The 56405-nt window shown below is 65.6% G+C and carries 53 protein-coding genes (1 of these 53 running past the window's edge); 21 read left to right on the top strand and 32 right to left on the bottom strand.

The genetic code is table 11. From position 1 onward, the window contains the following. Positions 1-301 carry the end of a xanthine dehydrogenase family protein molybdopterin-binding subunit gene (locus Q0996_RS02715; protein WP_299615734.1) on the top strand. 2042 nt of this gene lie to the left of the window's left edge, so only the last 301 of its 2343 coding nucleotides appear in the window; its start codon lies beyond the left edge, outside the window; the stop codon is at positions 299-301. Beyond that, positions 298-1146 carry a 3'(2'),5'-bisphosphate nucleotidase CysQ gene (gene cysQ, locus Q0996_RS02710; RefSeq protein ID WP_299615732.1) on the top strand — a complete coding sequence of 283 codons (849 nt, stop codon included), beginning with the start codon at positions 298-300 and terminating at the stop codon, positions 1144-1146. Before Q0996_RS02715 ends, cysQ begins: the two co-directional genes overlap by 4 nt. Before the next feature lie 30 nt (positions 1147-1176). Here cysQ and Q0996_RS02705 read toward each other — a convergent pair whose 3' ends face one another. The 3 genes from Q0996_RS02705 to parA form a co-directional block, all read right to left on the bottom strand. After that, positions 1177-1911, bottom strand: a complete 735-nt coding sequence (locus Q0996_RS02705) for a hypothetical protein (RefSeq protein WP_299615730.1) — start codon at positions 1909-1911, stop codon at positions 1177-1179. Then, complete coding sequence (locus tag Q0996_RS02700; RefSeq protein WP_299615728.1) at positions 1877-2401, bottom strand: DUF488 family protein; 525 nt, start codon at positions 2399-2401, stop codon at positions 1877-1879. Before Q0996_RS02700 ends, Q0996_RS02705 begins: the two co-directional genes overlap by 35 nt. Before the next feature lie 81 nt (positions 2402-2482). Continuing rightward, on the bottom strand, positions 2483-3118 hold the full coding sequence (gene parA / locus Q0996_RS02695; RefSeq protein WP_299615726.1) for a ParA family partition ATPase: 636 nt from the start codon (positions 3116-3118) through the stop codon (positions 2483-2485). Between the two features lie 441 nt (positions 3119-3559). On the opposite strand from parA, the gene Q0996_RS02690 reads away from it, so the two are divergent. Together Q0996_RS02690 and Q0996_RS02685 are read left to right on the top strand one after the other, a co-directional pair. Next, the gene (locus Q0996_RS02690; protein WP_299615724.1) at positions 3560-4573 is read left to right on the top strand and encodes an L-threonylcarbamoyladenylate synthase; all 1014 of its coding nucleotides are present in this window, start codon (positions 3560-3562) and stop codon (positions 4571-4573) included. 48 nt (positions 4574-4621) lie between these two features. Next, positions 4622-6064 (top strand): FAD-binding oxidoreductase, encoded by a 1443-nt coding sequence (locus tag Q0996_RS02685; RefSeq protein ID WP_299615723.1) that lies wholly within the window; start codon positions 4622-4624, stop codon positions 6062-6064. A 247-nt stretch (positions 6065-6311) separates the two neighbouring features. On the opposite strand, the gene Q0996_RS02680 is transcribed toward Q0996_RS02685, so the two are convergent. The 6 genes from Q0996_RS02680 to Q0996_RS02655 form a co-directional block, all read right to left on the bottom strand. Next, complete coding sequence (locus tag Q0996_RS02680; RefSeq protein WP_299615722.1) at positions 6312-6836, bottom strand: aminoglycoside nucleotidyltransferase; 525 nt, start codon at positions 6834-6836, stop codon at positions 6312-6314. Positions 6837-6901: 65 nt separating this feature from the next. Further along, positions 6902-7963 (bottom strand): cobalamin-independent methionine synthase II family protein, encoded by a 1062-nt coding sequence (locus tag Q0996_RS02675; RefSeq protein WP_299615720.1) that lies wholly within the window; start codon positions 7961-7963, stop codon positions 6902-6904. A gap of 89 nt (positions 7964-8052) precedes the next feature. Continuing rightward, a complete protein-coding gene (locus Q0996_RS02670) occupies positions 8053-8994 on the bottom strand; it encodes a DMT family transporter (RefSeq protein ID WP_299615718.1) in 942 nt (313 codons plus the stop codon). A gap of 129 nt (positions 8995-9123) precedes the next feature. Beyond that, positions 9124-9297, bottom strand: a complete 174-nt coding sequence (locus Q0996_RS02665) for a DUF4169 family protein (protein WP_299615716.1) — start codon at positions 9295-9297, stop codon at positions 9124-9126. A 47-nt stretch (positions 9298-9344) separates the two neighbouring features. Continuing rightward, positions 9345-9839, bottom strand: a complete 495-nt coding sequence (locus Q0996_RS02660) for a hypothetical protein (RefSeq protein ID WP_299615714.1) — start codon at positions 9837-9839, stop codon at positions 9345-9347. A gap of 9 nt (positions 9840-9848) precedes the next feature. Next, entirely contained in the window at positions 9849-10607 is a 759-nt protein-coding gene (locus Q0996_RS02655) for a hypothetical protein (protein ID WP_299615712.1), read from the bottom strand. Between the two features lie 460 nt (positions 10608-11067). Between Q0996_RS02655 and Q0996_RS02650 the strand changes: the two genes are divergently transcribed. The 4 genes from Q0996_RS02650 (at position 11068) to Q0996_RS02635 (ending at position 15679) form a co-directional block, all read left to right on the top strand. Next, entirely contained in the window at positions 11068-12849 is a 1782-nt protein-coding gene (locus Q0996_RS02650) for an acyl-CoA dehydrogenase (protein ID WP_299615710.1), read from the top strand. A 256-nt stretch (positions 12850-13105) separates the two neighbouring features. Beyond that, positions 13106-13423 (top strand): HNH endonuclease, encoded by a 318-nt coding sequence (locus tag Q0996_RS02645; protein WP_299615708.1) that lies wholly within the window; start codon positions 13106-13108, stop codon positions 13421-13423. Between the two features lie 383 nt (positions 13424-13806). After that, positions 13807-15303 carry a glycerol kinase GlpK gene (gene glpK / locus Q0996_RS02640; RefSeq protein ID WP_299615706.1) on the top strand — a complete coding sequence of 499 codons (1497 nt, stop codon included), beginning with the start codon at positions 13807-13809 and terminating at the stop codon, positions 15301-15303. Between the two features lie 130 nt (positions 15304-15433). Next, entirely contained in the window at positions 15434-15679 is a 246-nt protein-coding gene (locus Q0996_RS02635) for a ParB N-terminal domain-containing protein (RefSeq protein ID WP_299615704.1), read from the top strand. A 16-nt stretch (positions 15680-15695) separates the two neighbouring features. Here the strand turns inward: Q0996_RS02635 and Q0996_RS02630 are convergent, their stop codons facing one another. The 7 genes from Q0996_RS02630 to Q0996_RS02600 form a co-directional block, all read right to left on the bottom strand. Beyond that, complete coding sequence (locus Q0996_RS02630; protein ID WP_299615701.1) at positions 15696-16178, bottom strand: hypothetical protein; 483 nt, start codon at positions 16176-16178, stop codon at positions 15696-15698. Next, positions 16175-16915, bottom strand: coding sequence for a peptidoglycan-binding domain-containing protein (locus tag Q0996_RS02625; protein WP_299615699.1), 741 nt, complete (start codon positions 16913-16915; stop codon positions 16175-16177). The genes Q0996_RS02630 and Q0996_RS02625 overlap by 4 nt, the downstream gene beginning before the upstream one ends. A 146-nt stretch (positions 16916-17061) precedes the next feature. Further along, positions 17062-17559 carry a hypothetical protein gene (locus Q0996_RS02620; protein ID WP_299615697.1) on the bottom strand — a complete coding sequence of 166 codons (498 nt, stop codon included), beginning with the start codon at positions 17557-17559 and terminating at the stop codon, positions 17062-17064. Beyond that, entirely contained in the window at positions 17556-18074 is a 519-nt protein-coding gene (locus Q0996_RS02615) for a permease (RefSeq protein WP_299615695.1), read from the bottom strand. The genes Q0996_RS02620 and Q0996_RS02615 overlap by 4 nt, the downstream gene beginning before the upstream one ends. 211 nt (positions 18075-18285) lie before the next feature. Beyond that, positions 18286-19368, bottom strand: coding sequence for an enolase C-terminal domain-like protein (locus tag Q0996_RS02610; protein WP_299615693.1), 1083 nt, complete (start codon positions 19366-19368; stop codon positions 18286-18288). Between the two features lie 124 nt (positions 19369-19492). Further along, entirely contained in the window at positions 19493-20080 is a 588-nt protein-coding gene (locus Q0996_RS02605) for a thioesterase family protein (protein ID WP_299615691.1), read from the bottom strand. A gap of 227 nt (positions 20081-20307) precedes the next feature. Continuing rightward, the gene (locus Q0996_RS02600; RefSeq protein ID WP_299615688.1) at positions 20308-20691 is read right to left on the bottom strand and encodes a DUF4168 domain-containing protein; all 384 of its coding nucleotides are present in this window, start codon (positions 20689-20691) and stop codon (positions 20308-20310) included. Positions 20692-20900: 209 nt separating this feature from the next. Here Q0996_RS02600 and Q0996_RS02595 point away from each other — a divergent pair, with 209 nt between their 5' ends. Both Q0996_RS02595 and Q0996_RS02590 read left to right on the top strand, forming a co-directional pair. Beyond that, the gene (locus Q0996_RS02595) at positions 20901-21785 is read left to right on the top strand and encodes an amino acid ABC transporter substrate-binding protein (protein ID WP_299615686.1); all 885 of its coding nucleotides are present in this window, start codon (positions 20901-20903) and stop codon (positions 21783-21785) included. Between the two features lie 196 nt (positions 21786-21981). Further along, the gene (locus Q0996_RS02590) at positions 21982-23064 is read left to right on the top strand and encodes a hypothetical protein (RefSeq protein ID WP_299615684.1); all 1083 of its coding nucleotides are present in this window, start codon (positions 21982-21984) and stop codon (positions 23062-23064) included. 76 nt (positions 23065-23140) lie between these two features. Here Q0996_RS02590 and Q0996_RS02585 read toward each other — a convergent pair whose 3' ends face one another. Then, on the bottom strand, positions 23141-23830 hold the full coding sequence (locus Q0996_RS02585) for an SDR family NAD(P)-dependent oxidoreductase (protein WP_299615682.1): 690 nt from the start codon (positions 23828-23830) through the stop codon (positions 23141-23143). Between the two features lie 116 nt (positions 23831-23946). Continuing rightward, on the bottom strand, positions 23947-24597 hold the full coding sequence (gene bluB, locus Q0996_RS02580; RefSeq protein ID WP_299615680.1) for a 5,6-dimethylbenzimidazole synthase: 651 nt from the start codon (positions 24595-24597) through the stop codon (positions 23947-23949). Positions 24598-24846: 249 nt separating this feature from the next. Between bluB and Q0996_RS02575 the strand changes: the two genes are divergently transcribed. From Q0996_RS02575 to Q0996_RS02555, 5 genes are all read left to right on the top strand, one after another. Then, complete coding sequence (locus Q0996_RS02575) at positions 24847-25713, top strand: DUF2189 domain-containing protein (protein ID WP_299615678.1); 867 nt, start codon at positions 24847-24849, stop codon at positions 25711-25713. A 115-nt stretch (positions 25714-25828) separates the two neighbouring features. Next, the gene (locus Q0996_RS02570) at positions 25829-26755 is read left to right on the top strand and encodes a DMT family transporter (RefSeq protein WP_299615676.1); all 927 of its coding nucleotides are present in this window, start codon (positions 25829-25831) and stop codon (positions 26753-26755) included. 282 nt (positions 26756-27037) lie between these two features. Then, complete coding sequence (locus Q0996_RS02565; protein ID WP_299615674.1) at positions 27038-28477, top strand: DEAD/DEAH box helicase; 1440 nt, start codon at positions 27038-27040, stop codon at positions 28475-28477. Between the two features lie 201 nt (positions 28478-28678). Next, on the top strand, positions 28679-30835 hold the full coding sequence (locus tag Q0996_RS02560) for a tetratricopeptide repeat protein (protein ID WP_299615672.1): 2157 nt from the start codon (positions 28679-28681) through the stop codon (positions 30833-30835). An 80-nt stretch (positions 30836-30915) separates the two neighbouring features. Next, a complete protein-coding gene (locus tag Q0996_RS02555; protein ID WP_299615670.1) occupies positions 30916-32610 on the top strand; it encodes a tetratricopeptide repeat protein in 1695 nt (564 codons plus the stop codon). 134 nt (positions 32611-32744) lie between these two features. Here Q0996_RS02555 and Q0996_RS02550 read toward each other — a convergent pair whose 3' ends face one another. From Q0996_RS02550 to Q0996_RS02540, 3 genes are read right to left on the bottom strand one after another with little or no spacing between them, the layout of a single operon-like run. Beyond that, the gene (locus Q0996_RS02550; RefSeq protein ID WP_299615668.1) at positions 32745-33605 is read right to left on the bottom strand and encodes an alpha/beta hydrolase; all 861 of its coding nucleotides are present in this window, start codon (positions 33603-33605) and stop codon (positions 32745-32747) included. Positions 33606-33664: 59 nt separating this feature from the next. Next, complete coding sequence (locus Q0996_RS02545) at positions 33665-34507, bottom strand: phytanoyl-CoA dioxygenase family protein (RefSeq protein WP_299615666.1); 843 nt, start codon at positions 34505-34507, stop codon at positions 33665-33667. A 3-nt stretch (positions 34508-34510) separates the two neighbouring features. Further along, complete coding sequence (locus Q0996_RS02540; protein WP_299615664.1) at positions 34511-34759, bottom strand: hypothetical protein; 249 nt, start codon at positions 34757-34759, stop codon at positions 34511-34513. A 123-nt stretch (positions 34760-34882) separates the two neighbouring features. Here Q0996_RS02540 and Q0996_RS02535 point away from each other — a divergent pair, with 123 nt between their 5' ends. Further along, a complete protein-coding gene (locus tag Q0996_RS02535; RefSeq protein ID WP_299615662.1) occupies positions 34883-35587 on the top strand; it encodes an SDR family oxidoreductase in 705 nt (234 codons plus the stop codon). A 27-nt stretch (positions 35588-35614) separates the two neighbouring features. Here Q0996_RS02535 and Q0996_RS02530 read toward each other — a convergent pair whose 3' ends face one another. Both Q0996_RS02530 and Q0996_RS02525 read right to left on the bottom strand, forming a co-directional pair. Further along, positions 35615-37657, bottom strand: coding sequence for a S41 family peptidase (locus Q0996_RS02530; RefSeq protein ID WP_299615660.1), 2043 nt, complete (start codon positions 37655-37657; stop codon positions 35615-35617). Between the two features lie 19 nt (positions 37658-37676). Further along, on the bottom strand, positions 37677-38747 hold the full coding sequence (locus tag Q0996_RS02525) for a hypothetical protein (RefSeq protein ID WP_299615658.1): 1071 nt from the start codon (positions 38745-38747) through the stop codon (positions 37677-37679). A 331-nt stretch (positions 38748-39078) separates the two neighbouring features. Between Q0996_RS02525 and Q0996_RS02520 the strand changes: the two genes are divergently transcribed. After that, positions 39079-40017, top strand: a complete 939-nt coding sequence (locus tag Q0996_RS02520; RefSeq protein ID WP_299615656.1) for a sulfotransferase — start codon at positions 39079-39081, stop codon at positions 40015-40017. 66 nt (positions 40018-40083) lie between these two features. On the opposite strand, the gene Q0996_RS02515 is transcribed toward Q0996_RS02520, so the two are convergent. Next, positions 40084-41826, bottom strand: a complete 1743-nt coding sequence (locus Q0996_RS02515) for an adenylate/guanylate cyclase domain-containing protein (RefSeq protein ID WP_299615653.1) — start codon at positions 41824-41826, stop codon at positions 40084-40086. Between the two features lie 259 nt (positions 41827-42085). Here Q0996_RS02515 and Q0996_RS02510 point away from each other — a divergent pair, with 259 nt between their 5' ends. Together Q0996_RS02510 and Q0996_RS02505 are read left to right on the top strand one after the other, a co-directional pair. Continuing rightward, a complete protein-coding gene (locus tag Q0996_RS02510; protein WP_299615651.1) occupies positions 42086-42841 on the top strand; it encodes a glutathione S-transferase family protein in 756 nt (251 codons plus the stop codon). A gap of 215 nt (positions 42842-43056) precedes the next feature. Continuing rightward, a complete protein-coding gene (locus tag Q0996_RS02505) occupies positions 43057-43965 on the top strand; it encodes a phytanoyl-CoA dioxygenase family protein (RefSeq protein WP_299615649.1) in 909 nt (302 codons plus the stop codon). Here the strand turns inward: Q0996_RS02505 and Q0996_RS02500 are convergent. The 6 genes from Q0996_RS02500 to Q0996_RS02475 form a co-directional block, all read right to left on the bottom strand. Next, the gene (locus tag Q0996_RS02500; protein ID WP_299615647.1) at positions 43962-45176 is read right to left on the bottom strand and encodes a CaiB/BaiF CoA-transferase family protein; all 1215 of its coding nucleotides are present in this window, start codon (positions 45174-45176) and stop codon (positions 43962-43964) included. The genes Q0996_RS02505 and Q0996_RS02500 overlap by 4 nt on opposite strands. A gap of 2 nt (positions 45177-45178) precedes the next feature. Then, the gene (locus Q0996_RS02495; RefSeq protein ID WP_299615645.1) at positions 45179-45955 is read right to left on the bottom strand and encodes an enoyl-CoA hydratase; all 777 of its coding nucleotides are present in this window, start codon (positions 45953-45955) and stop codon (positions 45179-45181) included. 9 nt (positions 45956-45964) lie between these two features. After that, positions 45965-47245, bottom strand: a complete 1281-nt coding sequence (locus Q0996_RS02490; RefSeq protein WP_299615643.1) for a TRAP transporter large permease — start codon at positions 47243-47245, stop codon at positions 45965-45967. 3 nt (positions 47246-47248) lie between these two features. Then, positions 47249-47791, bottom strand: a complete 543-nt coding sequence (locus tag Q0996_RS02485) for a TRAP transporter small permease (protein WP_299615641.1) — start codon at positions 47789-47791, stop codon at positions 47249-47251. 137 nt (positions 47792-47928) lie between these two features. Next, the gene (locus Q0996_RS02480) at positions 47929-48912 is read right to left on the bottom strand and encodes a TRAP transporter substrate-binding protein (protein WP_299615639.1); all 984 of its coding nucleotides are present in this window, start codon (positions 48910-48912) and stop codon (positions 47929-47931) included. Positions 48913-48949: 37 nt separating this feature from the next. Then, positions 48950-50155, bottom strand: a complete 1206-nt coding sequence (locus Q0996_RS02475) for an alanine--glyoxylate aminotransferase family protein (protein ID WP_299615637.1) — start codon at positions 50153-50155, stop codon at positions 48950-48952. Between the two features lie 145 nt (positions 50156-50300). Here Q0996_RS02475 and Q0996_RS02470 point away from each other — a divergent pair, with 145 nt between their 5' ends. Further along, entirely contained in the window at positions 50301-53279 is a 2979-nt protein-coding gene (locus Q0996_RS02470; RefSeq protein ID WP_322096626.1) for an FAD-linked oxidase C-terminal domain-containing protein, read from the top strand. After that, positions 53276-53950 (top strand): GntR family transcriptional regulator, encoded by a 675-nt coding sequence (locus tag Q0996_RS02465; protein WP_299615633.1) that lies wholly within the window; start codon positions 53276-53278, stop codon positions 53948-53950. Before Q0996_RS02470 ends, Q0996_RS02465 begins: the two co-directional genes overlap by 4 nt. Positions 53951-54128: 178 nt before the next feature. Here the strand turns inward: Q0996_RS02465 and Q0996_RS02460 are convergent, their stop codons facing one another. Together Q0996_RS02460 and Q0996_RS02455 are read right to left on the bottom strand one after the other, a co-directional pair. After that, positions 54129-55202, bottom strand: coding sequence for a saccharopine dehydrogenase C-terminal domain-containing protein (locus Q0996_RS02460; protein WP_299615631.1), 1074 nt, complete (start codon positions 55200-55202; stop codon positions 54129-54131). A 118-nt stretch (positions 55203-55320) separates the two neighbouring features. Next, positions 55321-56405, bottom strand: a 1085-nt coding sequence (locus Q0996_RS02455; protein WP_299615629.1) for a sulfatase/phosphatase domain-containing protein, incomplete at its 5' end; no start/stop codon positions are given.

The raw sequence follows: 56405 nt of genomic DNA, 5'->3' as shown, positions 1-56405 counted from the left end.
CACGGTCTACGACGAGATGGGCCAGCTCCTCACCGGCTCCTTCATGGATTACTGCATGCCGCGGGCCGACGACATCCCACCCATCGAACTGACCATGCTGGAGGACACGCCCTGCGTGACCAACGAGATGGGCGTGAAAGGCGCCGGCGAGGCCGGGGCCATCGGTGCCTGCCCGGCGGTCATCAATGCCCTGGTCGACGCGCTCTCGCCCCTGGGCATCCGCCACATCGACATGCCGGCGACGCCGCTGAAGGTCTGGCAGACCATTCAGAGCGCCGAACGGCAGAGGGCGGCGGAGTGAGCGACGGCAAGGAGAACGGCGCCCTCGCCGAAGGGGCCGAGGAGATGAGCGAGGACGACTTCCTCGCCACCCTGCAGCTGATCGCCGAGCGGGCCGGCAAGATCATTCTCGCCTACTACGTCGAGGGCGAAGAAGTCGAAGTCCGCCAGAAGGACGACGCCTCCCCGGTCACCGAGGCCGACGAGGCGGCGGAGACCTTCATTCTCGGTGCCCTCAACACCCTGACCCCGGACATTCCAGTGGTCGCCGAAGAGGCCATGGCGGCGGGCGAGGTGCCGGTGATCGACGGCAACCGCTTCTGGCTGGTCGATCCGCTGGACGGCACCAAGGAGTTCATCTCCCGCAACGGCGAGTTCACCGTGAACATCGCCCTCATCGAAGACGGCGAGCCGCTGGCCGGCGTGGTCCACGCCCCGGCCATGGCGATGACCTGGGCCGGCATCTGCGGCGAGCGCGAAGACGGCAGCCGCGGTAGCGGCCGGGCGGTCTTCGCCAACACCGATCAGCCGGTAATGGACATCCGCGCCCGCAAGATTCCGGAAGAGGGCGCCGTCGTGGTCGCCAGCCGCCGCCACGGCTCCGGCGGCGAGTTGGAAGCTTTCCTAAGCCGTTACAAGGTGGCCGAAAAGGTCAGCGCCGGCAGTTCGCTGAAGTTCTGCCTCGTCGCCTCCGGCCGTGCCGATCTCTATCCACGGTTCGGCCGCACCATGGAGTGGGACACCGCCGCCGGCCACGCCGTCCTGCTGGCCGCCGGCGGCCAGGTCTACACCCTAGAGGACGAGCCCCTGCACTACGGCAAGCCCGACTTCGAAAACCCTTACTTCTACGCGGTGGGTGAGGAATGAACAGTTACCAGCGCCTACAGAGCCTTGGACCTACACCTCAAGCGACTGTTGAGTGGTTTCGTCCAGCCGAATGATGCCGACAAGCAACCAAGTTTTGGGAAATCGCGAATGTGTGCCCATTGCAAAAGCCATTCCCGCTGAAACGTACTGCTGATTGAAGATTGTGCTCATTCTCTCAAGCGCAGTCGCCGACCCGTGCCTCCTCTCCAATCTGAAATAGGTGGCCGAAGTCTCCCAATCGTCGCAAGTCGCAGTGTGGGGCTGTCCGTCAGCGGAGCGATAGCGAAACTTGAACTCAAAGGGACAGGGAACCAGGGGCCGCTTGTCATCAGCAAAGAACGAGAGTTGGCTCGCGGCCGCCTGATACTCCTTTGATTGCTGCTCGAGCTTTTCTGGCGACTTCTCCTCCCAATAAAACCAACTCTCCTTTGGGCGAATCAGTACCAGTGTCTCTCCCGCTTCCTCCGCCTCCAAGACAGATTGCCTGACAATCCGCTGTAGAAAGGTGTGCCGTTCCTTTTGAACGAGTTTGTGGAGAACTCTAATGCTGTTCTCCTGGACATGGCGACTCTCCGGGCGCCGATCGCTCTTTGGAGATCGCCAGTTGTACTCGATCCAATCCCAGCGATTGAATTTTCTTTCTTTGTCAAGTGACCGGAAGCTTACCGGGAATAGCCTGCGCCACTCACCGTTAATCGTCACTCCGGCACAGCAAACGGTTTCGCCGTGCTTATCGCCCACATGCGGCAACGCCTTCACCAGCACTAGGACTCTTTCCGGACCCAGAACGCTGGCCAACACGAGTGGCGTCCTTGTTCACCCAAAGATGAATAACCTTTGATTCCATACTATCAGAAATCATACTCGCAACAATGCTACGATGGCAGTTCGACGGATCGCGCTCAAAACACATGAGGCACACGCGCTCCTGAGCCAGTTGAGCCTTGAGCTTTTCGAGATCGGTGCGTGCCTCTTCGCTTCTCATGTGTTTCGCAAATATCTGACGGAACTCCCTTAGGTTCCCAGCGCGCGCAGCATCGCGTCCCGGTTTCGGGTCTCCCAACCCTCTCAAGTGGAGGTATTGAATGCCAGCTTCAGCCAAAGCAGACGACAACGCGGTCTTGGCAAAACCCCTCCGTCTTGAAATCGGCAACTCCCTGACGTCGACGAGCAGGCTGATCCTGGCCGCATGCAAAACCGCAATGAAGTCGTCGATATCAGCGCCTTCGTAACCGATCGTAGCGAACTCAGTCACGTCAGCCTCCCCCACAGCGAATCCGTCGCCAATGGAATCAGGAACGCTTAGAGGAGACAACCCTTAACGCAGGAACACCCGCTAACCCGCGTGGCGCAGGACTTCCTTGGAGAGGGCGCGGATTTCCTGGGCGGCGCGGCCGCGGGGTTGCATTTCGGTGACGCCCAGGCCCTGCAGCATGGCGCCGGCGAAGCCGACCCGGTTGCCGATGCGCGCGCGGGCGATCTTGGCGCCGTAGTCCTTGATCTCGGCCACCATGTCTTCGGTGAGATTGGCGCGCGGCGGCACCCGGTTCAGCACCAGCAGCACCGGCGCCCGCTCCTTCTGGGCCAATTCCAGGGTCGGCTGGGTGGCCCAGACATCCATCGGCGAGGGCTGCACCGGAACGATCACCAGATTGGCGTTGCGCACCGCAATGCGCGCTTCCGTCTCCGCATGGGGCGGGGAGTCGACGATCACCACGTCGTGGGCGCGCTTCAGACGATCGATCTCGCCGGCCAGTTTCCAGCCGCCCACGGCACTCACCGTCAGGCCCGAGTCGTCGCCGAAGTATTCCTGGCGCAGGGCATGCCACATGGTGAGCGACTGCTGCGGATCGATGTCCGCAACTGCCACGCGCTTTTTGCTTTGAGTCAAAGCTACCGCGAGATTGGCCGCGAGAGTCGTCTTGCCGGCACCGCCTTTTTGCTGCGCCACGGTAAGAATCAAAGCGGCCATGCCCCCCATCCGCGCGTTCGTTGACCTGGGCCAAGTTTGCACATGCAAAAACACGAACGCAAGCGGCGGAACCCCGCCACTTTTCTCACAATTGGAGTCTTGACCAGACCAGTCAAAGAGTCGCAAGCTGTTCACACGTGGCCGGAAAACCGGTGACGATATAGCCGCCGCAAAGCCTGTGCGGTGACTCGGCAGGAGGTTCCCGAAAAACCGCGGTAGGAACCGATCCTGAACTGACGAGAGCAAAGGGAACCGGGGCCAAATGCCCCGGTTTCGTCATGTCAGGAACAGGCAATTTCGCCAGATGCTGTGTGCCCTGCGTGGTCGCAGGGCGGTGCGGTCCGGGCGCGCCCGGCCGCGACTTTGTGCTATAGGCAGGACTGCCGTTCGCAGTGGCGCGCGGTCTCGTGAACGGAACCGCGCAGAGCTGTCCATAGGCCCGTGCAAAAGAACAAAACGAATATAGAAGACCTTCTCTCGGAGACCCGGCATCCGACAGTCCGTCCCGCGGAGGATAGGAGCTTCGAAGAAGCGGCGGGGATTCTGCGGGCCGGCGGCCTGGTTGCCTTTCCGACGGAGACGGTCTACGGGCTGGGGGCGGACGCCACCTCCGATGCCGCGGTCACGCGAATCTTCGAGGCCAAGGCGCGGCCGCGCTTCAATCCGCTGATCGTCCATTTCACCGATGTTGCTGCGGCTGGCGAAGAGGTGGTCTTCGACGCGCGGGCGGAAGCGGTGGCGGAGCGTTTCTGGCCGGGGCCCCTCACCCTGGTGCTGCCGCGCCGCGCCGGGAGCCGGCTTTCCCTGCTCTGCAGTGCCGGCCTCGACACCCAGGCGGTGCGCCTGCCCGCTCACCCGATCGCCCAGCGCCTGCTGGCCGAAGCGGACCTGCCCCTGGCCGCGCCCAGCGCCAACGCCTCCGGGCGCATCAGCCCGACCCGGGCGGACCACGTGGCCGAGTCTCTCGGAGGCCGCGTGCCCCTGATCCTAGACGGCGGCCCCTGCGCCGTCGGGCTGGAGTCCACGGTGTTGGACCTCTCCACCGCGACCCCCACCGTCCTGCGCCCCGGCGCCGTGACGGCCGAGGATCTGGGCGCGCTCTTGGGACCTCTGGCTGAGCCGGCGGCCAATCCGGCGGTGAAGGCGCCGGGCATGCTGAGCAGCCACTATGCGCCGGATAAGCCTTTGCGTCTCGGCGCCGAAACGATTGCGCCCGACGAGGCTTTGCTTGCCTTCGGGCCCGAGGCGCCGGACGGTGCTGCCGTGACGCTGAACCTCAGCGCCGGCGGCAACCTCGCCGAAGCCGCAGCCAACCTCTTTGCGTTTCTGCGCAGGCTCGACGAAAGCGCGGCCCGGGGCATAGCCGTCATGCCCGTTCCGGACGAGGGCCTGGGGACCGCCATCAACGACCGCCTGCGCCGCGCCGCGACACCCCGCTCCGAACCCCAGATCTGACCCGCCACAGACTCGCAACGGTCGGCCCGCTGCTTTAGATTGCTCTCCATGGATGGACCCCAGCCTGCCCCCAGCGAACTCGATGATCTCCGCCAGCGCCTGACCGCGGTGCTGGGGGAGAAGGGCGTGGTGAGCGATGCCGAGAGCCTGGCGCCGCATCTCGCCGAACAGCGGGGCCGCTACCAGGGGACGACCCCCTTCATGCTGCGCCCCGCCGACACCGCCGAGGTCTCGGCCGCCGTCACCCTCTGCGCCGAGGCGGGCGTGCCGCTGGTGCCCCAGGGCGGCAACACCGGTTTGGTGGCCGGGGCCGTGCCCTTCGCGGAACACGGCGGCATCCTCATCAGTCTCGGGCGCATGAACCGGGTGCGCCGGGTCGACCCGACGGACTACTCCATCACCGTCGAAGCCGGCTGCATCCTGCAGGCCGTGCAGCAGGCGGCCGAAGAGGTCGACCGGCTGTTCCCGCTCAGCCTGGGGGCGGAGGGCTCCTGCCAGATCGGCGGCAACCTCTCCACCAACGCCGGCGGCATCCATGTGCTGCACTACGGCAACGCGCGCGATCTGGTGCTGGGCCTGGAGGTGGTCCTGCCCGACGGGCGGATCTGGGACGGCCTCACTGCCCTGCGCAAGGACAACACCGGCTACGACCTGAAGCACCTCTTCGTCGGTGCCGAAGGCACCCTTGGCATCATCACCGCCGCCACCCTGAAGCTCTTTCCCCGTCCGCGGGAGACGGCGGTGGCCTTCGTCGCGGTTCCCGATCCGCAGGCCGCCGTGGAGCTGCTGGCGCGCAGCCGCAGCGCCTCCGGCGACCAACTGACAGCCTTCGAACTGATCCCGCGGATCGGCCTGGACTTCGCCATGCGCCACGTGGAGGGAATCGAAGACCCCCTGGCCGCGCCGTCGGACTGGTACGTGTTGATGGAACTGGCCGGCGGCAAGGCGGACGGGGGCTTGCGCGGCGTGCAGGAGGATCTGCTCGCCGCCGCCTGCGAGGACGGCCTGGTGCTGGACGCCGCCCTCGCCGCCAACGAACGCCAGGCCGCCGCCTTCTGGCGCATCCGCGAGGGGCTGGTGGAGGGCCAGCGGTTCGAGGGCGGCTCCATCAAGCACGACGTCTCGGTATCGGTCTCCAAGGTGCCGGAGTTTCTCGACAAGGCACTGGCCTTGGTCCACGACATGATCCCTGGCATCCGCCCGGTGCCTTTCGGCCACCTGGGCGACGGCAACATTCACTTCAACCTCTCTCAGCCGGAAGACGCCGACCGCGCCGCCTACCTGGCCCGCTGGGACGAGGTCAACCACGCGGTCCATACGCTGGTGGTGGGGCTGGGCGGGTCCATTTCCGCCGAGCACGGCATCGGCTTCATGAAGGTGGGCGAGAACGCCCACTTCAAGTCGGAGCTGGAGATCGAGATGATGCGCCGGGTGAAAACCGCCCTCGACCCGCGCAACCTGATGAACCCGGGCAAGGTGATCGCACCGTAGCGCCTGACCCGAAACGAGACCTTATCCGTCAAAGAATTCCCACGCCCCAACCTACCAAACTGTCATTGCCGGGCTTGTTCCGGCAATCCATCGAGGTCCGGGTCTCGGTCTTTCCATGGACCGCCAAAGAAGCCAAAAGGGGGACAAGCCCGAGGGTGACGATGTGGGGAGGGACGGCACCGGGAAAGCCTTGAAATCACGGCATTCGTTTCGAGTCAGGCTCTGGGCGGCTTCCACCGTCGGAGCGTCAGCGCGTCTCGAACTGCCTGCGGTACTCCTCCGGCAACTCCAGTTCGAAGGCCTCTGTCAACGCCTTCACGTCGGCATAATCCGTCTCGTCGAGTTCGTAACCGCTGTGGGACTGGACCTGGAAGGCGGGGGAGGTGCAGCGCACCGCCAGGCCGTCGACGACGCCCCGCCCCCGCAGGGCCTCGGCGGGGTAGTTTCCCTCGCCGCGCTCCGGTGGGCCGTAGAGCCCGTTGCCGGCGGCGTCGAGAACGATGACATGGAGATCGATCTCGCGGCCCTCGCCGTCGCCCAGGGCGAAGTTCCAGGGGCGCGTGTCGGCCCGTGGTGCCTCCCCGTATCCCCGCGCTTCGAGCCAGGCGACCAGGGTCTCCAGATCCTTCTGCTGCACCACGATGTCGAGGTCGCTGTGGGGCCGCGTCTGGCGCCCGAGCAGCGCGTCCACGCCCCAGCCGCCGTCGAGCCAGATCTCGATCCCCAGGCCCTGCATCGCGCGATAGAAGGCGGTCACGTCGGAGGCGGTCATCTCCCCCTTTGGCGATTGGTCGTCCACAATCCTCACCTGATGGCGCGAACTGCCGGGCCGACGCGCTACGACAACTTCGCGCCCGCCAGCGCCGTGCCTTCTACCCGCGCCTTGATCTTGGCGAAGGCGGTGGCCCGGGCCATGGCGACGTCGTCGCCGAAGGGCGAGAAGCCGCAGTCGTCGGTGGTGCCGAAACGCTCGCCTTTCAGATGCTCGGCCGCCTCCAGAATGCGGTCGCGGGCGGTCTCCGCCGTTTCGACCTCCGTGTCGCAAGGGTCGATGACACCGATGAAGGTCGTCTGCTGCGCCCCGCGCTCGCGTTGAATGATGTCGAGCACCCGCGGCCGGTCCGCTTCGCTGGCCATCTGGATGTAGAAGCGCCCGGCCCTCATCTGGAAGAGGTCCGGCAGCAGCTCCGCATAGTCGACATCGGCGGAATGGGTGGAGTTCTGGTCGCCGCCGGGGCAGGTGTGCACGCCGATCTTCGCGCGCTCGGCCTCCGAGAAACGGTCCAGCACCGCGTTGTTCAGATCGACGAACTGCCGCAGCAGCCCGCGGGAGGGGTCGAGCTTGCAGGCCAGACGCCCTTCGGTGAAATCGATCTGCACGATCTCGGCGCCGGCCTCGAAGGCCGAACGAATGTCCTTTTCACACTCGCCGACAAGATCCTCGATGAACTGCTCGCGGGTATAGTCCACGAGGCCGTCCTGCGGATAGATCAGGCTCAGTGCCGAGGGGGCGATCACCGCCTGCTTCAGCGGCAGAGCGGTGTGGCGGCGGGCCTGGGTCACATAGGCGCCGGTGTAGTTGGCATAGCGAAACGGTCCCGCCGTCAGGCGCGGCAGTTGGCGGGTATGCCCGTCGGCGAAGGGGATGACCACCCCGTCGGGCGCGAGATTGGTCAGGCCCTCCAGCGGATAGGTGGCGAAGCTCGACTTTGATTGCTCGCCGTCGGAAATGATGGGCGAGCCGGTGGCCGCCATTTCGGCGATGGTCTCTGCGACCGCCCGGTCGACGACTGCGGCGAAGTCGTCCGCGGTCAGGCGTCCCCCTTGGAGATCGCCCGCGGCGTCGATCAGATACTGCGGACGGGGCACGCTGCCGACCCCTTCGGTTTGGATGTCCATTCTGCCTAGGCCTCCCTGTTTTGACTGCTGTCCCCACTCTGCCACAGGGCGGGCGGCCTGTCGCCTCACCGCCGTTGAAAGGCGATGCATCATGGGCGTGGTGAAGGTGTTCGCAGCCCGGCGGCGCTGCGCCAGCTTGCCAGGACGATCCCCGCCGCAATGGCGGCGATGCCCAGACCGTGGAAGGGTTGCAGGCGCTCGCCCAGAAAGACGAAGGCGAAGACCGCGGCGCAGACCGGAACGACATGCATGAACAGCCCGCCGGTGTTGGGGCCCAGCACCTCGATGCCGCGGTTGAAGGCGAGGAAGGCCAGCAGGGAGGCGAAGACGACCACATAGGCAACGGTGGCCAGGGATTCCGGCGTCACCGGCATGGCGCGAACAGCCAGACTCTCCCAAAGATAGACTGGCAGCAGCATGACGATCGCCATCACCATGGTCGCAATCAGCAGAGACTGCGGATGCAGCTCCTGCGGGCGATGCTTTACGAGGACCGTGTAGACCGACCAGGTGAAAACGGCGATCAGCATGATGAGATCGCCCTTGTTGAAGGCGATGGAGAGCAGTGACTCGGGCGCGCCGCGCGTGACGATGACCGCGACGCCGAAGAGCGAGACAACGATGGCAACGACCAGGCGCAGGGTGATCGGCTCGCGGTAAATCGCCCAGGACAACAGCGGCACCAGCACCGGACAGATGGCCATCAGCAGGGCCGCGTTGGTGGCCGTCGTGAAGTTGACCGAAAGATAGAGGGCGGTGTGGAAGGCGGCCATGCCGAAGAAAGCAAGCAGCGCCAGGAAGCCCCAGTGGCGGCGGATCGCCGCCCGGTCGCGCCGAACATGCGCCAGCGCGAAGGGCAGCAGGATCAAGAAGGCCAGGAGCCAGCGCCAGAAGCTCAGTGCCACCGGCGGCACCTCGGCGGAAACCGCCCGGCCGATGGTGATGTTGCCGCCCCAGCAGGCCGACGCGAAGGCCAGCAAAGCGGCCGCCAGCAGCGGCGACAGGGATCGGGATTGAGCGTGACGGGTCATCGGGTCAATGGGGCCCTTCGGGTGGTTCATCCCGGCGGTCTGCGGATCGGTCGAGTGGGTTGTTTGGAGAAATTGCCGAGAGGCCAGCGGTGAAGGCCCCGCATGAAAGTGATGACTTGGAGCGCCGGCCTAGTCGAGCTTCTTGCCGTCGAGATCGCGGGCGGCCTTTTCGCGCTCCGCCTCGCTCTCCTTGCGTTGGGGTTTGCTGCGGCCGAAACGCACCCGATTGGCCTCGGCCTTCGCCGCCTTTTCCTCACGGGCCCGGCGCTTCTTTGCCTGCCGCAGATTGATGATTTCCGCCATGGCGGAAGTCTAGGCCATCGCAGCGACCGCGTCAGCGAGAAATGGGCTCAATCAAAGACTTTCGAAACATCTCTTGGCTTTGGCTCGGGCCTCAGCCGGAATCCATAGGCGACGATCCAACCCAGAAGACCGCCCGCCGCTCCGACAGCGCCGAGGAACATGAGGCCATAGTCCAGAGACAATTCACCCTGGGAGTCGCGGCCCAGAAGGACGAGGTGGGTCCAGAAATCATCCGATCCGCCAAGTATTGCCGCTGGACCGACCAAGAACGCGTAGCCCGTGAGGATTGCCCACCACAACCTGAGCTGTGAGACGCTGGCCAGGAGCGCATAGACCGGAACGAACAGGAAAATCCCTGCGAAGAACGCAACGCCAACGCCCATAGCAAAGATCATTGGAAGAAAGGCGGTATCGTTGGGGAAACGCAATCCGAGGAACAGCGGTATCGCAACGACGGCAAATCCCGCGCCCGCCATGTAGCCATAGAGGGCCCGCTTGGGCTCCGGCCGGTATCCGCCCGGTGCTTCGACGGTCTGGGTCATGCGCCTTCGCTAGTCCTCATCCGCCAGGATCTGGGCCACGATTCTCCTCAGCTCGTCATAGCCCGGCTTCTCTTCGAAGAAGGCGTAGGTCGAGTGCATGTTCCGATCGTATCGGTCAAGATGGTAGATGCGTTTGTTGCGCGGCAAGGTGCCCATCTCCCACTGAATCTCATTGGTCGCCTGGTAGCTCCCCAGGGAGATGACGAAGACCTCGTAGCCCGCGTCGTCGACGACGGAGAAGCTGTAGAAAACCGGGTGAGAGCCCTTCGGCTCGAAGTATTCGAAGGCAAAGACCGTCTTGCCTGCGATTTTCGCCTGCTCGCGGCAATAGCGGTCAGCCATTCGCAGATCGTGGTCCGCCAGCACTTCCGCCCTTGCCGAAAACAGCGCTTCTCGCTCGCGATCGCGCGCGGCCAGATCACCAAGCGCTTGATGGGCCTGTATCACCTTCGCCCGCCCGCGCCAGTCCACGTGATAGTGCTGGCGATAGAGCGACCAGTACCCGAGGGCCTCTTCATGCGCGCCGATGGCGGCATTGGCGATGCCGAGATTCCACAGCACCGCCTGATCGTGGGGATAAGCGGTGGCCGCGCGTTCGAAGAAGGGGATAGCGGCTTCGTGTTCGCCGGCCGAGGCAAGTTCGGCGCCCCGGGAGAATGCAGCCTCCGGCGTCATGTCAGTCTGCGCCAAAGCAGATTGAGCAAGTATCAGAACGCTGGCGAACGCCAAGACCAGCGAACCCATGCGGAGGCCGGAGAACTTCCTCATAACGTCCGAACGCCCTCCTCTTCCGCCGGACCTATCACACTGCGGCCCACCTGTTGCGCAGCGGCATGCCAGACTCCGCGCATCGGAAGCCGTTTCGCCGCAACGTCCGCTTATTGCAGATATTCACTCTATCCAAATGTGCAAGAGAAGCCTCCTCCCCCTTGAACTCTTGGTTGCGCCTACAATGACTGTGTAGGCAGCGCACGCTCGGTATGGGGTGAGTGCGTTTACCTAGGTGTTGCCGAGTTCCTTGTGGGCCTAGACCTCTTGGTCTCCGATGCTGTAATGCCTTTAGGCTTGGTTCGCGTCCCGCAGTTCGACCACTGCCTGCCGTTGCCAAGGGGGCGCCGCCGCTCCAGTTTTTCTGTAGAATGAAGGGATAAGAACGTCCCCGCCGTCCCTGCCCCCTTGGGCCCGGCGGTCAAGCGTTTGCCTGTTTGCATCCGGGAGATGCCAAGACATGACCTATGCCGCGCCGCTCGCCGATCTGCGCTTCGCCCTCCATGCCATCGCCGACATGCCCGGGATTGCCGGGCTGCCCGGCTATGAGGAAGCGACGCCCGATCTGGTGGATGCGATTCTCGAGGAGGCCGGTAAGCTGGCCGGGGAGGTGCTGGCGCCGCTCAATCACCCCGGCGACCGCGAGGGCGCGGTCTTCGAAAACGGCGTGGTGCGCACGCCCCACGGCTTCCGCGACGCTTATGCCCGGTTCGTCGAGGGTGGCTGGAACGCCCTGCCCTTCGACCCGGACTACGGTGGCCAGGGCATGCCCTGGACCCTGGCCTCGGCGGTGCAGGAAATCTGGCAGGCCGCCAACCTGAGCTTCGGGCTCTGCCCGCTGCTCACCGCCGGTGCGGTCGAGCTGCTGCAGGCCCACGGCAGCGCGGCGCAAAAGGAAATCTACCTGCCGAAGATGATCTCCGGGGAGTGGACCGCCACCATGAATTTGACGGAGCCGCAGGCCGGCTCCGACGTCGGTGCCCTCAAGACCAGGGCCGTGCCCAACGGCGACCACTACCTGATCACCGGCCAGAAGATCTACATCACCTTCGGCGAGCACGACTTCGCGGAGAACATCGTCCACATGGTGCTGGCACGCCTGCCCGACGCGCCCGCCGGCACCCGGGGCATCAGTCTTTTCCTGGTACCGAAGTACCTGACGAACTCCGACGGCTCGCGGGGTCCGCGCAACGACCTGCGCTGTGTCTCCATCGAACACAAGCTGGGCGTCAGGGCCTCGCCCACCGCGGTCATGGCCTATGGCGATTCCGGCGGTGCCATCGGCTATCTAGTGGGCGGGGAAAACAAGGGCATGGCCTGCATGTTCACGATGATGAACAACGCCCGCCTGGCTGTCGGCATCCAGGGCGTGGCGATCGCCGAGCGGGCCTATCAGCAGGCCCGTGCCTATGCTTTCGAGCGGGTACAGAGTCGTGCATTGACCGGGGATGATGGGGCCGTCGCCATTGTCCGCCATCCCGACGTGCGGCGCATGTTGGCCACCATGAAAGCGAAGACCGAGGCGGCTCGGGCCGTCGCGCTGATGACCGCCGCGGCGCTGGACCGCGCCAAGCAGGAGCCGGAGGACAGCGAACGCAGCCGCCAACACGCCCTGCTGGATCTGCTCATTCCGGTCGCCAAGGCCTGGTGCACCGATATCGGCTGCGAGGTCGCCAACCTGGGCATTCAGATCCACGGCGGCATGGGTTTCATCGAAGAGACCGGTGCCGCGCAGCACTACCGCGATGCCCGTATCCTGCCGATCTACGAGGGCACCAACGGCATCCAGGCGCTGGATCTCTTCACCCGCAAGCTGCTGCGCGACGGGGGCGCGGCCATGAACGCGCTGCTGGCGGACTTGCGCGCCGGCCTGCCCGCGGCCAACGGCAACGCCGCACTTGGCACGCTGCGCCGGCCCCTCGGCGACGGCCTGGATCACCTGGAACGGGCCACCGGCTGGATGCTGGCCGAGGGTGGAGAGTCCCTGGAGCGCGGGGCCGCGTCGGCCACGCCCTACCAGAGCCTCTTCGGCGTGGTCCTGGGCGGCTGCCTGCTGGCCAAGGCTGCCGGCGAGGCCGCACAGCAGGCCGCCGACGGGACCGGAGACCCCGGCTACCTCGACGGCAAGGTCAAGACGGCGCGGTTCTATGCCGAGAACCTGCTGGGCGAGTCGGCGGCCCTTGCCGCCGCCGTCACCGGCGGGGCTGACAGCCTGCTCGCTCTGTCCGACGAACAGCTTTGAGTGTCGCCGGGGGTGATCGGCGCAAAAAAATTGCCCGGTGTCGGGAGTGAACGACACCGGGCAGATAGCGGGTACACTTGTTCGGATTGCCTCCGAATGCCCGCAACCGGTCCAACTGGGCTAAGACCGGTTCCGCCGCTCGGGAGGCCAAGAGTTATGGTGGGGACCACCTCCCAATCCGCGGCTATGGACGCGAAGCTAGCAATCCGATGGTTCCGCCTCCTTGATGCAGATCAATATATAAGAATCCTCTTGTATGAGCAATGAGACCCGAATCCTCGGTCCCTGCCCGATCTGCGGCCGCGACATGATCGAGGGGCCGAGTGTGGACCGTCACCACTGGGTGCCGCGGACCAAGGGCGGGCGCGAGGCCGTGCCGCTGCATCTGATCTGCCACCGGATGATCCATCGGCTTTTCGACGAGAAGGCCCTGGCTGAGCGCTATGCCGATCCGGCCGCCCTTCGCGATCACCCGGAGATGCGGCGCTTTGTCGCGTGGGTGCGCCGCCAGCCGCCGGAATACGTGGACTGGCCGCGCAGCCCGCGCAAGCGGGGACGCAGGGCCGGCCGCTAGCCCGCATGTCTCACCACCTCCACGGTCTGCGTCGCGTAGAGGCGTTCGCCCCGCAAGGAGCGGTCCGAAAAGCGTAGCGGAGACTACGGTTGAGGACCGCGACGCCGCGAACGGACGCCTCTACGCGACCCTGTGGGCGGTGCCGTGCTGGCGACAGGCTGCGTCAAGCCGCTTACCCGATGCCCCACATCGCGCCGCGCGGCTTTCCTGTCCTGTCGACAGCGCGGCACCGCGCAGACCATGGAGGTGGTGAGAAATGCGGGCTAGCCCACAACCGAGGTTCCGGTTGATCTCGGCGCCCGGCCCCGACACCATGCGCCCTGGCCCGGCCCATGGGCCCGGGGCGAGTGCACAACAAGAACAAGATGCGGAGGGGGGACGCGATGGCCGCCGACGGCGACACGATCCTTGCAATCGATCAGGGAACCACCAGCACGAGGGCGATCCTCTTCTCGGCCGCGGGGCGCCCGCTCGCCCAGGCCCAGGAAGAACTGCCCCAGCACTTCCCGCAGTCCGGCTGGGTCGAACACGACGTCGAGGACATCTGGCGCCACACGCTCGCCGTCTGCAAGGGCGCCGTCGCGGCGGCGGGCAAGTCCATGGACGCGGTGACGACCATCGGCATCACCAACCAGCGGGAGACGACGGTCATCTGGGACCGGGAGACCGGCGAGGCCATCCACAAGGCGATCGTCTGGCAGGACCGCCGGACCTCCGACTTCTGTCAGGAGCTGCGCGCTGGCGGCGCCGAAGATCTGGTGCGGGAGCGCACGGGCCTGCTGCTGGACCCCTACTTCTCGGGCACCAAGATCACGTGGCTGCTAGACAACGTGCCCGGCGCGCGGGCAAGGGCCGAGCGCGGCGAGCTCGCCTTCGGCACTATGGACTGCTTCCTGCTCTGGCGTCTGACAGGCGGGCGGGTGCACGCCACCGATGCGACCAATGCGGCCCGGACCCTGATCTTCGACATCAAGCGTCAGGTCTGGGACAGCGATCTTCTGGAGCTGCTGCGCATTCCCGAGAGCCTGTTGCCGGAAGTGCGCGACAGCGATGCCGACTTCGGCACGACGGAGCCCGGACTCCTCGGCGCGGCCCTGCCCATCGGCGGGATCGCCGGCGACCAGCAGGCGGCAACCGTGGGCCAGGCCTGCTTCGAGGCCGGCATGATGAAGTCCACCTACGGTACCGGCTGCTTTGCGCTGTTCAACACCGGCGCCGATCTGGTGCTCTCGCAGAACCGGCTGCTTTCCACCATCGCCTACCGGCTGGGCGGCCAGACGACCTATGCGTTAGAGGGCAGCATCTTCGTTGCCGGCGCGGCCGTGCAGTGGCTGCGCGATGCGATGAAGATCATCGGTTCCGCCGCGGAGACCGAAGCGCTCGCCAAGGCCGCCGACAACAAGCAGCGCATCTATCTGGTGCCCGCGTTCACCGGCCTCGGTGCCCCCTACTGGGATGCCGAGGCGCGCGGTGCGGTCTTCGGCCTGACCCGCGCCAGCGGACCGGCGGAGCTGGCGCGGGCGGCCCTGGAAGCGGTCTGCTATCAGACCCGCGACCTTCTGGAGGCGATGCGCGCTGACGGGGCCACGGGCCTGGAGGCGCTCAGGGTCGACGGCGGCATGGTCGCCAACGACTGGATGCTGCAGATGCTGGCGGACATCCTGGGGGTCGCGGTGGAGCGCCCGCAGGTGCCGGAGACCACCGCTCTCGGCGCGGCCTATCTGGCCGGCCTGAGCCGCGGCCTGTTCGGCGATCTCGACGCCGTCGCCGGACAGTGGCAGCGCGATGCCCGCTTCGAGCCCCAAATGGCCGAAGCCGACCGCGAGGAGCGCTATGCCGGCTGGCTCGACGCCGTCGTACGGGTGAGGACGACCGGTTGAAACGTGACTGGAGGCCGGAGCAGAGGTCTGCGGCGGGCTGGATTTCCTTAACCGCGGCGGCGTAGGATTTGATCCGAGAGGTGCCCGCCGGAGACAGAAGAGCTCGGCGGAGGGCAGGAAAGGGAGCCGCATGGAGACGGTCCGCCTGAAAATCGACGAGATCTACGTTCCGGCGAAGCGCAAGGCGACGCTGAAAGAGGAAACCGTGGACGCGCTGGCTCAGAGCATCCTGGAGGAAGGCCTGAAGCTGCCCATCTCCGTGCGCCAGGGCAACGGGCGCTACGTCCTGCAGGAAGGGCTGCACCGGCTGGAGGCCTGCCGCGCCCTCGGCGAAGACTCCATCGAAAGCATCATCGTCCGCGCCCGGCAGTACTGAGGCGGCGGCGCACCCGCTAACAGTCGGTGTCGATCCAGGCGGGCCCGCTGAAACAGTGCCCTTTGTGCCATGGTTCCAGGCGGTCATGGCTGATCGTGAAGCGCACAAGGCCAGGGTAGTTGTGCTCAAACTCGTCGATCAGCACCTGGGTCATGGCAAATCGGTTTTCGCATTCTTTGGCAAAGGCAATGCGAAAGAAGGGAGGCTGATCGTCCAGGCCCAAGTAGATAAGGTTGGCTAGGGCTCCACGAGGCAAGGCCTCTCGATAACGACGCCCCCCAATCCCCGTAACGAGCAATGCTACGGTCTTCTCTTCAATCCAGTCTTCTTGAATGTAATCCAGGTCAACGCGCACCAAACAGTCGCTGCGGGTGTATTTCGGGCCGGCCCTCCAGATCAGCAAGTCGAAACCGAGCAGGACGAGCCCGCCCAGCACGAGCACCAAGGCGCCCGCGAGGGCGAGCGACGTCCGGCCACCGGGACGCAGGAAGCGCCTCATTGCAACTCGTGGACCCGCAGGAAGGGGGCGGCGGAGTTGGCGTTATTGGCGGACTGAGGAGGAATCGTGACCACCGCCATGTAGCCGTGAGGGCTGCTGAATGGCGGCTGAAAGTCGCGCCTGCGGGGTTTGAACGGGAACAAGTGTCCACCGGCTTCTTCCGGCCGGAACCCCGGGCTCCGCAGTTGGGGAATGACGTTGCCCCCCTTGTCCAAGGCATACCAATCCACCGTGTATCGAATACCGTCGATGCCGAGGGTGTTGCTTACGGCATCGACGCTGATGCCGTTCTTTACGATGAACTCGTGCGTGCCAGAATCGAGGTCTGGAGAAATTGGCTTCTCGCTGCGCCTCGGTAGGCCAGAGGGTTGCGCCCTGTCGCCTTCGAATTCGTGTTCCTCATCGAAGTCTCCCAGGCCGCTTTCGGCCGGACCGGGCGCGCGCGCCAAGAAATCTCGCGGGCCTGCGACATCACTGTCGTTTTCGTCGAGAACTCGGGCCAACCGCCGGGCCGTGGCGCCTTTGGGCTTGATGATGGAATCCGCCTTCAGCCCTGCAGATTTCTGAAACCGCTTGATCGCCTGAAACATCTGTTCATCGGGCCAGGGTGTGAGACCTGACCGCGGCACCGCGTACAGACCGATTCGCGACAGAGCCCTTTTGGTGGTCCGGGTGTCTTCCGGCTCAACGGCCGAATTGCGGGCAACGGTTCCTTTCAAAGCGAGTTCTCTTGGCATTCCTTGGTGATCTCCTGGTTGGCATGACCCTCCCTAAGATGGAACATATCATGAACAATAAATCCACTCAAGCGCGTAAGTCCTTTGGATAGGCAATAGTGAGGATTGAGGTTCTTTCCCAGACGAAGTCTTAGGCCGCTTTAGACTCAGGCCAGGCCAAGCTGCGCCACCAGCAGGCCGATCAGGACCGGCAGCGGCAGCGAGAGGGCGAGGCGCTGCAGCGCCGGCCGGCGCCCGACGATGGGAATGTCCCAGACCAGCGTGCGGTTCAAGTTGAAGAGCAGCCAGGCGCAGACGAAGGCCATGATCTGAGGCGGGCCGGCCCCGACCTCCAGCGCCGCGCCGCCGATGGCAAAAGCCAGCATCGGCCCGCCGGGGATGAGCGCCCCGATCAGGCTGGCCAGCAACAGCCCCGCGAAGCCGGTGTCGCGGCCGACGAAGGCGGCGACCCACTCCGGCGGCACAAGGGCGGCAATGAAGCCGGCGCCGAGCACCGCCAGGATTAGCCGCGGCGCGATCATCTTGGCCTGCTCCCAGGCGATGCTGAGCGCTTCGGGAACGGCGCCTTCGCCGCGGCGCAGGGCCATGGCGCCGAGCACGGCAACCGCGCCGTAGAGCAGGACCGAGGCGATGAGAATGCTCATTCGGCGCCCCCCTGCTCTTCCGCGAGACCCTTGATCCGTCCGAACAACAGGCGTGCGAGCCAGCCCAGCAGCAGCGGCAGCAGCAGACAGATGGCGTAACGCAGCAGCACGAAGTCGTTGTCGAAGAACGACATCTCCCAGACCAGCGTGCGGTTGACGCTGAGCAGGGCCCAGCCGGTTACGAAGGCCGTCGCGGTGCCGATATCGGCCCCGGCGGTGCCGAGGGCGACGGCCAGCGGAAAAGTCATCATCGGACCGCCGGGCAGCAGGGCACCGGCCAGGGAGGCGAGCGCCAAGCCCTTGAAGCCGGAGCGCGAGCCCATCCAGCGGGCCACCTGTTCGCGGGGCAGCAGCACCGTCAGCAGGCCAGCCAGGAGCACGCCGGCCAGAACCTTGGGCGCGATGGCCAACAGCAGCCAGAGGTCGTCGCCGAGGACGGCCCAGAAGACCTCCGGGCCTTTCAGGGCATAACAAAGCGCCCCGGACACGACCGCGACAACGAGGACAATCAGCAAACCGGCGTCGGCCTTGCGCCGGCCCCGGGCTGGCGGTGGATTCGACAAATCCTGGACTCGTGAGCTGATTCGAAAGCGGGACGCCTAGTTTAGCACCCTGCCCGCCCCGGCTGCCATGCCATTGCCTTGACCCGGCCATGCGCGACCGGAAAGACGTCCCTTGCCGGCCGACGGCCTTTCGGCCGAGTTAGTCCGGGGGATGAGGTTTCGTTTAGCCGGCGGCGTAGCGGCTGACCGCCTCTTCGTTCCAGGCCACGCCGCTGCCGGGCTCGTCGCGGATCACAAGGCAGCCGTCCTCCACCAGCGCGGGCTGTTCCAGGATCGGCGCGGCTGTGTCCAGGTACTCCAGGAAGTGGGCCGTCGGCGTGACGGCGAGCAGATGCGCGCTGACCTCCGGCCAGATGTGGCTGGAAACCGGCAGGCCGGCGGCCTCCGCCAGGCCAGCCGCCTTCAGCCAGCCGGTCACGCCGCCGATCTTCATGACATCGAGCATCGCCAGATCCGAGGCCCGCGCGGCAACGGCCTTCTCCATGTCCGGCAGGCCCCACCAGTTCTCCCCGGTCTGGACCGGCGTCCGCGCCGCCGCGGCGACCTTTGCATGGCCGATCAGGTCCTCGGCGGGTACCGGCTCCTCGATCCAGGTGACGCCCTCTTCATCGAGGACCGCCGCACGCCTGACCGCTTCGGGCACGGTGAGGGACTGGTTGTAGTCGACCATGATCGCCATCTGCGGGCCGGCCGCCTGGCGGGTCGCGCGGATGACTGCGAGGTCGTCCGCCAGGCTGGGATGGCCGATCTTCACCTTGATGGCCGTGAAGCCTCTGGCGCGCCCGGCATCGACCGCGGCGGCAGCCTGGTCCGGGCTCAGCATGCCGTGGCTGTCGTAGGCGCGAACAGCACCGGGAACGCCGCCGAGAAGGCGCACCAGCGGCACGCCCGCAGCCCGGGCCTGAGCATCCCAGGCCGCCATGTCGAGACCGGCCATGGCCATGCCAACCAGGCCCTGAACGCCCAGCAGCCGAAAACGCCCGCGCAGCAGACGATCCAGGACCTGCGGTGCCGCAGGCCCGCCCTTCACCAGACCTTCGATGCTGCGCAGAACATTGGCGATCGCCGGCATCACCAGAGCGGTGTAGCAGAACAGATAGGCGTGGCCGGTGACACCCTCCTCGGTGCGCAGGTCGATCAACACCAGAGGGCTTTCGGTGATCTCCCCGCTTGCCGTGATCATCGGCGGATCGAGGGGGACGGCGACGGGACGGATCTGAAGAGAATGGACAGTCAGCTGCTGCATCGGCGCGCTCCTTCTCCGCGCGCCAACCGGCCTGTTTTTCATTCCATTTCAGTGGGTTGACGCCTTGGACTCTATCACCGTCGAAAGTCTTTGGGAAGGCCGCAGGCGACGCCGCCGGCCGGCTTTACGGCTTCGGTTCCTCCGGTGCCTCTTCGGCCGGCAGTGCGGCGCGCCGGCGGATCTCCGTGGTGCTGGATTCGCGGTGCCAGTCCTCCACCGCCGACCAGGCCTTGATGCCTGAGGGCATGGATGGGGAACGGCGGCGCAATCCGACGGCCTCCAGCACCTCCGTCGCAGGAACCTTGCGGCCGTCGTCGACGAAGGCGGCCCGCACCAGGGCCAGGGCGGCAATGCGGCCGTCGGAGAGGAAGGTCTGTTCCATGTAGACGAACTCCTCGTCCCAGCAGACCACGCGGGTGTGCAGCTCAAAGACCTGCAAGGGTTTCAGGGACCGGCGAAAGGTGATGGTCTGGGCGGCCACCACCGGCATCCAACGGCGCTGACGAAACACGCGCAGGGAGCCGTTGCGCGCCATGAGATCGATGCGCCCGAGATCCATCAGGGTCAGATAACGCCCGTTGTTCATGTGAAGGTTGAAGTCCAGGTCGTTCGGCCAGACCCGCAGGCGGATGACCGAGACATCCAGCACGCCAAGCGCGGTGCCGAACCGCGCCGCGATCAGAACCTTGATGAGACGGAAGATGAGATTCATCGCGAAACGGGGCGGTCGGCCTTGCCTCTGATACCCGGGTCTGCCGCCGGCTGCGGCCCCCAAGGACTTATACCAATCGGCACTGATAATGCCCTATTTCACCGCCTTATGGGTTCCGCTGGTTAGGAGGGGGTGCGGCCGCGCGATGCGGACGACCATCGCCGCGCGGACGGCGCGCTGAAATTCTGCCGCCACTGCCAGGGACAGTCGGACAGCACGCAGGTCGTTCAGCGGCGGGCCGCCAGAAGCGTCAGGATGCGCTCGTAAAGCCGGACGTCCTGTTCGGCCGCCCGGGTGATGGAATTGTATTGCTCGACGGTAAGGCCTTGGGCTTCGACCTCGGCGATCATCCGGTCCGTCGCCTCGCGGGTCAGTGCGGCCGCCTCGTCGGCGTTGTCGGCGTCGTCGATGCGGGGCTGCAGGGCTGCATCGATCTCCTGGATCTTCACCACCGCCGCCACATAGGCCTCCAGATCGGTCTGACTGACCTCCGGTGCCGCAGCCTGGGCCAGGTGCAGGCCCGTGGCCGGTCCGCCGGCAAGGGCCGGGCCCGGTAAGAGGCCCGCCATCACCACAAGGGCCAGGGCGAGAAGCGGGAAGGGTCTAGGCATGGGAACTTCCTCTCTGGTCTCCGGCCCGGTTTCCGGCTCTGCATGAACCAAGGCCCGACCGCAGTCGTCACTGCTAGTGTGACCTTGGGGGCCCGCCCGCTATTCCGCCGCGCCGGTCCGCCCGGTTTTTGTCACGTCCTTTCCGTTGTCAGGCACCCCTGGGCTGTGGTCCCCTGGTCGCGGGAGACAGCGCTGCCGGGGAGACGGGCTTGAACAGAGGGGCAAAGAGCCAGGGCCGACGCATCGCCGCCGCCTTGACCGTTGTGGTCGCGCTGGCAAGCGGATTGACCGCCGCCGGCGTGGCGGAGGCGGCCTCGACACTGGAGACGGTTCGCGAAAGCGGGACCCTGAAGCTCGGGGTTCGGGACGATGCTCCGCCGTTTTCGTTCCTCGACGAGAACGGTCAACCCCAGGGCTACAGCGTCTCCCTCTGCGAGGCCGTCGGGGGCATCGTCGGGTCCAGTCTCGGATTGGACAACCTGGCGGTGGCGTTCGTTCCGGTCACTGCGGAGAACCGTTTCGCCGCCCTGGCCGACGGCCGCATCGATCTGCTGTGTGGCGCTACCACGGTGACCCTGGAGCGGCGCGCCAAGGTCGACTTCAGCCTGCAGACCTTCGTGACCGGTGCCAGCGTTCTCTATCGCAGCGACGGCCCGGCCAACTTCGCCGCGCTGGCCGGGCGCAGGGTCGGGGTGCGCGCCGGGACCACCACCGACGACGGCCTCAGGCGCGCGCTCTCTGAAGCCGGCATCGAGGCCGAGGTGGTGGCCATCGGCAGCCACGACGCCGCCCGCGAGGCCCTGGAAGCCGGCGAGATCGCCGCCTATTTCGCCGACCGCGCGATCCTGGTCATGCTCGCACGGCAAGCAAAGAATCCGGAGCAACTCGTTCTAGCCAAAAGATTCTTTTCCTTCGAACCCTATGCCTTGGCGATGCGGCGCGGCGACCCGGACTTCCGGCTGCTGGTGGACCGGGCGCTGGTGCGTCTCTATCGCGGCAAGGCGATCGTCCGGATCTACGAGGACAGCTTCGGCCAGGCGCGGATGAGCGATCTGCTGCGCGCCATGTTCACCCTGCAGAGCCTGCCGGACTAGCTGACGCGCCTGCTCGCCGTGCTGCCATCTGTCTCCGCCACTCGTGGTTCCTGTTGCCCTATTGGCGCATTAGATTCGTCTCCCTGTCGGTGGCCAACCAGCGCTCTAATCCCAAAAAGTTAGCTTCACTCTCTGTGGGGTCTTTGGTAGTTGACGTACCTCACAGCAATGTAAACCTTCCCAGAAAGGTAAAGGCTTGCCTGAGAAATCTCTCAAAGATCTCCTTCAGGAAGGCTGGTCGGTGCATATGCGAGGGGTCGTTCCTCTTGCGGATGCTCCACTGCCCATAAAGAAGATCGAAGAAATCAGAGAACTCTCCCTCGGTAGAGCTAGCCATATTTTGTTTATCCATAATCCGGCAACGGGCGAGCGAGAAACATACGTGATTGCTCGCGAGGAAGATCTAGAAATCGCACAGGAAGCGACAAGACGGGCAAGACAAATCACCGGATACTCAATGCGAGTCGAGTGCGGGGCGCGAAGTGTTGACGGGGAAGTCACCGTCGGGGAGTACGTGCTGAATTTAAGGGATGTTTCTGGTTGGAATGTCGAAGTAGCGGACCAAACTAGCTACTTCCATGTCTTCTTCACATGGGAGGGCAATGACAAACAGCCTGGGTATGCGATGCTCCAGAAATTGGAGAACGCCCTAGTCGCCCTGTCGATAAAGAACAAGATCGGATTTGAGATCCGAAATGTGTCATGGGGCCCAAAGTACAATGGGCAACCATTTGCTATCTGGGCTGGGAGGCCGGAACAAGTACCCAAGCCGATAACGGCGGCTGACATCCGAAGAATTTCACAAGTACGTTCCACAGGTTCTGAGGACATTTTTCTGGATGTGGTCCGCTACTTCAGCAGCGTTACGCCAGAACAGAAGATCATCTTTGGATTTTCAATTCTCGAGAAACTGTTCAATACCCCACCGAAACAAGCATTCAGCAAAGAGGAAATAGACAAAATCATCGTAAGTGCAGTTGGAATTGAGACGCTTTCTGACGATGATCCCCGCGTTTCCCAGATCCGGCATGCTCTAAGTCAGATTTTCACGAAAAACAGAAATCAGCGCCTTAGTGAGGGTATTTCTGCCTCGCTTGGCACTGATGAGCAGGAGGTCTATGAGCGGGTCAAAGAGCTAAGCAGACTGCGCGGTCGGGCTGCCCACACTCCCCAGGCCAATCAAGAGAGGGCAAGCGAAGACGCACGGAGTGAAATCAGTCGAAAGCTACCATGGATCGAAGATGTGTTCTTGGAGTTGCTTGGACAGAAACACGACTAAGTGAGTTCTGGATCAGAACGCTATGAATCTACAGTCGGGCCCACACGACTTGCGCGACCGACCCAAAGAACTCCCGCTAGAAGCCCTCCACCCAGGGACGCAATTCGACGCTGGTCGACCAGGCGCTGGGGTGCTGGGCGTGGGTTTGGTAGTAGGTCTCGGCAATGGCGGCGGGATCGAGCCGGGCGTTGTCCGCGTCCTGGCCGATGGCGCCGTCGATCACGAAGTGGGCGACATGGATGCCCTCCGGCTGCAGGGCGCGGGCCATGGACTCAGCCAGGGCGCGCAGCCCGTACTTGGCCACCGCGAAGCCGGCGGAGAGCGGAAAGGCCTTCACGCTGGCGGTCGCCCCGGTGAACAGAATGGTGCCGGCCTTGCGCGGCAGCATGCGCCTGGCCGCCTCCCGTCCCACCAGGAAGCCGCCGTAGCAGCCGCGCATCCAGGCATCGACGAACTCATCGGCTTCGATCTCGACGAGCGGCTTGCGCACCCGCCCCGAGGCGTTGAAGACCGCCACGCCGGCGGGCCCGAGATCCCGTTCCGCGGCCTCAAAGAGCCCGGCGACGTCCTCTTCCTTGGTGGCATCGGCGCCATAGGCTTTGGCGGTGCCACCCGCCGCCTCGATCTCCGCCACCAGGGCGCCCAGTCGGTCGGGGTTGCGCGAGGCCAGCGCCAGCGCATAGCCGGCCGCTGCGAAACGGCGCGCCACCGCAGCTCCCAGCCCGGGGCCGACACCGACGACGATGCAGGACTTTCGATCCACCATACCGCGTTCTCCGATTGTTGAGCGCCATCCGAGGCGCACTTGCAGTGAGGCTCAGGTTACTGCAGGCCAGCGGGCTTTGCTGGCCGATTCTGCGGTCCACTGCGCAGCGGCCGGCTTCAGCGCGTCAGCAGATCCGGTCTGCCGCCGGCACGGTCCTGCCAGCCCTCGCGCTCCAGTTCCGGGTCCGCATGCTCTTCCTGCGGATAGCCGAGACAGAGGTAGGCCACCAGGCACCAGCTCTCCGGCACGTCCAGGTCCCGGGCGATGCGCCCGGGATCGAGGATGGAGATCCAGCCGAGGCCGAGCCCCGCGGCCCGCGCCGCCAGCCACAGGGTATGGATGGCGCAGACGGTCGAGTACTGCAGCGTCTCCGGCATGGTGCGCCGGCCGAGTCCTTGGCCCGCCTCCGGTTCGAGGTCGGCAAAGACGGCAAGCTGCTCCGGCGCCTCGCGCAGGCCGGAGAGCTTGAGACGGGCATAGAGGGCGGCCTTGGCGCCGCTGTAATCCGCCAGGGCCTCGGCGTTCGCCTCTTCGAAGTTGGCCAGGACGAGACGGCGGCGTTCGGGGCTCGCCACGCGCACGAAGCGCCAGGGCTGGCTGAGGCCGACGCTGGGCGCCAGGGCGGCTAGATCCAGAAGCTGCGCCAGCACGCCCTCCGGCAGAGGATCGCTGCGGAAGCGCCGCACATCGCGCCGCCACACCAAGAGGCGCGCGAGTTGGTCCTGGAACTCCGGGCCGAAGACCGGAGAGGATGGGCCGGCGGTCATGTCCGCGACTATCCTTCGCGCCGCCGCGCCACGGCAAGCCCCCTGGGTTAGTCCGGCCAAATTGCCAAAGCGGCCGCTAAAACCATCTGGTCTGAAAAAACAACCAGATGTGAGGAGACAGCGTCAGAGTATTGGCGTAAGCTCGTGGAAACAAATGGGTCTCGGCTCCCTCGCGGCCGGCGGCCAGGGTACGGCGTCAGGCCGGGTTTGGGCCGAAACCAAACAGATTGAACATCGCGAGGGGTGATCATGGACACCATCCGAAACCCCATCGAATGGGGAATGGACGCACTGAAGGACGCGGCCCACGCCGTCGAATCGACGGGGGTCTCGCTCCAGGGAACCGAAACGGCGGGGGATGCCTCCCGGCCGGTGATCCGCAAGATCGGCTTCGCCGACCTTCGTGAAGCCCTCGCCAAGGGCTTCAGCGACTTTGGCGCCTACCGCACCGATGTCGTCTTCCTTTGCATCATCTATCCCGCCGCCAGCCTAGTGCTGATCCACCTCGCCTTCAACCACGACATGCTGGCACTGCTGTTCCCCATGGCCTCCGGCTTCGCCCTGATCGGACCGGTTGCCGCTGTGAGCCTCTACGAGATGAGCCGGCGCCGCGAGCGCGGCCTCTCGGCAAGCTGGGTCGATGCATTCGCCATGGTCCGCCAACCCTCCTTCGGGGCCATCGTTACCCTGGGGCTGGTGCTGTTGGCGCTCTTCCTGCTCTGGCTCGGCGCCGCGCAGTTGATCTACATGGCGACCCTGGGGCCGGAACCGCCGGCCGCCGTGGGGGCCTTCCTGGCGGAGGTGCTGACCACAGGGGCCGGCTGGACGATGGTTCTGGTCGGCTGTGGCGTCGGCTTCCTCTTCGCCCTCGTCGTCCTTGCCACCAGCGTGATCTCCTTTCCGCTGCTGCTGGACCGTCCGGTGGGCATCGGCGTCGCCGTCGCCACCTCGTTCCGCGCCGTCCTGGTGAACCCGGGGGTCATGGCCGGCTGGGGCCTGATCGTCGCCGGCGGTCTCGTGCTCGGCTCGATCCCGCTCTTCCTCGGCCTGATCGTCGTCATGCCGGTGCTCGGCCACGCCACCTGGCACCTCTACCGAAAGGTGGTGCGGGAGTAGGACGACCCAAACCGCCGGGGCCTAACAGCCACACTTCGATGGGTAACGAAGCCTCCGGTTTCGCCGTGGCTTTAGTATGGGAGCTCCGATAACCGGATCCGTCGGCGGAGTCCCTTTGCCCCCAATCGAGTCACCCAGCGCACGGCCGAGCAATTCCGCTGCCCTGCTGCCGGAACTGTTGCTGCTGGCGCTCCTTGCCCTGCTCTGGGGCGCGTCCTACCTCTTGATCAAGCTGGCGCTGGAAAGCCTGCCGCCGGTCACCCTGATGGCTTCAAGGGTGGCAATCGCGGCCCTGATGCTGTCGGCCGCCGCGGCTTGGAGAGGCGAGCGACTGCCGCGGGACCCTGCGACCTGGCGCCTGCTCTTGCTCCAGTCCTTTTTCAATGCCACCGCCGCCTGGACCCTTCTGGCCTGGGGCCAGCAGCACATCGACAGCGGCCTTGCCGGGGTGCTCAATTCCACCTCGCCGGTCTTCGTCTTTTTCATCACCCTGCTGGTCACCCATCACGAGGCGCTGAACCTCCGCAAGCTGGCCGGGGCCCTTCTTGGGATCGCCGGTGTCGTCCTGATCGTCGGCGTCGACGTCCTGGCGGGGCTCGGCCAGCAGGTGGCAGCGCAGTGTGCCGTGTTGCTGGGCGCCGTGCTCTATGCTTGTGCCGCGGTGAACGGCAAACGCTTCAGCCATCTGCCGCCGACAGTCACCGCCGCCGCGGTGATGCTCTGCGCCACTGCGGTTCTGGTACCGGCCGCCGTGATCGTCGACCGCCCCTGGACCCTGCAGCCGACGGCCCTCAGCCTGCTTGCGGCCGCGGCCCTGGCGGTCTTCTGCACGGCCGCCGCCCTCCTGCTCTACTTCCGCTTGGTGCGCACCCTCGGTTCCATGGGCGTCGCCAGCCAGGCCTACCTGCGCGCCGGCGTCAGCGTGGTCCTGGGGATCGTGATCCTGGGTGAAGTCTTCCGCCCGGTGATCGGCCTCGGACTTCTCGCCGTCATCCTCGGCGTCGCCGCCATCAATATGCCGGCTTGGAGGGCGGCCAGGTGACGAGCAGAGTGGCCGGAACCCCTATTTCCGCACATTTGTCCCAAGTTTTGTGCAGTGCAACAAAATCTTCCTTGACTTCCCCCGGTAGAGGGCGCATCTAGCGGGCAACGATATCTCGCGATCGCGCGAAAGGCCCCTCCTGGCGGGGGCGCCTCTCATCCCGAGACCCATATCTTCCAAGAAGATCCGTTTGCTCCAGGTGCGCGTGGATGACGGCAACGCGCTTACCGGCGGTTCAGCCGGCCAATTCGGCCGGCCTGCCCGGCGCAAAAGGACTGTGTTTTGAAGACCCATACCCTAGGTACCGATACCCCTACCCGCCCTCAAAACGAGGGAACGACCTTCGCCGATCTCGGCCTGGCCGGCCCGCTGCTGCGGGCCCTTGCGGCCGCCAACTACAGCCAGCCGACGCCGATCCAGGCCCAGGCGATTCCGGCGCTGCTGAAGGGCCGCGACATGCTGGGCATCGCCCAGACCGGCACCGGCAAGACCGCTGCCTTCGCCCTGCCTCTGCTGCAGCGCCTGAGCGAAAACCGCGAACACCTTGGCCCCCAGGCGACCCGCGCCCTGATCCTGGCGCCGACCCGCGAGCTGGCGGTGCAGATCGGCGATGCGCTGAAGGTCTACGGGCGCCAGTTGAAGCTGCGCCACACGGTGATCCTGGGCGGCGTTTCCCAGCACGGGCAAGTGCGTGCCCTTTCGCGCGGCCTCGACATCGTGGTGGCCACCCCCGGCCGGCTGATGGACCTGCTGAACCAGCGCCACATCCGGCTCGACAAGGTCTCCCACCTCGTTCTCGACGAGGCCGACCGCATGCTCGACATGGGCTTCATCCGCGACGTGCGCAAGATTGTCGCCGCCCTGCCGGCACGCCGCCAGTCGCTGCTGTTCTCCGCCACCATGCCAGCCGAGGTGGCCAGGCTGGCCGCCGACATGCTGCACAACCCGCTGCGGGTCGAGGTGACGCCGGAGGTGGTGACGGTGGAGCGTATCGCCCAGTCGGTGCACCATGTCGCCACGCCGCAGAAGCGGGCCCTGCTGGAACGCCTGCTGGCGAACCCAGCCCTGAAACGGGTCATCGTCTTCACCCGCACCAAGCACCGCGCCAACCGCGTGGCCGAGCAGTTGGCCAAGGCCGGCGTGGCGGCCGACGCCATCCACGGCAACAAGTCGCAGAACGCGCGCCAGCGCGCGCTGGAGGCCTTCCGCAAGGGCCGTGCCCGGGTGCTGGTGGCCACCGACATCGCGGCCCGCGGGATCGACGTCTCCGGCGTCACTCATGTGATCAATTATGAGTTGCCCAACGAGCCCGAGAGCTATGTCCACCGGATCGGGCGCACGGCCCGGGCCGGCGCGGAGGGCGCCGCGATCTCCTTCTGCGACGCGGCGGAGCGGTCTTACCTGCGTGACATCGAACGGCTGATCAAACTGCGGCTCGAGGTGATCGGCGAGGCGCCCGTCAACGACAAGCCCGCCAACGACAACCCGTCTTCGAAACCGGCCCGAAAACGCGGGCAGCGCCCGGGACGGAAGCCGGGGGGCCATGCTGCGCGTAGCGGCAAGCCGGCCCAGAAATCCGGGGCACCAAACACGGGTTCCGAAGAGCCGGCGGGCAAAGCGCCCGGCAGGAAGAAGCGGGCGTTCTCCAAAGGCCGGCGCTCCGGGCCAAACCCCCAAGGCAACCACCGGCAAGGCGGCCGGGGCCGCCGCCGCGCGGCCTGATGGCGCTGGACAGCGCGTGCGTCGATTGACCCACGCCTGGGCCGCGGCGGCCCTTAACCACGGCCCGGCAAGCCGTCCGCCGGATGCAGCGGTTAACCCCTGAACCATTGGCGCGCGCCGCAATCGCGGGTAGAATGTCGCCTGCGTCGGCCGCCATGCGACCGGCGTCACAGGGGAGTTGGACAAGAGAGACGGACAATCATGACCGTGCTTCGCCAGGTAAGGGCGATGCTGAAGGCTGCCGGGCTGGCGGCGGGATTGGCTGTGGCCGGCGCCGCATCCGCTTGGGCCGATCAGGCGGGCGGCCTGCAGCCGGAGGTGTGCAAGGAGGGGGAAGGCGCCCTCGCCTTCGGCCTCCAGGATGTTGCCGTGTCGACCCTGACACGCTGTCTGGCGCTCGAGGGCCTCAGCCGGGACCACCGGATCGCCGCCCTGGCTGCGCGGGGCCACGCCTTTTTTGCCCGCGACGACCATGACGAGGCCATCGCCGACTACAGCGAGGCCCTGGCACTCGGTGCCCCGGATATCGAGGTGCTGATCCGGCGCGGCCGCGCCCACTACTATGAGGACCGCAACGCAGAGGCCCTGGCCGACCTGGAGCGGGCGGTGGAACTGGACGCCGAAAGCAGCGAGGCCCTCTACTACCGTGGCCGCGTCTTCCACGAGATGGAGGACTATCACAAGGCTCTGGTCGACTTCGCGGCGGTGATCCGTCTCGACCCCGAGGTCGCCGGCACTCACTACTACCGCGGGCACAGCCTCGCCGCCATGGGCCGCGATCAGGAGGCCCTTGCCGCCTTCGACCAGGCCATCGAGCAGGACCCCTTCGACACCTGGGCCTTCAACAGCCGAGGCAACGTCTATCTGGACCTGGACAATTACGAGCGGGCGATCCTGGACTACGACCAGGCGATCGAACTTGACCCGCACGATCCCACGGGTTTCGCCAACCGCGGCCTGGCGCTCAGGCTGCTGGAGCGCCCGCAGGAGGCGATCGCCGAATTCGAGACCGCATTGCGCCTCGATCCGCTGGACGCCGGAACCTTCGTGCAGCGCGGCATCGCCTACGCCGATCAGGAAAACTATGCGCGCGCCATCGAAGACTATGAAGAGGCGCTGCAGCTGGACCCCGAGAACTTCGGCGCCCACAACAGCTTCGGAAACAGCCTGTCGGACCAGGGTTTCTACGATGAGGCCATCGTCAAGTTCGATCGCGCCCTGGAGCTCCGGCCCGAGAGCCCGATCGCCTTCTACAACCGCGGCCTGGCCAGCTTTCGGGCCGGGGACTACGCCACGGCGGCCGGAGATTTCGACCGGGCCGTGGTGCTGGACTCCGCGGAACCCGACTTCCTCTACATGCGCGGACGCACCAACTACTTCCTGGATGAGAACGAGGCCGCCCTGGACGACTTCTCCAGGCTGCTGCGCTTCGAACCGGACTATTCCGACGCCTTCGTCGCCCGCGGCCTGATCCATCACGACCGCGGCGATGTCGAGAGAGCTTTGGAGGACTATGATGCCGCCGTGGAGGTGGACGGGGAGTCCACCTGGGCGCTGAACAACCAAGGCCGGGCGCTGAACGATCTGGGCCGCCAGAGCGAGGCCATCAAGGTGCTGAACAGGGCCATCGAGCTGGAGCCGGACTATGGCGCCCCGCATTCCAACCTCGGCGACGCCTACTATGTCCTGGGGGACTACGACGCGGCCCTCGACAGCTACAGCCGGGCCATCGAGCACGACGCCGAGGATCTCGATTCCCTGATCTATCGCGGCCAGATCTACAACGAGCAGGAACGCTTCGAGCTGGCCCTGGCCGACTTCGACAAGGCCGTCGCTCTGGCACCGGGCAGCGCCTGGGCGTGGAACAACCGTGGTATCGCCTTTGCCGACAAGGGCGAAGTCAAGGCCGCCATCGCCGACTACAGCAAGGCGATGGAGAAGGACCCGGCCTACTTTCCCGCCGTCTACAATCGCGGCCTGGCCTACCAGGAGAGTGACGACCTGGAGGCAGCGTTGGACGACTTTTCCCTGGCCCTGAAGCTGGAACGCGGGGAGCCCGATCTCTTCTACTCGCGCGCCGACGTGCTCTACGACTTGCAGCGCTACGCTCTGGCCGTGGAGGACTACAGCGCCGCCTTGAAGCTGGATCCGGACAATGCCTGGGCGCTGTACTCGCGCGGTCTCGCTTACGCCCATCTGGACAAGCGCGCGGCCGCGCGCAGCGACCTGGACGATGCCATCGCGGCGAGCGCCGGCGAAAACAAGTCGGCGATGGCCGCGGAGATTTGCGATCAACTGGTGGCACAGCGGCACATCGCCTTGTCGCTGCGCTACTGCCGCCGCGCCCTCACCGAGTAGGCGCCGTGCCGCATGAGATCAAAGGCTGGGCGGCTTGGGGTCCGGCCTTTGGGCTGCTGCTGTCATTGGCGGCTGTGACCTTGCCTTGGTCCGCCAAGGCACAAGAAGAAGTTCCGGAAAGCTGCAACGAGGGGCGCCAGGCGATGGAGGCCGGTGCCTACAGCGATGGCATCGAGCTTTATGCCGACTGCCTCTCCCACGACGGCCTGGGCGACGATATGCGCTTCGAGGCGCACTTCCAGAGCGGCTATGCCCTGGCAAGTCTGGAGCGCTACGAAGACGCCGTCGAACACCTCGAAGAAGCCGTTCGCCTTGCTCCGGACTTCTTTCCGGCAACGCTGAGCCTCGGGACGGCCCTAGGGGAACTCGGCGACTATGAGGGCGGCATCGAGGTCTTCGACTCCTATGCTCGACGCTACCCCGTTCAGGATGAGGGCCTTTTCGCGGCCATGAGCGGATGGCTCAAGAACAATGCCGGCCGCTACCAGGAGGCCGTCAATGACCTCGGCAAGGCCATTGCAATCGGGCCGGAGGACATCTTTCTGTACCTCAACAGAAGCAACGCCCTGGCAAACCTCGGTCGCTTCGAAGAGTCTTATGTCGACCTGGAGATGGCCGAGGCCTTGGAGCCCTCCAACCCGCTCGTCTACGAACAGCGCGGGTTCAATCTCCGCCTACAGGGGCGCAACGCAGAAGCCATTGCCCAGCTCGACCAGGCCCTGGACCTCGACCCCTTCTCCACCTTCGCGCTTCTGGAACGTGGTAGGGCGAAGACTTACACGGACGACTTGGACGGGGCCATTGCTGACTTCAGCCGGGTCGCCGAGCTGGACCCCGGCGAGGCCTGGGCCTATGCCGACCGCGCACAGGCCTTGATACTGACGGGCGAGCCCGAGCAAGCGATGCACGACCTTAAACGCGCCCTTGAGCTGTCGCCGGACAACACAAATGCCCTCATCTTGCACGGCGAACTGTTGAACAATCTCGGCCGCGCCCAGGAGGCCAGGCAAGAGCTGGAGAAGGCCTTGGCCATCGATCCCACCAATAGCTATGGGAGCCACGAGCTTGCCAGGGCGTACTATGGCCTGGGGCTTTGGGATGAGAGTTATGCGGCCTATGACCGCGCTTTTCAGCTCGATCCCACCAACGGCAATCACCTCGGCGGGCGGGCCTACGTACAGCTGCGTCTTGGCAACGCCACGGCGGCACTGGAAGACTTCGACAACGTGGTTGCGAACTTTCCGGACGGCGAGGGTTGGCAGCTCTACAGGTCTCACGCCCTGGCGTGGGTGGGGCGAACGGCCGATGCCAAGGCAGCCATCGAGGGAGCCTTTGCCCAGATCGAAGAAGACCTGAGGGCATGGTACAGCAATGAGATCTGCTGGGACCTTCTGCTGCAGGGCGAGACCGGATTGGCCGAGCCTTTGTGCGTGCAGGCCGTGGACCTGGGAAGCGACGCGCCGTCGAACGACAGCATCGCCTTTCTCCACTGGCAGCTCGGGCGCGCGGCGCAAGCCGAGGCCCATCTCGCCAAGGCCTTCGAGATTTCCGGCGGCGACGCCTTCTTCGAGCCGGACCGCCGCCTCGGCGACTTCCCCCGGGTCCTGGCCCAGGGTCTGCTCATGTACTTCGGATACCGTCCGGATGAACCGGACATGGCCGACACGCAGAAGACGCGCAAGGCGATCGAGTCTTTCGAACGCGACCACGGACTTCCGGCCGATGGCCTCGTTTCGGACAGCCTGCTCGCGGCCCTGAAGGCCGCCCGCCCCTAGAGCGGATCATGTCTAGACGGAAACACATTGGTGTTTGCGTCTAAACATGTGAATCCGCTCTACACCTAAGAAATAGAGCAGATTCACCAGGCTCGATGGATCGCTCCCGCGATTCCATCGAACCAGGATCTGCTCTAGCAAGCGGACGAGCCGGCAGCTTCCTGTTGAGCTATGAAGTTCAAAATGTCGTCCAGCACCGGGGCGCTGCCGCGCAGCGGGCGGGAGAGCGCCCCGATAATGCGGATGTGGCCGAGGTCCTGATAGAACCGAGCCTCCGCCATACCACCGGCTGCGCGCTGGCTCTCGGCGAGCACGCGGCTGTTGTAGGGAAGCACGATGCCGTCGTCGGTTCCGCTGAGCAGCAGCAGGGGCGGCGCCTCGGCGCTCACGTAGTTGATCGGCTGGGTGGCCGGGCGTCCCTCCGGCGGGCCGAAGATCGCCTTCAGGTCGGGATCGCGCAGCGGCAGGAAGTCGTAGGGGCCGGCCAGCCCGACAACGCCGCTCAGCGCCTTGCAGGGCGCCAGGCCCTGGGCAGCAAGCCAGCGCCGGTCGAGGGCCAGCATAACCGCGTTGTAGGCGCCGGCAGAATGGCCTACCAGGTATAGTGGCCCAGTCAGGTTTTCGCGGAGCCAGGCAACGGCCGCGGCGGAGTCCTCCAGGAAGGCGGGATAGCGAACCTGCGGGTAGAGCCGGTAATCGGGAATGGCCACCGCAAGGCCCTGCGAAGCGAAGGCCTCTCCGACGAAACGGTAGTCGCCCCGTTCACCGTCTTCCCAGCCGCCGCCATAAAAGTAGACCACCGTCGCCCGGGGCGCGCTGTCCTTCGGCAGATAGAGGTCGAGCCGGTGACGCGGGTCCGGGCCATAGCTGACACCTTCCTGCAGGCGGTAACCATCGCTGGGCGTCAGGGCGTTGACCAGGTCCGCGCCCGAGCAGGACGTCAGGAAGGTGCCCAGAACTGCAGTGAGAAAACCGCCAAGGAGCCGTCGTCGCATAGAGGAGTCTACGTGCGGCCGCCGGCTTTGGATGCCCACGTCAGGGCGGCGCCCGAGAGCTAGCGGGGCGCGTTCGCCTTCAAGTCGGCGGGGGGCGCGGCCTGCGACAGGAAGGCTCCTTCGTCCGCGGCCGCGGCGAACTTCAGGCCGGCCGCTTTAACGGCAGAGTCCGGGACCTTCTCCAGCGGCGTGTAGCGCGGATGGTGATGATCCTTGTAGGGATCGTTGCGCGCGGCGTTGTAACAGCAGATCAGGGTCCAGCGCCGCTGGTCCGAGCGGTTCTGGTCGGAGCGGTGAAGCGTGTTGCAGTGGAACAGCAGCACGTCGCCGGGGTCCATCTCTGCATAAACCGTCTGCAGGTGCCGGCTCGCCTGCGCGACACGATCCAGATCCGCGCCCATCTGCTCGCCGTCCAGCAAGCCATGCTCGATGCGGCCCAGGCGGTTCGAGCCTTTCAGCACCTGCAGGCAGCCGTTTTCCCGGGTCGAGCGGTCGAGGGCGATCATCGCCGAGGCCATGAGCGGAAAGAGGCAGCCGTTGTGATACCAGTAGCCGTAGTCCTGATGCCACTCCCAGGCCCCGCCCTCATGGGGCTCCTTGGCGGTCAGCTTGGAATGGTAGTGGTAGACCTCGCCGCCCAGCAGGTCTTCCATGGTGTCCACCATCCGCGCGCAGCGCGCCGCCAGACCGTAGACGCTGTCGCCCGGATGGTTCCACAACGCCATCTTGGTGCGCCCGCCCTGGCGGTCGCCGCGGTCGTAGAAGTGGCCGCGGATCGCCGGATCCTGTTCCATGGCTTGGCGCAGCAGGGCGGCTTCCTCAGCATCGAAGAACCCGCGCACAATGACATAGCCGTCAGCGTCAAAGGCCGCCCGCTGTTCCGGGTTCAGGATGCTGGGCATGGGTCAGCTTGCGGCCCGCCGTGGCGGAAGCCGGCCCTCGGCCTCCAATAGGGAGAGGCCGGCATCGGTCACCGTGACCAGTGCGCCATCCCCCTCGTCGCGGCGCAGGAGCCCCTGATCGACGGCATCTTCCCAGACCGTCAGCCGCGGGCAGGATGTCCGCCAGGCCTCCATCACCTCGGCATAGGGCCGCGGATTGCGGGCGATCCACTCCACCAGATCGAGAATGAGGGCTTGGTTTTCCTGTGCCATGAGAACCCCTGGGTCGATAGCGGCAACTCAGTCTAACACGCTTCCTAGTGGCCGACGACTGCGGTAGGAATGCCTATGTCTGATGGGCGGCGGCGCCCCATAACCAAGAGAGGGGAGAAATCGATGGCGGATCAATCCGTGGCACTGGTGGTGGCCGGCGGCAGCGGCATGGGCGCCGCGGCGGCCCGCAGACTGGCGGCAGAGGGCTTCCAGGTCGCCATCCTCTCCTCTTCCGGCAAGGGCGAGGCCCTGGCGCAGGAGCTGGGCGGCCTGGGGGTGACCGGTTCGAACCTCTCGGTGCCGGACCTCCAATCCCTGGTGGATCAGGCCATGGCGCGCTGGGGGCGCATCGACGCGGTGGTCAGCAGCGCCGGCCACGGCCCCAAGGGACCGGTCCTGGAGATCAGCGACGAAGACTGGCAGCGCGGCATGGAGGTCTACCTCCTGAACGTGGTGCGCATCGCCCGCATGGTCACACCGCAGATGCAGCGCCAGGGCGGCGGCGCCTTCGTCAACATCTCCACCTACGCGACCTTCGAACCAGAGGAGACCTTCCCAACCTCCGGCGTCTTCCGCTCCGGCCTCGCCGCCTTCACCAAGCTCTTCGCCGACAAATACGCCACCGAGAACATCCGCATGAACAACGTGCTGCCCGGCTTCATCGACAGCCTGCCCGAGAGCGAGGAACGCCGCGCGCGCATCCCCATGGGCCGCTACGGCGAAGCCGACGAGGTGGCAGAACTGATCACCTTCCTCGCCTCTCCACGCTCCAGCTATATCACCGGCCAGAACATCCGCGTCGACGGGGGGATCACCAGGTCGGTTTAAGGGACGGGCGATCTGGGGCCAAGTGGTCTAGGGAATGTCGTGCCGTCTCGACGCAACCAACTCACCGCCGTCAAATCCATCGATCTGTAGCAGCGAGCCGCTGGGCGGCATGGCAATATCGATGTTTGTCGTCCCTCCGGACACCGCGGTGCTGTCCTTCGCCGGCCTGCCATCGACAAAGACGTCGATGCTTTGGACGTTCAGTGTCGTCATTGCGATGGACAGCGTCGAACCGTTGACCGAAAAGGCAGGGTCAAAGCGGCGGGGCGTTCCTTGCGCAAGCAACTCTCCGGCCGTGTTCAACAGATCGACGTTGCCGTTCAGGAGGTCGTCCCTCGTCATCTTGTGGGATGCGTCTCTTGCGACCCCCAGATCTTCGATGGGCTCGCCCGCACGCGCACCGACCCGCAGGGTACGGCGCAACGAAACTCGCATGCCGGCGCCTGCCGGCAGTTGCTCCAGCGGTCCACCGCTCCAATCGGACAACAAACCGGCATGGGTCAAGACATTCGCGCCGCCGGCACCGGTGACCTCGTCCACACCCAGAACCGGTCCGATTTCGTGGTCCTGAAAGCCGGCGGCAAACATGTCGCAGGCACTGTAGCAGTAGGCGTCGGTGACCAGAACGACCGGACCAAAGTAGAGCTGTCCGATGCTGTTCACGACCTCCTCCGGAGAGAGCGGAATCCCGGCCGAGTAGAGCGCCCCGGTTTGCACTGCTTGCTTGAGCGAGGGAACCCAGGGCGCCATGGCGCTGACCTTGCGACAGAGGTCCAAGGTCCCCGAAGTGGCAATGAACTGCGTCGGCTCCGGCGTGATGTGCATCGGCGTCAGCATCTGCAAGAGGAACTCCGCCGCAATGATGAAGCCGCCGCCGTTGCCTCGGACATCGAGGATCAGGCCCTCGACAGGCATCTCGAACTGCAGAAGACGAATGAACTCGTTCAGGAAGCCGTTGATGTCGCTGTCTTCCATGTGGAAGGTCCAGAGCCGCAGGTAGCCGAAGGTGCCGCTGGACGTGTTTACGATGCGCGCCGTGATGTCGTCGGGGCGGGTCGTCGGGATAATCTGCGCTGCGGTCAGTGCCGCCGTCGCCTTGGGCACCTGGCCCTTGTAGCCTGCGACGCGCCGCTGCTCCTTGACCGCATCCCGATTGAACAGCAGCTTCTGCGCCCGGCGCAGGTACTCCCGCCGCTCATCGACAGCCACGTTGTAACGAAGCGGCACAATGAGGTCCTGAATCAGGCCGGCCGGATTGGCCGCGTTGTCCAGGAGGTCGCCGAAGGTGTCGAAGACTCTCCAGTCGAGCCGCGTCTCCTCCACATTGCCGTTTTTCAGATAGGTCACGGTGACCCAGTCCTCGTCGGGCGGAAACGACGAGCGCATGGACCGAAGCGTCAAGGTCTCAACGCCCCGCGCCAACCGCGCCGAGAGGTTGCTGCCGGCTTCCTTGTCGGCATTGCGCCAGACCGCCTTGTCGATCGGCATGCCGTTCCAATGGGTGATCTCCACGCCCTGAGTGAGCTTCGGATCGGCGACCAAGTGACGCGCGACCTTCGAAACCATCCACTTTGGCTGGTCGTTCTCGTGGTATTGCTCGACCAGAATGCCGAGAAAGGCGATCTGCCGTCCAAACGGTGCCGGCAGGCTGTAGTTGGTGTGCAGGTCCCGCAGTTCCTTGAAGATCTCCAGAAGCTCGGCATGGAACTCCAAGATCGAGGGTTGCGTCGCCGGCGAGGATTCGGCGGTGCGCTGCTCCAAGAGCCGGAGGCGCTGCAAGGGGTTGATCGAATGCATCGCCTGCTTGAGGGGCAGGTGGGTATAGAGATCCCCGATCAGTACGGTCGCCTGTCTGATGAGCCTCAGGCGCTGTGCCTTGCTCAATCCCGCCTGTGCGTTGATGGTGTCGCGGAACGACCGAACGCTTTGGATTGCGCCCAAACCGTGACCGCGGGACCCGGTGGCTGCCTTTGCGCTGTTCTTCGAGCCGCGGCTCTGCCTTCGCGCCATATCGGATACTCCCCTCAGAAAAGAATGGTGCCGCAGCGGCCAGCGATAGCCGCCACCCATAATCCAAGCGACGCCGGCTTCATCCGGCTCCCTGGGCCCCAGATGGGGCGGCCGGCGGCTGAGGTCTCTCAGCGTTGTCACCGTTGCGGTCCAGCAGATTGGGAACCAATCGTTCGCTGAAGCCGGCGAGAACGCTAACAAAGGCGAGCTTGTAGGGTTCGAGCGGCTGCGGTTCCCCAGGCAACGCCCCCGCTGCGGGCGCATCCGACAATCCGGGAATCATTTCCGTCGCGACTCCGGCGCGGAGCGCCAAGTAGAGCACACCGGCGCCAAGCACGCCGACGAGCATACGCTGGCCGCCGTATACCCAGTTCATCACCAGCGATGCACCGGTGTCGATCTTCAGGTTCTTGAGCCCGACAGCCGTGGACAGCAGCGCGCCGACGCTGCCCATGATAGCGGCCAAGGCCAGCTCCTCCAGGTCGATCCCAATCGGGTCGGCCAGCAACAGTGTCGCTATTGACACGATCACAATCGTCGTCACAAAGCACATGCCAAAGTTGATCATTCTGCCCTTGTTGCGCAGGCGCTTTTCCAGCCGGCACGACAACGCCGCGAGTGTCGTCTTGCCCCGGTCAGGCTGGCCGGTCAGCGCATCGGCGATGCCACGTGCCAATTCGCGCTCATAGTAGGCGTCACTGGGATTGAATCCGGGCTTTTCATTGCGCCACGTGAAGCGCCAGGAGCGCAAAGACTGCAGGTGTATCAGGTGATTTAGCTGGGCCAGCTCTTCACCCAGCTTCAAGTATTGCTGCAACTGCCCTCTAGCCTTATCAGTACCATCGGCGAAATGCGGGTTGATGCCTTTCGCCGTCTTGTAAATCTTGAAATCCTCAACGGCCCAAAGCAGTTCCAGAACCTCTCGGCCGCGACCGTCTTTTTTGCCCGGCCGAATGTCCTTGAGAGACACACTCTCATCGTCGCCAATCTCTTCGCTCCGCTCCTCGGCGGAGGTTTCTGACGAAGTGTCATAGCCGGGCCCGCTTGTTGTCTGACCGTCGCAGGTCGTGTCGGCTCCATTGCCGCTCGCCGGCGAGCGGTCTGAAATCGGTTCTTCTCTGTCGCTTTCGTGCGGCTGTTCCTCAGACATGATCTCTCTCCCAAAGTCTTTCCTTTGGTGGTGCATGTCACCCGCGTCACCGGCCAAACTAGCAATGCCTCTTCGCTTGTCGAACGGTCATTGGAGTCTACAAGGACTACTCGGTGGTAGTCCGGAGGGGCGGCCAAGCCGACCTGGACGAGACATGAACCCGGGGCCCACGCGGCGATAGAACTCGAAGAGGCAGCCGCCCCTGGAACCGTACTGGTGATGGCAGGACACCGCACCCCTGCCGGCGGCGCGTCCCGGCACGCGCGACTTGACCCAGGCGTGAGAGGCGACCAGCTTTGCCGACATGACAGCCAGCCGCAAAAGCGATTCGATGACGCCTGAGTCTCTCCCGCCGATCCTGGCGCACAGCGCCCGCCTGCGCGCGGTGATCGACGCCATTTCCGATTACACGGGTCCCGAGCGTGACGAAACGCCGGAGAACGACGAAGCGCCGGTCTTCATCCTGGCTTCAGGCTTTCGCAGCGGCTCCACCCTGGTGCAGCGCCTGATCATGAGCGGCGGGGTCCTGGTCTGGGGGGAACCCTTCATGGAAACGGGCTGGCTGCATGCTCTGGCGTCTTCGCTCACCTGGCTGCCGGGGCGCCTGCACGAGAAGGCGGATTTCGAGCGTTTGTCGGAATCCGGCCCGCTGGAGGACCAATGGGTGGCCAACCTCCATCCCGGCGTTCAGCGCTTCCGACAGGCGCATCGCGCCATGATCGCCGCCTTCCTGGCGACGCCCGCCCACGAGGCCGCCCAGGAGGCCGGCCGTTCCCGATGGGGCGCAAAGTTCGTGCGCCTGGACGGCAACTTCGCCTATTACCTGCGCTGGCTCTTTCCGAACGCCCGCTTCGTGTTTTGCCTGCGCGACCCTATGGCGGCCTTTCAGTCCTATCGTCGCAACGTGGGGAACTATGCCGCCCATCCGCAAGACAGCGGTTGGGTGCTCACGCCCACCTGGCGCATCAACAGCGCCGAGCGCTTCTTCGCGATGACCCACCATCTGATGGGTTCCCTGATCGCCGCCGCAGCAGAGAGCCCCGAGACCGTGATCCTCTTGCGCTTCGAGGAGCTGGTGGGTGACGGGGCGGCTCTGGCCGAGATGGAGGAGCGGCTGCAGCTCCGCATGGACGCGCGTGTGTTGGATCGAAAGCTCGGCGGCGGCATGCGTAAGCGATCCGCCAAGGCGCCCCTCACCGACGAGGAGCGCTCGGCCATAGAGCGCTGGCGTCCGCGCTTCGAAGCCTTCGGCTATGGCGCGGAGGCCTGAAAAGATATTGCGGGATCGCGGCCTGTCCCAGCAGCCTGCGAGCGCGGGTGCGCGATTGTCACAAGGTCACTCCGGCAGGCCGGCCTTGCGGAGGCAGTCAACGTAGAGCGCGAGATCTTCGGGACGCCGATAGGCTGCGTTCTTTGACCGCGCAAGACAGGAGTTCGGCTGAAGCTTCAAAAGCGCCTGGATCGCGGCGTTCGCCGCCTCCAGATTGCCCGCCAGGACATGGGCGATCGCAAGGCCGCGATAGGTGATCGGATTGCGGCAGGTGAGCGCCGCCAGTTCCGCCCATTTCACCGCCTCCTCCGCGTTGCCCAGGAAAAAATAGGCGTAGGCGAGAAATGTCGGGTTCCAGATGGTTCGCGTGTCGAGCGGGTTGAGCCGCATCGACTTGCGCAGGTGCCGAACAGCCGTTTCGTGGTCGCCCTTGTACATGCGGATCTCGCCGCTGAACTGCCAGATCAAGGGCGAGTTCTGATTGAGGGCGAGCGCCCGATCGACGTGGATCAAGGCTCGGTCGATGGCACCGGGCTCCCGGCTCGCCGTCATGACGAATCCGTAGAGGCCGATCACAAAGGCATCATCGGGGTCGGCGCGAACAGCCCGTTCCGCAAGTTCCAAGGCAAATCGCTTGTTCGCGGTTCTGCCAAAGTACGAGGCTATGGCTTCGAAGTAGGCGGCCAGGGCGAGGGCCGGTGCGAAACTCGGATCGAGATCGCGCGCCTTGGCCAGAAGCGCGCGCGAGTCGTCCAACCAGTCGCGATCCGGATCGTCGGCCGGTACCGTCAGCAGACCAAGGGCCTGGAGATAGTAGTGATAGGCGGCCATGTCATGCGGGCGCATGCTTCGGGCCTTGGCGATCTCCGCTTGCATCACGCTGGGTTCAATCGCAGCGACAACCGACTCCGTCAGTTGGTCCTGCAGATCCAACGCATCGTCGGCATCGCCGTCGAACTGACCCGCCCAGACATGCGCGCCGGACAAGCCGTCGATCAACTGGCCGGTCAAGCGCACCTGCCTGAGGGAACGCCGGAACGACCCCTCGAGCAGATAGCGGACACCCAAGCGGCCGGCGACTTCTCTCAGGTCGATATTCTGACCCTTGAACACGAAGGAGGAACAGCGCGCCGCGACAAACAGCCAGTTCATTCGTGCCAGCGCCGTCGTCAAGTCGGCGACAATCCCATCGGACAGCAGCTCATCCGCAGGGTCCTCGCTCAATGTCACGAACGGCATGACGGCAATTGACGGCTTCTCCGGCAAGGGCAGCGAAGACCACACGCCGTTGCGGCCTCTCGGCGGCCAGTGCCAGACACTGACGGGCTTGGCAATGTTCTTGAGAAGCGGTGTGCCGCCATCCTCGAAGATGTCTTCGATCTTCCCGGTCACGTCCTGGTAAGCACGCGCGGAGAGGCAGACGCCGCCCGGCTCAGCCAGCTGCTCCAGCCGGGCCGCAATGTTTACGTCGTCACCGAAGATGTCGTCTTCGTCGACGATCACTTCGCCGGAATGCACGCCGATCCTGAGTTTCAGCTGCTGCTTGGGCGAGAGTCCCAGGCATCCCTCCGCGATCGAGCGTTGGACGGTGAGTGCGCACTGCACCGCGCCAAGAACTTCGCCGAACTCGACAAGAATTCCGTCGCCGATCAGGCGAATGACACGGCCGCTATGAGCGCGGATGAGCGGCTCGAAGACATCGAGCCTCAGGGATTTTACCCGGTTGTGCGTGCCGAGGTCGTCCTCTCCCATGAGCCGGCTGTAGCCGACGACATCGGCGGCGAGAATGGCAGCGGGTCTCCTTTGCATCTCGGTTCTCTGCTTCGATCGAGACAAGAGAAAGGGACAGAACTTCATACTCGCCCGATTTCTCAAAAACCAACGTGATTTTTGGCACAACTTCGCACCGCCGGGCCTCTCTGCCCGGCAAGGCAGGACGGTCCAAACAGGATTGCGGTCCTTTGCCGATCCGCCGCCGCCTGCCGGTCTCAAGCAGTGACATCCATTTGCTGTGATCCATCGTTCACAGGTTTCGTATCAACAACCGATAAGAAACCCGATTGGACCCATGGCGACGCTTTACACCTTCAGCCCCTCCCACTTCTGCGAAAAGGCGCGTTGGGCGCTCGATCTCTGCGGCCTCGACTATGAGGAAATCCGTTGGGCTCCCGGGCCGCATTTGCTCGCCGTCCGCGGCATGGCCCCGGAGACGACGGTGCCGATCCTGCGGACCGCCGGCACCACCATCCAGGGCAGCGGCAAGATCATCGACTGGCTCGAGACCTCCTGCCACCCCGGATGGCAGTCCCCTGCCTCCGCAAGCGAAGCCGAGGCCATCGCGGCGCTGGAAGCGAAGGCCGACGAAGGCATCGGCGTGACGGTGCGGCGCCTCGCCTATGCCATGAGCCTTCCGAAGGAAGGGGGGAGAAGCGCCCGGCAACTCTTCACCGGCATTGTCTGGTGGCAGCGGCCTCTGGCCCGCGTGATGTGGCCGGTAACCCGGCAGGCAATCATGAAAGGGCTGAAGGCCAGCGCCAACGACTTCCCTGAGGCCAAGACTGAGTTCGAGCGTGGCCTTGACCATTTCGACGCGCTGCTCGCCGACGGTCGCCGCTTCCTCGTCGGCGACCGTTTCACCCGCGCGGACATCGCGCTGGCCAGCCTGCTTTCCCCCGTGGCGCACCCGGCGCAGCATCCGGTTTATCCCGTCATCCCGGATACCAGCGTCACGCAGCGGCTGAACGCGGCCTACGGCCAGCGGCCCTCCGTGCGTTGGGCCACGGCGATCTACCGCGACTTCAGAACGCTGCCGGCAGCGGCGTGACGCCTGGCCCAATCCGCGCTAGAGCAGATCCAGGTTCGATGGAATCGCCAGGGCGATCCATCGAACCTGGTGAATCTGCTCTAATTCTTGAGTGTAGAGCGGATTCACATGTTTAGGCGTAAACACCAAAGTGTTTCCGTCTAAACATGATCCGCTCTAGAGTTTCAGGCAGATCGACATCAACGGGCAGCGGGCCGCTGCCGCGGGAGGCCGCCGTGAGCCAGGACAGACCCTTGGAAGTGCTGAGCGAAGATCAGGTCCGGCAGTATCGGGAGCGGGGCTATCTGGTGCTGGAGCGTCGCATTCCGGAGGCGGCGCTGGAGGGGCTGCGCGCCGAGATCGGGCGCTTCATCGAAGAGGCCCGGTCCCTCACCGCCTCCGACGACCGCATCGATCTGGAGGACAGCCATCGCCCGGACCGGCCAAGAGTGCGGCGCATCAAGTCGCCCTTCCAGAACTCCGGCGTCTTCGAGGCACTGGCCCGCTCCGAGGCGATCCTGGCGCCGGTGCGCGACCTGCTGGGCGCCGACCTGCGCCTCCACGGCTCCAAACTGAACATGAAAGCCGCCGGATACGGCGCGGCGGTGGAGTGGCACCAGGACTGGGCCTTCTATCCCCACACCAACGACGACGTGCTGGCGGTCGGCGTGATGCTGGACGACATGGCGCCCGAGAACGGACCCTTGATGGTCATGCCGGGCACCCACCTGGGGCCGGTCTTCGACCACCATGCCGGGGGCGTCTTCGCCGGGGCGGTGGACTTGGCGGCCGCCAACCTCGACCCGGAGGACACGGTGATGCTCACCGGGCCGGCGGGCTCCATTTCCCTGCATCACGTACGCACCATGCACGGCTCCGCCGTCAACCGCTCGGAGCGCGACCGGCGCCTCCTGCTCTACGAGATCGCGGCGGCCGATGCCTTTCCCATCGTCGGCACCTCCTCCTTCTACGGCGGTTTGGAGGAGTTCAATTCCCGGATGCTCTGCGGGGAGGCCACCCTGGAGCCGCGCGTCAGGGCCGCACCGGTGCGCATCCCGCAGCCGGAGCCGGATACCACGGGATCGATCTACGAGATCCAGAAGGCCCTCAAGGCCCGCACCTTCGGTGTGGCGGCGGAGACCTAAAGGGGCTCGGGAACGCGGGCCACGGCGGTCGCGCCCTCTTCGAGCATGCGCGCAATCTCCGACGCCGAATAGCCGGCCTCGGCCAGGATCTCGCGGCTGTGTTCGCCGAGCAGGGGCGCCGGGCGGGTGACGGCGGCCGGCGTCGCCGAGAACTTCACCGGCGGCCCCAGCGCCTTGGTCGGTCCCGCCGTGGCGTGTTCGGTCTCGACGATCATCCCGCGTGCCAGGGTCTGGGGATCTCGCTGCATCTCGTTGACGCTGAGCACCGGACCGGCGGGAAAGCCGCCGGCTTCCAGCGCCGCCAGCCAATCGGCCGTGGTTCGCTGGCGGAAGATGGCGTTGAGAATCTCTTCCAGGGCCTCGCGGTTGATCATGCGGCCGGGATTGTCCTGAAAGCGGACGTCCTCCATCAGCTCCGGCGCCTCGATCAGCCGGGTCAGGCGCTCCCAGTTTGCCTGGTTCGCGGCGCCGATGTTGATCCAGCCGTCGGCGGTCTGAAAGGCCTGATAGGGCGCGTTCAAGGGGTGGGCGGAGCCCAGGGGCTGCGGCGTCTCCCCGGTCGCCAGCGCAATGGCCGACTGCCAGAAGGTCTGGGTGATGCCGGCCTCGAACAGCGAGGTGTCGATCATCTGCCCTTCGCCGGTCTTAAGCTTGTGGGCATAGGCCGCGGCGATGCCCATGGCCGCCAGGATGCCGGCGGTGATGTCGCTGACCGGCGGGCCGACCTTCACCGGCGGGCGCCCCGGCCCCTCCCCCGTCACCGACATGAGGCCGGACATGCCCTGGGCGATGAGGTCGAAGCCGCCGCGCTCCGCATAGGGTCCGGTGCGGCCGAAGCCCGAGAGGGCGCAGTAGATCAGCCCGGGATTGATCTCGCGGAGCGTGTCGTAGCCGAGACCGAGCTTCTCCATGGTGCCCTTGCGATAGTTCTCGATGAGCACGTCGGCGTCCCGCAAAAGGCGGGTGAGCGCGTCCCTGCCGCCGGGGTGCTTCAGGTTCAGCACCAGGCCGCGCTTGTTGCGGTTCATCATCAGGAAGGCCGCGCTCTCGCCGCCGACGGAGGGCGGGACTGCGCGGCGGGTGTCGTCGCCCGCCGGCTTCTCCACCTTGATGACGTCGGCGCCCATGTCGGCCAGCATCATCCCGGCGCAGGGACCGGCCATGATGTGCGCCAGTTCGATGACCCGGCAGCCGGCGAGCGGGCCGCCCATCCCTAGCGCCCCTGCCAGTTCGGCTTGCGCTTGGCGAGGAACGCCTCCAGCCCCTCGCGGAAGTCGGCGCTGGTGTAGCAGGAGAGGATGAGGTCCGCGTCCTCGACCTCACTCTGGGCGAGGCGACGCAGACCCTCCTTGGTGGCGCGCAGGGTGAGCGGCGCCTGCTCCGCCAGCAGCTCGGCCAGCGCTCTGGCGCGCCTCATCAGGGCCTGGTGATCGTCCAGCACCTCCGACACCAGACCGACGGCCGCCGCTTCCTCGGCGAACACAAGCCGGCTGGTGAAAATGATCTCCCGGGTGCGCCCGGCGCCCAGCAGAGCCGTGAGGCGGGCGAGATTGGCCACCGAAAGGCAGTTGCCCAGGGTGCGCGCGATGGGAAAGCCGAACTTGAGGTCCGCCGTGGCGATGCGCAGGTCGCAGGCCGCGGCGATGGCCGCCCCGCCGCCGGTGCAGGCCCCGGCGATGGCGGCGATGGTGGGCAGCGGACAGGTCTCCACGGCGCCCAGCACCTCGTCCATCTGCGCCTCGTAGTCGAGGGCATGCTGGTCGGTGGTGAAGGAGCGGAACTGGGCGATGTCGGTGCCGGCGGCAAAGGCCCGTTCGCCGGCGCCGGTGAGGACCAGGACCTTGACGCCCAGGCCCTCCGGCTCGCGGCAGATCTCCGCCAGGCGCTGGTACATGGCGAAGGTGAGCGCATTGCGCGCCTCCGGCCGGTTGAAGGTGATCAGTCCGACCGGCCCGTCCTTTTCGAACAACAGGTCCTCGTTCGTCGTCATGCGGATTTCCTAACGATAGAAGTATTCGACCAGGAACATGGGGATGGCCGGCACATAGGTGCAGATGAGGAGCACCGTCAGCAACACCGCCACGAAAAACACGTTCACCTTGGAGACGGCCCAGATATTCGCGCGCGCCACCGCGCAGGAGGTTATGAGGACGCTGGCCACCGGCGGCGTCTGCTGGCCGATGGCGAGGTTGAGGGTCACCACCAGGCCGAAGTGCACCGGATCGATCCCCGCCGCCCCGATCAGCGGGATGACGATGGGCACCACCAGGATGATCGCCGCAGCGGAATGCAGAAAGAACCCGATGATCAGAAAGAAGACGTTGAGGATCAGCAGGATGATGTAGCGGTTGTCGGTGAGCTCCAGGATCCAGGCCGCGAGCTGTTGGGGCATCTGCGCGCGGGTGAGGAAGCCACCCATCAGCACCGAGGCGGCGACCAGCAGCATCACCACGGCGGTCTGCATGCCGCCGTCCAGCATGGCGCGCTTGAGGTGACGCAGGTCGATCTGGCGGTACCAGAAGCCGACCAACAGGGCGGCGATCACCGCCAGCCCCGCCGCCTCCGTCGCCGTCACGAAACCGCCGAAGATGCCGCCCAGGATGATCACCGGCAGGGAGAAGGCCGGCAGCGCCTCCAGGAAGGTGTGGCGCAGGCGCCGCAGGTTGAAAGCCTCCTCCACCGGCAGGTTGTAGCGCCGTGCGAAGAGGTAGGCGACGAACATCAGCCCGAAGGCGCCCATCAGCCCGGGAACCACCCCCGCCACGAAGAGCTGTTCCACCGAGGTGTTGGCCGAGGTGGCATAGAGGATCATGGGGATCGAGGGCGGGATGATGATCGCCAGAGAGGCGGAGGAAGAGGTGACCGCCGCCGAGAAGGGCGCGCTGTAGCCGCGCTTTTTCATCTGCGGGATGAGGATCGAGCCGAGCGCCGCCACGTCGGCCACCGCCGAGCCGGAGATCTCGGCAAAGAACAGCGAAACGCCGATGTTCACCATGGCGAGGCCGCCGCGCACGAAGCCGATGAGGGCGGAGACGAAGTTGATCAGCCGGTCGGTGATGCCGCCGGCGTTCATGATCGCCCCGGCCAGCACGAACATGGGGATCGCGATGAGGGAGAACTTGGTGGAGCCGTCGTACATGTCCAGCGCCACGGTCACCAGGCTGTCCGGCCCCTCGCTGACCAAAAGCCCGAGCACGGCGGAGACCGCAAGCGCCACGGCGATGGGCACGTTGAGGCAGATCATCGCCACCAGCGCGATGAAGATGGCGAGCATCAACATAAACTAGCGGCGCTCCGCATTCTTCATCTCCTGCTCCACCTCTTCCTCGATCTCGGCGTGCTCCAGCGATTTTCCGGCGGTGGTCATGCGCCAGTAGTCCGGCAGCGACAGCAGCTCGCAGAGAATGAAGAGCGCCGCGCCGATGGGAATGACCGACTGGGTGAACTGCACCGGGACCCAGGTGAGGGAGACCAGGCTGTCGCCTTCCAGAACCTCCAGCACCAGCATGCCGGCCCAGGCCATGAGCAGGAAAAAGCCGATGACGATGACCTCGGCGACGATGACGCCGAGCTTACGCAGCGGCAGCGAGAGGGAAAGCAGCACCGAATCGAAGCCGATGTGGCGCCGCTTCAGGGCGGCCAGGGCCGCGCCGTAGTAGGTGATCCAGGAAAGCTGGATGGCGGCGACCTCGTCGTACCAACTGAAGGAGTTGCCGGCCAGGCGATAGAGCACCGCGGTGACCACGACCACCGTCAGCATGACCATCAGCACGATGGTCACCCACTCCAGCAGCCATTCCAGCCTGCGGCTCGTTGCGGCAAGCATGGGGTCAGCCCCGCCCCTGCCGGGCGCTGAAACGTCGACTAATCAAGGATCACTCCGCTTGCGCCCGGTGTCGCGGCGACTGGAACAAGGGGCCGGGCTGGTTTTCCTTTCCAGCCCGGCACCCACTTGCCTTCAGACTACGATCCTTCGGCGAGCCGCAGAACCGTGTCGATCAGGTCCTGGCCGCCGTCGACGCTGGCGGCGAACTCGTCGTAGATCGGCTTGGAGGCGGCGACAAAGGCCGCCTTGTCGGCGGTGTTCACCTGGATGCCGCCGTCCTGCAGCTTCTGCAGCAGGTCCTTCTCCAGGCGCGCCGCCTCTTCATAGACGAAGTCCTGGGTCTCGCTGCCGCACTGGACCAAAGCGTCCTGCACGTTCTGCGGCAGCTTGGCGAAGTGCTTGTCGGAGACCAGCACATAGGCCGGCGTGTAGACGTGGCCGGTGATGGAGAGGTACTTCTGCACTTCCTGGAACTTGGCCGACCAGATCTGCGCGTAGGGATTCTCCTGCCCGTCGATCACCTTGGTCTGCAGCGCCGTGAAGACCTCGGAGAAGGCCATGGGGGTGGGGTTCGCGCCGTAGAGCTTGAACATCTTCACCCGCCAGGCGCCCTTGGGCGTGCGCAGCTTGATGCCGGCCAGATCCTCCGGCGTGTTGATCGGCCGGGTGTTGTTGGTGATGTTGCGGAAGCCGTTCTCGAACAGGCCGATGATGCGGTAGCCCTTGGCCATGGCGGCCTTCTGGAAGGTGCTGTCCATCAGCTCTGCCTGGACCCGGCGCATGTGCGCGCGGTCCTGGATGATGTAGGGCATCTCGAAAACGCCGAACTCGTCGGCCACCGATGACATCACCGACGACGGCAGGGAGAAGTGAACCTGGCCGAGCTTCAGCTTCTGCAGCAGCTCCTTGTCCTTGCCGAGCTGCGAGGAGCCGAAGGTCTGCACCTCGGCGGCATCGCCCAGAGCACCGTTGGCGCAGGCGGCGAAGGCATTGACCGAGGTCTCGAAGAGCGAGCCCGGCTTGCCCACGTGGCCGAACTTCAGGACCATCTTTTCCGCGAGAGCGGGGCTCGCGAGCAGGGAGACCAGTGCGGCCCCCGTCAGGATCTTGGCTATCTTCATGGTTTTCCTCCCTGTTGGGTTCGTTGTTTTTGATAAGTTACTCGGCCGCGGAGGCCGAAGCCTGGTCGCGTCCGGCCAGATAGTCCAACGCGGCCAGGACGCCGCCGCGCCGGTGCGGTACGCCGGCAAGCTCCAACCCCATCTCCACGCCGGAGAGGGTGCCCGCCAGCATCAGGTCGTTGAAGTCGCCCAGATGGCCGATGCGGAAGACCTTGTCGGCGACCTTCGACAGGCCGTTGCCGAGCGACATGTTGAAGTGCTCCAGGGTGGTCTTGCGAAAGCCATCGGCGCTGTGGCCTTCGGGCATCAGCACGGCGGTCAGCGAGCCGGAGTAGTGCCGCGGCTCCAGACAGAGCACCTCCAGGCCCCAGGCGCGCACCGCCCGGCGCGCGGCCTCGCCGTGGCGCTGGTGCCGCGCGAAGACGTTCTCCAGGCCTTCCTCATGCAGCATGTCGATGGCCTCGACCAGACCGTAGAGCAGGTTGGTGGCAGGCGTGTAGGGGAAGTAGCCCTTGGCGTTGGGCTCCGCCATCTCGTCCCAGGACCAATAGGCGCGCGGCAGGCTTGCGGTCTTCGAGGCCGCCAGCGCCCTGTCGCTGATAGCGTTGAAGGAGAGGCCCGGCGGCAGCATCAGGCCCTTCTGGGAGCCGGCCACGGTGACATCGACGCCCCAGTCGTCGTGGCGATAGTCGAGGGAGGCCAGCGAGGAAATGGTGTCCACCATCAGCAGCGCCGGATGGCCGGCGGCGTCGATGGCCCGGCGGATTTCGGGGACCTGGGTCACTGAGCCGGTGGAGGTCTCGTTGTGGACCACGCAGACCGCCTTGATCGCCTGAGCCGAATCGGCACGCAGGCGCTCCTCGATGGCCGCGGGATCAGCACCGTGGCGCCAGTCGCCGGCGATGAACTCCGGCTGCAGGCCAAGGCGTTCGGCGAGGCGCTTCCACAGGGTGGCGAAGTGGCCCGTCTCGTACATCAATACCCGGTCGCCGGGGGAGAGCGTGTTGGCCAGCGCGGCCTCCCAGGCGCCGGTGCCGGAGGCCGGGTAGATCACCACCGACCCCTCGGTCCTGAAGATCGACTTCATGCCCTGCAGCGCCTTTTCGCCGACTGCGGCGAAGGCCGGTCCCCGGTGATCCATGGTGGGAAAGTCCATGGCGCGCAACACCCGGTCGGGCACGTTGGTGGGCCCCGGAATCTGCAGGAAATGGCGGCCGGGCGACGACGCCGGACGTCCAGACATAGGGCTTACCTCCTTGCCACCAAGACTTCGCGCTCTGTTTCTTTGACGGGACACCGCCCTTCACAGGCAGGCTTGCATGAATTCCGCTTCTGCGGGTATGAATTATGAATATTGAATACAAAATACATGATTGAGGCGGATGTCAATGGCCTCGGGGCTTAGTGAGCGGCGCTCTGAAGGATTGCGCGCGGAGTTGGTGCAGCGCCTGAGCGGCGCCGTCGAAGGCGAGGTCTATGGCGACGCCTTCTCCCGCGGGCGCTATGCCACCGACGCCTCCATCTATCAGGTCATGCCACGGGCGGTGGTGGTCCCGAAGACCTTCGCCGATGTCGAGGCGACCCTGTCGCTGTCCCGTGACATGGGCGTCCCGGTACTGCCGCGCGGCGGCGGCACCTCCCAATGCGGGCAGACCGTCAACGCCGCGGTGGTGATCGACTTCTCGAAGCACCTGAACCGCATCCTCTCCGTCGATGCCGAGGCCGGCACGGCGGAGGTCGAACCGGGACTGGTGCTCGACCACCTGAACGCCGCGCTGAAGCGCCACGGCCTCTGGTACCCGGTGGACGTCTCCACCGCTTCGCGCGCCACCCTGGGCGGCATGGCGGCCAACAACTCCTGCGGCTCGCGCTCCATCCGTTACGGCACCATGCGAGACAACGTGCTGGCCATCGACGCCCTGATGGCCGACGGGACCAAGATGGCCTTCGAGCCGCTGCCGCGCGACCTGCGCGGCCTCAACAGCCCGAGCCCCCGTCACGACCTGTTCCGCGAGTTGCTGGACCTCGGGGCCCGCGAGGCCGGAGAGATCAAGGCCCGCTTCCCGGACCTGATGCGCCGGGTCGGCGGCTACAACATCGACGCCCTGGTGCCCAACGGCCCCAGCAACAACCTCGCCCATCTGCTGGTCGGCTCCGAGGGGACCCTGGCCATCAGCGAGAAGATCAGGCTACAGCTCTCGCCGCTGCCGCGGAACAAGGTGCTCGGGGTCTGCCACTTCCCCAGCTTCTACGAGGCTATGGACGCGGCCCAGCATCTGGTCACCCTGGACCCGACGGCGGTGGAACTGATGGACCGCACCATGATCGAACTGGGCCGGGAGATCCCCCTCTTCCGCCCCATCGTCGATGCCTGCGTGCGCGGCGATCCGGAGGCGCTGCTGCTGGTGGAGTTCGCCGAGGAGGATCAGGCGGAGAACCTGCGCCGCCTGAGGGCCCTGGGCGAGATGATGGCGGAACTCGGCTTCCGCTGGGACGATCCGGGCAAGAAGCCCGGCGGCGTTGTCGAAGCCGTCGACCCGGCCTTCCAGAAACAGATCTTCGGCGTGCGCAGCCAGGGCCTCAACATCATGATGTCCATGAAGGACGAGGGAAAGCCGGTCTCCTTCGTCGAGGACTGCGCGGTGCGCCTGGAAGACCTCGCCGATTACACCCAACGGCTCACCGAGATCTTCCGCAAGCACGACACCATGGGCACCTGGTACGCCCATGCCTCGGTCGGCACCCTGCATGTCCGCCCGGTGCTGAACCTGCGCCTCGACAGCGACGTGAAGGCGATGCGGGCCATCGCCGAGGAAGCCTTCGAGATGGTGCGGGACTACCGCGGCTCCCACTCCGGCGAGCATGGCGACGGCATCGTGCGCTCGGAATTTCACCGGCCGATGTTCGGCGACCGCATGGTCGAGACCTTCGAGTGGGTCAAGTACCGCCTGGACCCCGAAGGCGTGCTGAACCCCGGGCGAATCGTGCGCCCACCCAAGATGGACGACCGCAGCCTCTTCCGCTACCAGCCCGACTACAAAGTTCCGGAGCGGCGGAGCGTGTTCGATTGGGCCGGCTATCCCGGCGCCGGGCACGGTTTCCAGGGCGCGGTGGAGATGTGCAACAACAACGGCGCCTGCCGCAAGATCGGCGAGGGCGTCATGTGCCCCTCCTACCGCGTCACCCGCAACGAGCGCGACCTGGTGCGCGGCCGCGCCAATACTCTACGTTTGGCGATCTCCGGCCAACTCGGCCCGGAGGCCTTCACCTCCGAGGCCATGATGGAGACCATGAAGCTCTGCGTCTCCTGCAAGGGCTGCCGGCGGGAATGCCCGACCGGTGTCGACATGGCCAAGATGAAGATCGAGGTGCTGGCGGCGCGGGCCGAGAAGCATGGGGTCTCGCTGCGCGACAAGCTGGTCGCACACCTGCCGCGCTATGCGCCCTGGGCTGCACGCCTTCCCTGGCTGATGAACCTGCGCGACCGCCTGCCGGGGGCGGCGACGCTCTCAGAGAAGCTCCTGGGCCTCAGCGCCGAGCGCAGTCTGCCGAAGTGGCATCGCCGGCCCTATCGCCCGACGGAGGCAGGCGATGAAGCGGCGGAGGTGCTGCTCTTCGCCGACACCTTCAACCGCTACTTCGAACCGGAAAATCTCCAGGCTGCGGAGGCCGTTCTGCGGCGCGCCGGCGTGAAGCTCGGCCACGCGCTGCCGCAGAGCGGCGGGCGGGCGCTCTGTTGCGGCCGCACCTACCTCGCCGCCGGTCTCGTCGAAGACGCCAAGGCGGAGATGCGGCGGACCATCGCGGCCATCGGGCCGGTGCTGGAACGCGGCGGCTTCGTGGTGGGGCTGGAGCCCTCCTGCCTGCTCACCTTCCGCGATGAGGCCCCGGCCCTCCTCGGCGAGGACTGGTCCGCAGAGCTCGGCCAAAGGGTGTTGCTGTTCGAGGAGTTCATCGCCGCGAAGATGGACGAAGGGTCTTTCGACCTGCCCCTGGCGGCGCTGCCTCAGAAGACGGCGCTGCTGCACGGCCATTGCCATCAGAAGGCCTTCGACCTGGTCTCGCCGGTGCAACGCCTGCTCGCAAGGATTCCGAACCTGGAGGTCGGCTTGATCGAGTCCTCCTGCTGCGGTATGGCCGGGGCCTTCGGCTATCAGGCGGAGACCCAGGAAATCTCGCGGGCCATGGGCGAACTCAGCCTGCTGCCGGCGGTGCGCGCCGCCGGCAGAGATACGCTCGTGGTGGCGGACGGCACCTCCTGCCGCCACCAGATCGCCGACGGGGCCGGCCGCGCGGCAATGCATGTCGCGGTGGTGCTGGAGGCGGCGAGCCGGGCGACGGCAAACGGACAAGGGAACACCGGATGAGCCTGGACCTGACGGAAACCATCAGCCGCCGGCCGCTGCACCACGAACTGGTGGACCGGCTGCGCGATATGATCATCGAGGGCACCCTGGAGCCGGGCCAGAAGGTGCCGGAGAAGATGCTCTGCGAGCGCTTCGGGGTCTCCCGCACGCCGCTGCGCGAGGCGGTGAAGATCCTCGCCGCCGAGGGTTTCGTGCGCCTGACGCCGCACCGTGGCGCCTCCGTCGTCAAGCTGACCCTCAAGGATTTCGAGGAGGCGCTGCCCATCATGGGGGCCCTGGATGCCGTGGCCGGCGAGCTGGCCTGCAGGAACGCGACGGAGGAAGAGATCGCCGAACTCGCCGATCTCACCGACCGCATGGCCGAACGCTTCGAGGCGCAGGACCTCGCCGGTTATTACAAACTGAACGCGCGCATCCACGAACTGATCATGGCCATGGCGCGCAATCCGACCCTGACTGAAACCACGCGGGTGCTGTCGGAGCGCATGCGTCGCGCCCGCTACGAACTGGCCATGGCGCCGGCCCGCTGGGCCCAGGCCGTCGAGGAACACCAGGACATGGTGCAGGCGCTGAAGCGGCGCGACGGCGTGCGCCTGGGCCGCATCATGCGGGCCCACGTCACCCACAAACTGCAAGACCTCCAGGCCCACCTCTTCGCCGACGAGCGGTAGGTCAAGCGGTCAGAGAAGACCCGCGTTCCAAACACCCTTCGAGGCTCCGCTTCGCTTCCCCGGTCGTCACCCTCGGGCTTGTCCCGAGGGTCCATGGAAGAACCGAGATTCGAACCTCGATGGATTGCCGGAACAAGTCCGGCAATGACGATCCGGGAGGCCAAAAGGCATTGTCTCTCTAACCCGCCGCATCCGCGTAGAGCTTGCCGGTGGGGGTTTGCAGGAAGGCTTCGAAGGGGATCTCCTCCTGCTTGATGAAGCCGCGCAGGGGCAGCTTGCCCTCGCTCACCATCTCGATCACCGCGCAGGCCGAGGCCGAGGTGGTCCAGGAGATCGCGGTCCAGGGCGTGCCGGAAATCTCGATGGGATAGTAGGCGCGCACGAACTCCTTGCGGTTCAGGCGCCCGGCCGACCAGCCCTCGGCGGAGACGTGGACATAGACCACGTCGTCGTCCACCGGCGGCTTGGCGTTGGTGAGGATCTGGCCCGCCAGCTCCCGCCGTTCGCGCATCAGAAGCTCGTGGAAGAAGAAGTTCATCAGGTCGACATGACCGGGATAGCGCATGGACTTGTAGTCCAGGTTCTCGATGCGGCCCTCGAAGGTCTCGCACATGGTGCCCAGGCCGCCCGAGGTGGTGAAGGCTTCCAGCTTCACGCCGCCGACGTAGAGGGTCTCGATCCACTCCATGGGGGAGACCCACTTGCGCTGCCCCTCCTCGATCACCTCGCAGTCGTTGAGGTATTCGTTCACCACCCCTTCCGGCGACCAGTTGAAGGCATAGCCGAGATGGCCCGTGGGATGCTGCGGCAAGGCGCCGACGCGCATCTTCACACCGCGCACTTCGGCGAACTGGCCGGCCAAATGGGCCGCCACGATGCCGACGAAGCCCGGCGCCAGGCCGCACTGCGGTGCCATCACGCCCTGAGCCGATTCCGCCAATTCGCGGATATGCTGGGTCGTCGGCACGTCCTCCGTCAGGTCGAAGTAGTGCTGGCCCACCTGATGCGCCGCCGTGGCGATTCCCTTGTTGAGGGCGTAGGGCAGACAGGAAATGACGGCGTCATAGGGCTCCAGCAGCGCCGGCAGGTCCTCGGTCTTGCCCAGATCGGCGATCTTCATCTCGAAAGGCGGCGTCCGGACCACCTGGCGGGTCTCGATCCCGGTCACCTGAAAACCGGCGTTGGTCAACATGCGTCCGGTGAGCGACCCGACCTTGCCGAGCCCCAGCACGGCGATCTTCTCGATGGACATGAACAGAGTCCTCTCTCGGCATGACGGAACGACTCCGCAAACGAGTCGTCCCGGACCCTAGCCGGAGAGAGACGGAAAGAGAATGCCGCAGTCTAGAAAGCGGCCCAGAGCCTCCCGGTCACTTGCTCTCGGGGTAGAACTGCATGAAGCCCTTGTCGTTGACCGGAGAGACCGGCCATTGCCGGCCGCGGGTGGCGGAGAGCGAGCGGTTGGGGCCGGGCACGAAGGTCCGTTCCGGCTCGCCGACCAGCTCGTCATCCCGGATCCAGCCCTCGTCGGAACCGTAGAGTTCGGCACGCAGCCGCTGGGTGAGTTCGGTGCGCACGTTGTCAAGAGTGGGGTCGGCGGCGCGGTCGTGCAGCTCCCGCGGGTCCTCCTGAAGATCGAAGAGCTGCAGGCGGTTGCCGCAGGGATACCAGATCAGCTTGTAGCGGTCGTCGCGCAGCATGCGTGAGGCGTGAGGCCCCTCGCCGAACTCGCCGTAGAGCGTCTGCCGACGCCATTCACCAACCATGGAAAGCCCCTCCACGCTGTCGGGGATCGGAACGCCGCAGAGGTCGAGCAGCGTCGGCATGACATCGCGCAGACAGACCAGGCGGTCGTCCTCCCGGCGCACCCCGACCCGCTCGTCCCCCGGCAGGCCCATCATGATCATGGGAATGCGGCTGGCGTTCTCGTAAAGCACCTGCTTGGCCCACATGCCGTGGTTGCCCAGCATGTCGCCGTGGTCCGCGGTGAAGATCACCACCGTTTCGTCCAGCACCCCTTCGTCGCGCAGGGTGCCGATCAGCGAAGCGATCTGGTGATCGATGTGGGTGCAGAGGGCATAGAAGGCGCGGCGGGCGGCGATGGTCTGCTGCCGGTTGAGAGCGTCGCCGCGGGCCTGGGTCGCCTGGGCATTGTACGGCAGGGCGCCGCGCTCCTCCGCCCAGGCCCCCACATAGGGCAGGTCGATCTCGATGTCGCGGTAGAGGTCGACGTAGCTCTGCAGGGGCACCAGCGGCGGGTGCGGATGACGGTAGCCGCAGTACCAGAGGCTCGGCCGTTTCGGATCGCGCCGCTTGATGGCCCGGGCGGTCATGCGGGTCGCCCAGTTGGTGGCAGGGGTCTCCTCCGGCAGGTGCCAGGGGCGCCAGGCGTAGTTGTTGTTGCTCATGCCGTGGTCGAACTGGCGGCCGAGGAAACCGGCATCGCCCAGATAGA

The sequence above is a fragment of the Pelagibius sp. genome (assembly GCF_028289705.1).
In the GTDB taxonomy this organism is placed as follows: Bacteria; Pseudomonadota; Alphaproteobacteria; order Kiloniellales; family Kiloniellaceae; genus Pelagibius.
Note: the sequence above shows the minus strand (reverse complement) of the source record. Positions and strands in the feature narration are given on the sequence as shown.

Coding starts and splice junctions, on each gene's coding strand:
- Q0996_RS02605 (WP_299615691.1), bottom strand. CDS start 20,080: ATGAATCTCATCTTCCGTCTCATCAAGGTTCTGATCGCGGCGCGGTTC.
- Q0996_RS02465 (WP_299615633.1), top strand. CDS start 53,276: ATGAGCCTGGACCTGACGGAAACCATCAGCCGCCGGCCGCTGCACCAC.
- Q0996_RS02610 (WP_299615693.1), bottom strand. CDS start 19,368: ATGCAGCAGCTGACTGTCCATTCTCTTCAGATCCGTCCCGTCGCCGTC.
- Q0996_RS02545 (WP_299615666.1), bottom strand. CDS start 34,507: ATGCCCAGCATCCTGAACCCGGAACAGCGGGCGGCCTTTGACGCTGAC.
- Q0996_RS02515 (WP_299615653.1), bottom strand. CDS start 41,826: ATGCAAAGGAGACCCGCTGCCATTCTCGCCGCCGATGTCGTCGGCTAC.
- Q0996_RS02525 (WP_299615658.1), bottom strand. CDS start 38,747: ATGTCTGAGGAACAGCCGCACGAAAGCGACAGAGAAGAACCGATTTCA.
- Q0996_RS02675 (WP_299615720.1), bottom strand. CDS start 7,963: ATGGACATCCAAACCGAAGGGGTCGGCAGCGTGCCCCGTCCGCAGTAT.
- Q0996_RS02685 (WP_299615723.1), top strand. CDS start 4,622: ATGGATGGACCCCAGCCTGCCCCCAGCGAACTCGATGATCTCCGCCAG.
- Q0996_RS02480 (WP_299615639.1), bottom strand. CDS start 48,912: ATGAAGATAGCCAAGATCCTGACGGGGGCCGCACTGGTCTCCCTGCTC.
- Q0996_RS02470 (WP_322096626.1), top strand. CDS start 50,301: ATGGCCTCGGGGCTTAGTGAGCGGCGCTCTGAAGGATTGCGCGCGGAG.
- glpK (WP_299615706.1), top strand. CDS start 13,807: ATGGCCGCCGACGGCGACACGATCCTTGCAATCGATCAGGGAACCACC.
- Q0996_RS02670 (WP_299615718.1), bottom strand. CDS start 8,994: ATGACCCGTCACGCTCAATCCCGATCCCTGTCGCCGCTGCTGGCGGCC.
- Q0996_RS02520 (WP_299615656.1), top strand. CDS start 39,079: ATGACGCCTGAGTCTCTCCCGCCGATCCTGGCGCACAGCGCCCGCCTG.
- bluB (WP_299615680.1), bottom strand. CDS start 24,597: ATGACCGCCGGCCCATCCTCTCCGGTCTTCGGCCCGGAGTTCCAGGAC.
- Q0996_RS02635 (WP_299615704.1), top strand. CDS start 15,434: ATGGAGACGGTCCGCCTGAAAATCGACGAGATCTACGTTCCGGCGAAG.
- Q0996_RS02645 (WP_299615708.1), top strand. CDS start 13,106: ATGAGCAATGAGACCCGAATCCTCGGTCCCTGCCCGATCTGCGGCCGC.
- Q0996_RS02510 (WP_299615651.1), top strand. CDS start 42,086: ATGGCGACGCTTTACACCTTCAGCCCCTCCCACTTCTGCGAAAAGGCG.
- Q0996_RS02475 (WP_299615637.1), bottom strand. CDS start 50,155: ATGTCTGGACGTCCGGCGTCGTCGCCCGGCCGCCATTTCCTGCAGATT.
- Q0996_RS02625 (WP_299615699.1), bottom strand. CDS start 16,915: ATGCCAAGAGAACTCGCTTTGAAAGGAACCGTTGCCCGCAATTCGGCC.
- Q0996_RS02620 (WP_299615697.1), bottom strand. CDS start 17,559: ATGAGCATTCTCATCGCCTCGGTCCTGCTCTACGGCGCGGTTGCCGTG.
- Q0996_RS02490 (WP_299615643.1), bottom strand. CDS start 47,245: ATGTTGATGCTCGCCATCTTCATCGCGCTGGTGGCGATGATCTGCCTC.
- Q0996_RS02650 (WP_299615710.1), top strand. CDS start 11,068: ATGACCTATGCCGCGCCGCTCGCCGATCTGCGCTTCGCCCTCCATGCC.
- Q0996_RS02560 (WP_299615672.1), top strand. CDS start 28,679: ATGACCGTGCTTCGCCAGGTAAGGGCGATGCTGAAGGCTGCCGGGCTG.
- Q0996_RS02460 (WP_299615631.1), bottom strand. CDS start 55,202: ATGTCCATCGAGAAGATCGCCGTGCTGGGGCTCGGCAAGGTCGGGTCG.
- Q0996_RS02485 (WP_299615641.1), bottom strand. CDS start 47,791: ATGCTTGCCGCAACGAGCCGCAGGCTGGAATGGCTGCTGGAGTGGGTG.
- Q0996_RS02585 (WP_299615682.1), bottom strand. CDS start 23,830: ATGGTGGATCGAAAGTCCTGCATCGTCGTCGGTGTCGGCCCCGGGCTG.
- Q0996_RS02495 (WP_299615645.1), bottom strand. CDS start 45,955: ATGACGACGAACGAGGACCTGTTGTTCGAAAAGGACGGGCCGGTCGGA.
- Q0996_RS02660 (WP_299615714.1), bottom strand. CDS start 9,839: ATGACCCAGACCGTCGAAGCACCGGGCGGATACCGGCCGGAGCCCAAG.
- Q0996_RS02630 (WP_299615701.1), bottom strand. CDS start 16,178: ATGAGGCGCTTCCTGCGTCCCGGTGGCCGGACGTCGCTCGCCCTCGCG.
- Q0996_RS02530 (WP_299615660.1), bottom strand. CDS start 37,657: ATGGGTGGCGGCTATCGCTGGCCGCTGCGGCACCATTCTTTTCTGAGG.
- Q0996_RS02500 (WP_299615647.1), bottom strand. CDS start 45,176: ATGGGCGGCCCGCTCGCCGGCTGCCGGGTCATCGAACTGGCGCACATC.
- Q0996_RS02540 (WP_299615664.1), bottom strand. CDS start 34,759: ATGGCACAGGAAAACCAAGCCCTCATTCTCGATCTGGTGGAGTGGATC.
- Q0996_RS02575 (WP_299615678.1), top strand. CDS start 24,847: ATGGACACCATCCGAAACCCCATCGAATGGGGAATGGACGCACTGAAG.
- Q0996_RS02655 (WP_299615712.1), bottom strand. CDS start 10,607: ATGAGGAAGTTCTCCGGCCTCCGCATGGGTTCGCTGGTCTTGGCGTTC.
- Q0996_RS02680 (WP_299615722.1), bottom strand. CDS start 6,836: ATGACCGCCTCCGACGTGACCGCCTTCTATCGCGCGATGCAGGGCCTG.
- parA (WP_299615726.1), bottom strand. CDS start 3,118: ATGGCCGCTTTGATTCTTACCGTGGCGCAGCAAAAAGGCGGTGCCGGC.
- Q0996_RS02550 (WP_299615668.1), bottom strand. CDS start 33,605: ATGCGACGACGGCTCCTTGGCGGTTTTCTCACTGCAGTTCTGGGCACC.
- Q0996_RS02535 (WP_299615662.1), top strand. CDS start 34,883: ATGGCGGATCAATCCGTGGCACTGGTGGTGGCCGGCGGCAGCGGCATG.
- Q0996_RS02600 (WP_299615688.1), bottom strand. CDS start 20,691: ATGCCTAGACCCTTCCCGCTTCTCGCCCTGGCCCTTGTGGTGATGGCG.
- Q0996_RS02665 (WP_299615716.1), bottom strand. CDS start 9,297: ATGGCGGAAATCATCAATCTGCGGCAGGCAAAGAAGCGCCGGGCCCGT.